Origin of the sequence: Kiritimatiella glycovorans (assembly GCF_001017655.1) — a bacterium.
Taxonomy (GTDB): domain Bacteria; phylum Verrucomicrobiota; class Kiritimatiellia; order Kiritimatiellales; family Kiritimatiellaceae; genus Kiritimatiella; species Kiritimatiella glycovorans.
This window is the reverse complement of sequence record NZ_CP010904.1, coordinates 1-54,846: the sequence shown is the minus strand read 5'-3', so window position 1 is coordinate 54,846 and position 54,846 is coordinate 1. Positions and strand designations below refer to the sequence as shown.

Sequence of the window (54,846 nt, the reverse complement as noted above, 5' to 3'; positions counted from 1 at the left end):
ACTGCCGCGTTTCGAGGGAGTGCGCAAAATCGTCCTGTTCCGGGACGCCTACGAAACTGTCCGCTCGCTCAGGAAAATGATTTTTCACCGACTTTCGGGATGGACGGAACCCTTTTTCAATTCTCTGCTCGCCGAACACTACTGGTGCCGGGTGACGGAGAACCTGCTGAACGTGCAGGAAAACGATCCGGAAGCCACCATACCCGTCCGCTACGAAGACCTCGTCGTCCAGCCGGAGGAAGTAACCCGACGCCTGTTCAGCTTCATCGGGTCTGCACGGGAAGAGGGGGTCAATAGCTACAATCCCCCGACGCATCATAAATGGTCCTGGGGCAAAGACGATGGCGGAACAAAAATCCGCTCACTGCAGGTGCAGCCGCCGCCGCCGACCGATTATGCCAACCGGCACCTCGCGAGCGTGATACGCGAATCAGAGCGCATCGCCCGGCTGCGGGAGCGGCTCGGCTACAAGCCGCTCCCGGATCCCGGGATCAGCCCCTAGGCGCAGGCCCTGCGGGGGCGCCGCGCCGCTCCGATGCCGACCACCACGACGGTTAGAAAGGCGATCGCACTCGCCGGTTCAGGGATAAGGTAGCTGCTGAACGAGGCGAGACCTTCGATGTCGCTGCCCCAGCCGTCGAAAAGCGAAGTGCCGCTCCCGTCCGCGAGACTGATCACGAAAAGCTCCGTGTTCCCCCCGTAGGCGTCCGCGATCCCGTACAGATTCCCGTCCTCGGCAAAGGCGAGACCTTCCACGTTCTGGAACCCGGTGTCACCCAGCTCGGCGAGTACCGGCGTGGTATCCAGACCGTCGATCGTATAGATCACCCCGCCCGAGGCCGAATCCATCAGGTAGAGCTTGCCGGAAGACGGATCGAGGGTCATGCCCTCCACCTTGGAATGAATGCCTTCCGAACTGAGATCCATGACCTCGGTAAAACCGGACCCGTCGGTCTCCACGCGGTAGAGCTTCCGGGAGACGTTATTGACCGTGTACAGCTTGCCGTCCACATAGGCCGCCGAATCGATGTTGGAGATGTCGAGCGGTCCGCCCACCGGCGTCGAGGAAAACCCCGAGAGCCCCACGTCCACATCGAACTTGTAGAGCTGGCTCTGCAGGGAGGCATTGTAGGACTGGAAACCGTAATAGGTCGGCCCCCCCGCGTATGCCAGACTCTCAATCTCATCCGGCAACCCGAATCCGATCGGCGTGATGGAGTTGTCGTCCGTGTTGAACAGGTCGAGGCGTTCGTTATCCTCGTCCACCCCCATCACGTAGGCAGCACCCGAACTTGCGGCGAAACCACAAGTAATGGTGAGCGCGATTATCATGTATACTATATGTTGGCGTCGCTTCATGGCGCACCTCCCTTTTTCCCCTTTTCGCTTAACAACTTACGAAAACTGCGGGGATTTGTCAACCCCCCTGTCGAGCTGGAAAACCTGAAGGCGGAGCACGCGCCTGTCAGCTCCTCCTGCACAGGTCTCGCCCTCATCTCACGCCTCCCTCATACGGCCCCTTATCCTTGCGTGCAACGCGATGGCAGCGGTGTCGGACCGCAGGGTGCGCGGTCCCATGGTCACCGGAATAAATGAATGCTGTCCGATCATGTCGAGTTCGTAGTCGGTCCATCCGCCCTCGGGGCCCAGTGCGGCCAGCACGCGGCGCTCGCCGCGGGGGTCGGCGGCGCGCAGTGCGTCCTCCGGGGGGCGGCCCGCGCGCGGATGGGCGAGCAGGCGGACCGATTCCGGTTCGAGCGCATCGAGTTCATCTTCGAGAAACGGCTTCAGCTCCCTGCGTATGAAGACGTCCGGTACGCGGGTGTCGCCCGCCTGCTGGAGGCCTTCCACGAGTCTTGCGCGTATGAACGCCGCGTCGAGCACATGGCTGTCAAAGTAGTAGCGCTCTACTTTTTCGGCGTTGGTGAGCATGATCCGCCCCACACCGACGGCGGCGAGCTGGGCGAGCAGGCGCTTGAGGATTTTAGGCCGCGGGAGGGCGAGGAGCAGGTCGACCGGCGGACGGGGCGGGCGCGCGATTTCAACGCTGCACGAGAGAACCACGCCCGATTCTTCTGCGCGCTCCACCGTCCCGATTCCGCGCGGGCCGTCGATCAGTCCGATCCGGAGGCGTTGTCCCGCCCGCGCCCCGAGCACCTTCCGGATGTGGACGGCCCGGGCGTCTTTGAGTTGCGCGCGCCCTTCGGGGTCGATCTCACCGGGTTCAATCAGGATCAGGTTCATGGCCGTCCTCGCCGTCGCGGGCCTGATCGGCGTAGCGCCCGCTGCGTACGCCGCGTGCGTCAAACTTCACCTCCCGGTAGCCGAGGGCGCGAAGGCGGGCCTCGATCTGCGCGCAGAGGGCCCGGCGCGCCTGCACCTCGTCCGCGGGAAGCTCGATCTCCACGCGGGCCGTCGGCCATTCGTCGCGGACGCGGAGTTCACGGAAGCCGCACTCGCGCACGGCCGTTTCCGCGGCCTCGATACGCCGCAGACGCCCGGGCGTGACCGCTTCGCCGAAGGGAACCCGCGTCGCGAGGCAGGGGGAGGCGGGCTTATCCGCCGTCGGCAGCCCGTGTCGTCGTGATGCCTCGCGGACGTCCTGCTTGGTAAACCCCGTCTCTTCGAGCGGGCTGAGCACATGGAGTTCGCGAAGCGCGCGCAGGCCGGGCCGGTCTTCCGGGCGGTCGTCGCAGGTCGATCCCTCCACCACTGTCGCCAATCCCCGCTCGCGCGCCACGGTATTGAGACGTTCAAAGATGGCGCGTTTGCAGTAGTAGCACCGCCCCGGAGGATGAACCGTAAACGCGGGCAGCTGAAGCAGACCTTCCATGTCGACCTGTTCATAGGGGAGATCGAGGTGTTCCGCCAGCTCGCGGGCGTCCTCCACTTCGCGCCGCGGCATCATCGGCAGGTCGACCGTGACCGCGAGCATCCCGTCTCCGCCGGGCGCGTGGCGGGCCGCCCGGGCCAGCCACGTGCTGTCCACTCCGCCGCTGAACGCGACGAGGACGGGGGCGAGTTCTGCGAGCCGTTGTTTGAGTTTATGTTCCAGTTCGTTCACGGGTTCAGCATGCCATGGGCTCCGCCCGCAGGTCATGCAAGATCCCCGGTGAATATCGATTTCGCCCTCGACTCCGCACACCCCGCATCGCGCGCGTCGTTCTTCTTCATCCCCGAAATTGATCTTGAGTTGCCGTGCGTTTTGGGAATATATTCCCGCTCCCGTATTTTCGAGGCTGAGTAGCTCAGGTGGTCAGAGCAGTGGAATCATAATCCACGTGTCGGGGGTTCAAGTCCCTCCTCAGCCACCAGCCTTCGCTCCTTCGCGGCAAAAGAAACCCCTCATGCAGCAGCCTCACCTTCGTCTCCAGTTACGGTGTGCACATCGATAAGATGATATTCAATGGACGGGTGCAGCGATTACTGACCGGCCTGGTGGGTGAAGATATGGACAAGCATCTCAAAGAACTGGAGTGTGCGTATTTCGAAGCCGTCACAATGTATCCGGCAAGGATCTTAAGCCGAAGCCCTTCTGATCCGTGAAGATTGCCGCCCACTAAAAATCCTGCAGATCCAAGGGAAAAATGACGCAATGTGCGGGCTGACCCTCAAACGAAAACCTGGCCGGAACGCTCAATCTCTATCTCACACAGGCGGGGTCGGATGCGGATGGAAGCGGTTTCTCCCTTTATTATGCCCAAGGTAACGGTACGCTCGAATACGGGGATACCGGAGGGACTTTTATTACGCGCGTGGATTCGACTCAGAGCGGATGGCAGTACATTGATGTATCAAACGCCGTTCAGGCCGCGGCAAGCGGAAACTGGGACTGGCTGCGTCTCAGTCTTGAGCCGGACAACTGGAGCGAGGATACGATTTATGTGGCATCCGCTGAGAATGTGGGGTCAGAGCCGTTTGTCGCGATCCCGGAGCCTGCAACGATAGGGCTGGCGGCCATCGGGGTTTTCACGGTGTATTATCGTCGCCGCAGAGCCCGCTGTCGTGAGAGCTACAACAGTTTGGTCGCACGTCAACTTTAAGGACGTGTCCGCTCCGCGGCGTCATTTTTCGCGCGCGAAAGGCCAGGCCATAATCCCGCCCTCCATCACCTTCACGTCCGTCCAGCCGTGGGCCTCGAGCAGGCGGGCGGCCTCGTAGCCGCGCAGCGAGATCTTGCAGTAGCAGATGATTTCCTTCGCCCTGTCCTGCGGCAATTCGTCCAGACGCTTTCTGAGCGCTCCGAGCGGCACGAGAACCTCTCCGATGCCGAGGCGCATCTGCTCATATTCATCCGCCCCGCGCACATCGAGAATGAACAGGTCTTCGCCGGCGTCGACGCGCCCCTTCACCTCGCGGGCGGGGATGCCCCGCAGACGCCCGGCCATCTTGTTCTGCAGGGTCTGGGCGCAGGCGATGATGTTATCCACGGCCGGCGAGAAGGGCGGAGCATAGGGAAGATCGGCCACGGTGAGGTCGTCGACGGTCAACTTCCCGTGCAGGGCCATGGCGCCGATCGCGATGCGCTTGCTTACGTCGCCCGGACCGATGCACTGCACCCCGAGGAGGCGTCCCGACCCCTTCTCCGCCACCATTTTCATCACGATCAGCTTCGCGCCCATGAATCCGGGCTTGTCGGGTTCGGCGTGAACCACGGTCTCCACATCGAATCCCTCTTCGCGCGCGCTGCGTTCCGAGAGCCCCGTGGCCCCCGCCGCGTAATCGAACACCTTGCACACGCCGGTCTGGATGGTGCCGGGAAACGTGTCGTGTTCGTCCCCCGCCGCGTTGGTCCCCACCACACGCCCCTGGAGGTTGGCGAGGTCGCCGTAGGGAGCGTGAACACTCCTGCCGGTGAGCAGATTGGGGATTTCGACGCAATCGCCGGCCGCGTAAATGTCGGGGTCGCTGGTCTGCATTTCCCCGTTCACGACGATGCCGCCCGCGGCGGAGCCCACGTCGAGACCCGCATCTCCCGCGAGCCCGACGTTCGGGCGCACGCCGGCGGCCACCACAGCGAGTTCGCAGGGCAGCTCCGTCCCGTTGGCGAGCTTCACGCCCGTGAGTTTCCCTTCTTCGCCCAGAAAAGCCGAAACGGGATTTTCCGTGATGACGTGGGCGCCCTTGGCTTTCATGTGGTTTTCAAGCAGCTTGGCGAGTTCCCAGTCCAGGAACATCAGGATCTGCGGCAGCATTTCCACGACGGTGATGTGGATGCCCGCCAGCTCCAGCGCCTCACAGGTTTCGACGCCGATCAGGCCGCCGCCCACGACCACGGCATTTTTGATTTTGCGCTCGTCGCGGATCCGGCGGAGCAGGTCCGCGTCCCGCATCGACTGAAGCGTGGTGATCCCCTCAAGATCCGTCCCCGGAACGGGCGGCATCACCGGCGAGGCGCCCGTGGCGATGACCAGTTTGTCGTACGGGACCTCGTCTTCCTCGCCGCTCTCGAGGTCGCGGCAGCGGACCACCCGGCGGTCGCGATCAATGGAGACCGCCTCCGTTTTCGTGCGCGCCTCGATCCCCTTCGTGTTCATGAAGAACACGGGATCGCGCACCACGCCGGTCGGCGTGCACAGCAGCTTGTTGCGGTCCTCGAAAAAGCCCCCCACGTAATACGGGTAGCCGCAGGAGGCCATCGAAAGATCCGGTTCCCTCTGGATGATCGTCACCCGGGCATGCTGATCGACCCGCCGCGCCCGGGCGGCTGCTTTCGGACCCGCGGCGGACCCCCCTATCACTACGATGCGTCGTCCCTCGCTCATCGTGCACCCTTCCTTTCCTTCGGTTCGGTTATTTCCTCGAGATGACTGTTAAGGCATTCAAAAAGCCGCAGGATCCTGCGGTCGCGCAACGAGCAGTACTTGAGACTGCCCTCCCTGCGAATCTCGATCAGCCCCCGGTTCCGAAGCACGGACAGCTGATGCGACATCAGGGGCTGGCTGCATTCGAGCGCGGAGTAGAGTTCCGTCACCGTTTTTTCACCCTCCCCGAGCAGCTCGACGACCCCCAGTCGAACGGGGTGTGCAAGGGCTTTCAGCACCTCCGCGGCCGCATCCCGTTTCTCCTCTTCCATGCTCACACTCCCGTTCTGTCCGCGACATTCATATATTGTTATATAACGATGTTTATATCTGCCCGATCGACATCTGTCAATTTCCATCCAGCGATTCTCATTATGGCTTCACCCTTTTCGGTCGGGGTGGCACCCGACCCTCCCAGTGCCCGAAAATGCGTCGGATATCGACTCGGGAGGGACGGCTGCCACGCCGTCCGCGGTCGGAATGCGGCCATAATGAGAACTGCTGATTTCCTTCGGGCGGTTCTTGATTTCGGGTCCATGCATGATAAAATTGCGTCGAGTTTATTGCGTATGTCCGCAACTGTTTTTGCAACACCTGGAAGAAAGGGAGCCCGGTGATGTCGAGTGAAGAGGTGAAGAAATTCTATCAGGACTATAAGAAGGATATGGGGGCGCTGAAGGAGTCCTCCTCCGAAGCCATGGGCGCCATGGGGCAGCTGCACAAGGCCCTGATGACGGAAGGCGCGCTTTCGGAGAAGCAGAAGGAGTTGATCGCGCTGGCGATCGGGGTGGCGGTTCGCTGCGAACCCTGCATCTACCTCCATACGAGGGACTGCCTCAAAGCCGGCGCAAGCCGCGAAGAAATCATGGAAGCCGCCCAGACCGCCGTGATGATGCAGGGCGGTCCCGCGTTTACGTATCTGCCTAAAGTCCTGCATGCCCTGGAGGCCTGCGAATCGTAACCCGGAGCCGTTATGAGCGTCCCGCACACAGAGGGCCGCATTTCCGCCGTGAAAACCGCAGCGGACATGCGGACGGTGGCGGCGCTGGCGCGGGAAATCTGGACGGAGCATTACACCCCCATCATCGGTGCCGCGCAGGTCGAGTATATGCTCGACTATCTGCAGAGCATGGCGGCCATCCGGGGACAGTGTGCAGACGGATGCCGCTATTACCTGTGGCAGGTGGACGACGAACCCGCGGGATATTGCGCCGGCGATCCGGAGATTCCCCGCAGGACGCTCTGGGTGAGTAAGCTCTACGTCAGGAAGGACTGCCGCGGACGCGGCGGGGGACGACACATGGTGGATTTCCTCGCGGAACGGGCGCGGGAGTGGAGCCTCCAGCGGCTGCGACTCGGGGTCAACCGCAACAACCGCGGCGCCATCGCCGCCTACCGCAAAATGGGATTCAACGTCTACGGCAAGCGGGTGAAGAAAATCGGCCGCGGGTTTGTCATGGACGACTACATGCTGGAGAAAAAGGTCTGAAATGAAAGTTACCGCGATCTGCGGATCCCCCCGCAACCCGAGCAATACGAAAACGGCCCTGAACATGGTGCTCAAAAGCGCCGCCGAAAGCGGACTCGACACGGAACTGATCGCCCTGCGCGATTATGACATCCGCGGCTGCACGGCGTGCGGCGCCTGCCGCAAAACAGCCGACGGCACCTGCCCGGGCCGCAGAGACGGGCTGAACGATATTCTGCCGCGCGTGTACGAGTCCGACGCCCTCGTGATCGGAAGCCCCGTCTACTTCGGTTCTGCGTCCGCAGAAACGTTCGCATTCCTCCAGCGCACGGGGTATGTCGCACGCGGCATGGACCCGAACCCCATGCGGGGGATGATCGGCGCCGGCGTCGCCGTCGCCCGCCGCGCCGGACAGAACTTCACCGTCGCCGAGATCGAGATGAGCTTCGGCCCCCTCGACATGACCCGGGCGGGCAGCCTCTACTGGCCCGTGGGCTTCGGCGCCGCCCCCGGTGACCTGGAGCAGGACGAGGAGGCGACGCGCACCTTTGCCGCCCTGGGGAAACGGGTGGCGGAACTCGTCAGGGCACTGCGCTGAGCCGATTCCGGCACCCCGGGCTCAAAAGGCGTAACTGAACCGGAGACCGGTCTCGGTCCGGCTGTCGTATCCGAGGCCCCGATGCACGTCGGCCACCGCCCAGTAAGCCTCCAGCGAGGCCTCCTCCGTGCACTCCACGTCGACGTAGGCGTCAAACTCGCTGTAACGGGCCCCGGAACTCGTGATCTCCGTAAGTCCGTACATGAACAGAACCTCGGCCGGCCCCAGGGTCACCCCCGCATCGGCGTACCACGTCCGGTCTCCCGGCGCGCCCCCCTCGGGCCCGATCTCCATGGGGTCAAACGGATAGGTGCCCACGGCCTTTGCGTCCATCCGCTCGTCTTCACTCATGGTGTAGTACCCGATGCCGAAGGCGGTGACTTCGTGGACCAGCGAAGCGTGGAGCAGCCAGGAATACGCATCCTCGTCCGTGGACGAAACGCGGTCGGGGGTCTGCTCACCGTACACCGCGGCGATCCCGTCGAGCTGCAGCGACCATTCCCCGCGCAGCGGCGCGAGGTACTGCGCCTCAGCCCCGGCGGTGTAATAGGCGTCGCGCTGAAAGATGCAGAACGGCCGCCACAACCCGGTGGTCCCGGGCTGGCCCGCCTCCACGATTATCGCGTATACCCAGTGGTCCGCACCGCGAACATCTTCAGCGGGATTGCGGCGGTCGGCATCGACCCCGTCCGCGTCCATCGACATCGAAAGATTGTCCTGCCAGCGGTCGATGGCCTCGAACGTAATCTCCACTCCGGGGATGTCGCGCGAGGTGAACTGCACCCCCTCGTAGACATCGCCGTCCATCGCCTCCACTTTCTTAAACGGGCTCCAGCCCGAAAGAACCATGGAACGCGAGCGCGGGATGGAGTACTCGAGGTATAACGCGCTCAATCCGTAGTTGCGCTCCATCACATCATTGTATGCCCCGCTCAGCGACGTGTCTTCAAAGAGCGGCTGCAGCACCACGCCCGACGCCCCGGCCCGGAATCCACGCCAGGCCGGCGTTTCATACCCCGCCGCCCCGTAGATCCATCCGATTCCATGCTCGTCCGCCGACCCTCCCCCGCGACCGTACCGGCTGTACACCGAACCGGCCGAAAAACTCAGCTCGCCGGGGATTTCCCGGCGAGCTTCGTCACCAACGACAGGACAAGCCATCAAGAAAGATAATATACACGGCGCGAAACACTTAAGTAATCTATACTCCAATTCCCGCCCCCCCCGTGCTCTAATGCAAACCTAATGCAATTCACATGGGTTTAATTGAATGTATTAGATTTGTGCAAGCCAAAAGGGGGGAGAGAGAATGGGATTCACCATGAAGGACATGAAGAGCATGAAGGAATGAACATAATTAGTTCTTCGTAAATTTTTATGGTGAGCGGCGGCAAGTCCGCTCGCGTTACATCGTACTCGTACTCAGCGAAGCGGTACTCGTACTCGAGTTCCTTGAACAGGGGGGAGGGGGATCGCGCCTTCGGCGCTCCGAGTACGCGTACGAGTTCGAGTACGGATTATGTCCCCCCTCAAACAACCTTCATGCCCTTCATGGTCTATCCCCCGGGGGACCCCTGAACGACGCCAATCCGCGCAGCACCGCCGAACCGGGCAGGCGGTTGACGGCCGTATCGAGATCCCGGACCAGGGCCTCCAGATCGTGATGGAGTGCCAGCGCCTCCGATTCGATATCACTCCGGCGCTCGATGCGCTGGAGCCGTTCCGCTTCCTCGGCGAGAATATATCGCGCCAGCTCGGCCCGCCTCCTCGCATCGCAAAGCTCGCGCACGGCCTTGAGCGCGCGCCGCGCCGCCCGCCGGACGGCCTCGTCATTCATTCTGCCGTAGACCGGTGTCGCCATGCCCCTCCCCCTCTCCGCCATCGAGACCCATCTCCTCCAGGAGAAGGCGGCGGACATCCCTCGAACGCGGACCGTCCCGCTCTCCGCGCAGGGCCATGAATACCGTGGACGGCGAATACCCCCTGGCGAGCGCCCACTGACGCAGCGAGCCGCCGCGGGACACAAAAAACGCCTTCACCGCCGCGGGCGAGGGCATCTCCTCCCCCGGAACCGAACCCCTTTTTACTTGTGGTGCATTCATAATCCGCTACTTTTCGACTGTGTTCACGGGACACACTACCAGAATTTCTTTGCGACGCAAGAATAATATGCAGAATGGTGAATAATTCTACACTTCGTGATCTTCGCAGGGACCGGGGCCTGACGCTGAAGGACCTCTCGGAGGCTACGGGCGTTGCGCTTTCCACTATAGGAAATTATGAAACCGGGCGCCGGGGGCTCAGCGAGGCGTCGCGCGCAAAGATCGCCCGTTACCTTGAGATTCCCGAAGAAACGTTGAAGAATCATGCCGTGCGCGAGAAGAACGGCGAACCATATCAGGCGGCGTCCCTGGCGGGCCTGCGACAGGAAACGGTGAAGCGCATGGCGGAAATGGCGCTGGAGATGGAGGACTGGGAGGGCGTCCGCCTGTTCAGCGACGAACTGCGCCGCAGGCAGGCCGGGGAATCCTGAAGCTCTTCATGAGCCTCGGGGATCAGTCTTTCCCGGCTGCGTCGACGGCGTCCAGAAAAGCATCCATCTCTTCATCCGTGCCGACCGTGATCCGCAGATGCCTCCGGGTGCGCGGGGCATCGAAATAACGCACCAGAATCCCGCGCGCGCGCAGCGCCTCGAACCATTCCGCCGCGGAGCCCGGCGGCCGCGCCCACAGGAAATTCCCCGCCGAATCCGGAAGCGTCCATCCCCGCTCCCGAAGCGCCTCGGCGATGCGCTCACGCGTCGCCAGAATCCGGTCCGTATTGCGCCGCATGTGGTCGTCGTCCGCGAACGCCGCACAGGCGATCTCCTGCGCCAGCATGTCCACATTGTACGAGTCGCGGATTTTGCCCATGGCGCCGATCAGCTCCCGCGAGCCGACGGCATAGCCCACCCGCAGCCCGGCCAGCGAATACGATTTCGAGAACGAGCGGGCGACGAGCACGTTCCCGAATTCCCGCGCCATATCGAGGCAGTTACGGGGCGCGAAGTCCGCGTAGGCCTCATCGATCAGGAGCACGCCGTCGAACCGCCGCGCCAGATCCGCTATGGCTTCCTGTTCGTAGAGCATACCCGTAGGCGCGTTCGGATGGGTCAGCAGAAACAGGTCCAGGCCTTCCGTGTCCGGATCGTTCCAGCCGAAATCCTCGTCCAGTGCGGTCGGTCGGTGCCGTATTTCTTCGATATCCGCGAGGACGGGGTAGAGCGAGTAGGAGGGGTCGAACCAACCCGCCGCCCCGCCGCGCTCGACGAAGACGCGCATCGCCAGGGCCAGGATTTCGTCGGAACCGTTGCCGATCAGGATTTCGTCGTCCCGGAATCCGGTGCGCTGCGCGATGAGCGTGCGGAGCGGGGCGCATCCGGGGTCGGGATACTTCCGCAGCCGCTGCGGATCGAACGAGGCGAGCACCCTGCTTACGCCGGGAGAGGGCGGGTAGGGGTTTTCGTTGGTGTTGAGCTTGATGATGCCGGTGTCCGCCGGCTGTTCGCCCGGAACGTACGCCTCCATTTCGCGCACCGCGCGTCTCAGCAAAGAAGGGTTCATCGCTCCTCCTCCCCCCTCGGGAAACGGCTTCGCGCGGAACGGGCGTGGCCGTCGAGCGTCTCCACCCGCCCGAAGGCGTCCGTGATCGGCAGCGCATCCCTCAAATCCTGCTCGCTGTAGCGCACGACACTGATGCGGCGGCGAAAATCGTCGACGGTCAGCCCGCTGAAAAAGGCAGCCGTCCCGCCCGTCGGCAGCACGTGGCTCGGGCCCGCGGCGAAGTCCCCGACGCTCTCCGGGGTCCACCTGCCCACGAACAGCGCGCCGGCCCGGGTAATCTTCTTCGCCCATCGTTCCGGCCGCCGGACCATCAGCTCCATGTGCTCGGGAGCGAACTGGTTGCACAGCTCCGCGCCCGCATCCAGATCGGGGGTCACCGCCAGCAGCGTGCCGCGCTCCAGCACCGTCTCCGCCGCGCGGCGATGGGCGAGGCCGCCGACCTGCCGCCGCAGCTCCCGGCGCACCCCGGCCGCGAGTTCATGCGAGGGGGTCGCGAGCAGGGTCTTTTCCGACCCGGTGCCGTGTTCGGCCTGCGAGAGCAGGTCGGCGGCCACCTCCGCCGGCCGCGCCGAGTCGTCGGCCAGCACCGCGATCTCGCTCGGCCCGGCCACCATGTCCAGGGCGACCTCGCCGTAGACGAGTCGCTTGGCGGCGGTGACGTAGGGTCCGCCCGGGCCGGCGATCATCCGCACCCGGGGCACGGTCGCCGTACCGAAGGCCATGGCCCCGATCGCCTGGATGCCGCCGAGGCGGTAAATCTCCGTGGCGCCCGCCAGATCCAGGGCGTAGAGCACATACGGATTGATCTGCCCCTTTTCGTCCGGGGGCGTGCAGGCGACGATCTCCGCAACCCCCGCCGCCTTCGCCAGGCAGACGGTCATCAGCGCCGTGGACGCCAGCGGGGCCTCGCCGCCGGGAATATAGACGCCGACCCGGTCGAGCGGCTCCCAGCGCTCGCCCAGCTCTCCGCCGCCGGGCGTCGGCACCGACCAGTCTCCGTGCATGCCGGCCTCGGCGTAACGGCGGATGCGCGCGGACGCCTCGCGCGCCGCGCGTCTGAAGTCGGCGTCCACGCGCTTCGCCGCCGCCCTGACGCTGCGCGCGGGGACGCGCAGCCGGCGGGAGGTGAGCGCGGCACCGTCGAATCGTTCAGCGTACTCCAGCACGGCTTCGTCGCCGCGGCGGCGAATGTCGTCGAGCACCGCACGGGCGCGGTCCTCGATCTCGCGGTCCACGGGCGGCCGTTCGAGAAAGGCGCGGACCGCGGCGGAAGTACGGCCCGGCCGCCACTTCACGATCGGGGGCGACTCTTTTCCATTGTCCGGCGGGGTGCGGGATGTTTTCATAGCCCTTTATTATAGACGCCCACCACGGACGCGCGTCCAGCGCCGAATGAGGAGAACGCCGATGAAGATGAAAGCCTTCCTGATCGCCGCCGCGTTGACGGCCGCCGCGGCCTGCCCGGCCGCGGAACGCGAATACCTGATCGACTCGAATATGGACCTCAAGGATGTCCAGACCGACCTGGTGAAGATCTACCGCTCGATGTGGAGCGACTTCTTCAATCATCAGCACGGGTCGGAGAAATATGAAGCCGCCCAGTTCATCTACAACTGTCTCGTGTGGTACCAGAACGAAGGCCGCCATGACCCGATATTCGTGCAGGAGCGCTTCGCGCAGTACCTGATGAAGCACCAGACCTCCGCGAAGCAGGAGCAGAGGGATCTGGAGGCGAAAATCCGCGAACTCATGGCATTCAACGACCTGTACGGGAAATTCATGACCGACAAGCAGGTCACGGTCGAAAAGAAAAAGAAGTAACGCCGGACGGCCTGTCTGCCTATGGACGACTGGTTCGACATCAACGCCGACGAGGAGCACATGCGCCGCGAGCGCAAACGTGCCCGCGAACTCCGCCGCACGTCGTGGTGGAAGAACCGCATTGCGGAGGGCCGCTGCCATTACTGCGGAAAGACCCTGACTCCCGGCCGCCTGACAATGGACCACGTCGTCCCCGTCGCCCGCGGCGGGAAGAGCACGAAGGGCAACGTGGTGCCCGCCTGCCCCGAATGCAACCGCGACAAGAAGCTCGAAACCCCGGCGGACCGGATCATGCGCGAGCTTGAAGACGGGGAGGAATAGGGGGCGTCCCGCGACTATCCGCGAGCGGCCTGTCTGAGGGCCAGGTCGGCCAGCACGAGCGCGGCCATCGCTTCGACCACCGGGACGGCGCGCGGCAGGATGCACGGATCGTGGCGCCCCCGCGCGGCCAGCTCCACCTCGTTTCCCTCGTAGTCCACGGTGTGCTGCGCGCGGCCGATGGTGGCGGTGGGTTTGAACGCAACCCGGAATACGATCGGCTCGCCGTTGCTGATCCCGCCCTGGATGCCGCCGCTGCGGTTGGTGGCGGTGCCGAGTCCGCACCCGCCGCGGGCGACGAACGGGTCGTTGTGTTCCGACCCGCGCATCCGCGTCCCGGCAAACCCGGAACCGATCTCGATTCCCTTCGTGGCGGGGATCGACAGCATGGCGCGTCCGAGCATGGCGGTGAGCTTGTCAAAAATCGGCTCGCCCCAGCCCGCCTGAATTCCGCGGCAGACGCAGGTGACGATCCCGCCGACGGAATCCCCGTCGGCCTTTGCCGCCTCGATGCGCTCCCGCATCCGCTCCGCGGTCCCGGCGTCGGGACAGCGCACGGGCGTGGCATCCACCCGATCCCGCGAGAGATCGGCGGGCGGTTCGCCCTCGAGTTCGACGTCGGCGACTGCGCTTACGAACGCCACGATCTCCGTGCCCCGGCGGTCCCGCAGCATCTTTTCCGCCACGGCCCCGGCGGCCACACGGCCGATCGTCTCGCGCGCACTGGCCCGCCCCCCGCCGCTGCGGGCGGCGACGCCGTACTTCATCCGGTAGGTGTAATCGGCGTGCGAGGGACGGGGCACGGACTGCAGCTCGCGGTAATCGCCGGGGCGCTGGGCCTCATTCATCACCTCCAGCGCAATCGGCGTGCCGAGCGTCATCCCCGCCTCCACGCCGGAGAGTATCCGCACGCGGTCCTGCTCGTCGCGCGGAGTGGTCAGCGCGCTCTGACCCGGCCGGCGCCGCGTGAGCTGGGGCTGGATGTCAGCCTCGGAGAGGGCGAGCCCGGGCGGACAACCGTCGATAACCGCGCCTACGGCGAGTCCGTGCGATTCCCCGAATGTCGTCGTCCTGAATACCGTCCCGAATGTGCTGCTCATAAGTTCCACCCCCCGCCTCAATGGGCCACATTAACGGCTGGGGGACGCCGGGGCCATAAAGAAAAAACTGAATCGGGGCCACAAAGGGGGTTCTTCGCAGATTTTTGTGGTGGAGCCGTTCGGGGAAGAGGCGGGATGGGAGACGACAAACGTTCGTAGTAGCGCCGTAAGCCTGCCCCGCAGACCAGGCGCGTGAAGATCACGGCCCTGGCCCTGCTTCGCAGGCCTGCGGGCCTACTACGAACGTAAGAGAGAACGCACCATTTCTTTGCCTGTGCTCTTCTCATTCATCTTTGCGATTTCCGGGTAGGGCGCGATCTCTCCGCCTTCGGCCCTTTATGCCTTCGGCGGACAGGCTAAGCGCGCCGCTCTTTTGCGGACGGCCTTCTGCTGTCCGGCAGAATCCCTACCTTCACATGAAGGCCATGAAGGTTGGTTGAGGGGGGGGTGAACATAATTCGTACTCGTACTCGGAGCGCCGAAGGCGCGATCCCATCCCCCGATTCAAGGAATTCGAGTACGAGTACCGCTTCGCTGAGTACGAGTACGACGGGACGCGAGCGGATTTCCCGTCGCCTCACCACAAAAAATTACGTAGAACCACAAAGGGGCCGCTTTTGTGGCCTTAGTGGTCGAAGTGCTTCCCGATGCATGCACCCATCAGCTTTTCGGCTTCCCCGCGGCACTGGCCGCATACGGTGCCCAGCTTGGTGTGTTCCTGGAGCGCCTGGTAATCGCGCACGCCCTCGAGCACGGCATCCTCGATCTCGTGGTCGGTCACCGCCATGCACTGGCAGACCAGCTTCGCCTTGTCCTCGCGGACCTTCTCCGGGCGGCCGGTGCGCTGATAGTAGTCGTTGACCGCCGCGCGCAGCGCCTTGTCGCCGAGCACGGAGCAGTGGATCTTGTGTTCGGGCAGGCCGCCGAGCCGGGCGGTGATGTCCTTCGGGGTAAGGTTGAACGCCTCGTCGAGCGTCAGGCCCTTGACGACTTCCGACAGGATCGACGTGCTCGCAATCGCGCTGGCGCAGCCGTAGGTCTTCCAGCGGCAGTCCGTGATCCGTTCTTCGTCCGGATCGACCTTGATCAGCATCAGCATCTGGTCGCCGCACTTGACGTTGCCGGTCAGGCCGCGGCCGTCCTCCCCGAATCCGTCCTCGTCCATGAGCACGTTGCGCGGGTTCATGAAATGATCTTTGACCGTATCGTTGTAGACCCAGTCCATCGCGCGGCTCCCGTTCAGTTGTACACCGTCGACATCGCGCGCACCCGCGCGACGACGGCGGTCAGTTTTTCAATGACGTAATCGATATCCTCTTCGGACGTGTCGCGCCCGAGGCTGATGCGCAGCGACCCGTGCGCGGCTTCGGCGGGCAGCCCGGCCGCGAGGAGCACGTGCGAGGGGTCGAGTGAACCGGAGGAGCAGGCGGACCCGGTCGAGACCATGATGCCTTCGAAATCGAGGTAGAGCAGCAGGGCTTCGCCTTCGGTCCCCGGAAAGGACACGTTCATGGTGCCCGGCAGCCTGTCTTCCGGGTGGCCGTTGAAGCGCGGATCGGGGATATGGGCCTCGATCCCGGCGCGCAGCCGCGCCCGCAGCGCGCGCAGCCGCCCGGCCTCCGCGTCCATCTCCCGCCGCCGCAGCTCCACCGCCCGGCCCATGCCGATGATCCCGAGCGTGTTCTCGGTTCCGGCCCGCCGTCCCCGCTCCTGGTGCCCGCCGCGTATGAACGGGCAGAACGGGACGCCCTTCTTCACGTAGAGCGCCCCCACGCCCTTCGGGCCGTACATCTTGTGCGCGGAAAGGGTCAGAAAATCCGCGTCGAGGTCCCGCACATCGACCGGGATTTTGCCGACCGCCTGCACGGCGTCGGTGTGCAGATACGCGCCGTGACGGTGTACGAGATCGGCGATCGGGCGAATGTCCTGAATGGTTCCGATCTCGTTGTTCGCGGTCATGACCGAGACGAGCATCGTCCGCTCCGAAATCCGTGCGCCGAGGGCGTCCATGTCCACCTTACCGGTCCCGTCCACCGGGATTTCGTGCACCGTGAGTCCGCGCGCGCGCAGACATTTGGAGGTCTCCAGTACGCAGGGGTGCTCGATCGAAGCCACCAGGATTTCGTCGCGGCCTTCCAGTCCCTTGCGCGGGCATTCGGTGTTGCAGGTGAAGAGATTCAGGACGGTGTTATTGGCCTCCGATCCGCTTCCGGCGAAGATGACTTCGTCCGCCGAGGCGTTCAGGAACGCGGCGAGGTCCTCACGGACGGCCTCGACCCGCGCGCGCGCCTCGCGCCCGGCGGCGTGCATGCTCGAGGGATTCCCGTAGAGGTCCATCGCCTCGTTCATGCTCCGCTTCACCTCGGGATGCAGCGGCGTGGTGGCGTTGTGGTCCAGATAGACGTTCCGTTCAGGCATGGGGTCCTCCGTGATTCCGTGCTCAGGGCCGGTCGCGCCCGGCGGCCAGCATCCGCTCGATCGGGGCCCGGGCATCGCGGGCAATGTCGTCCGGAACCGTCACGCGCGGTTGCATCGATTCGAGTGCATCGCGCACTTTCCCGGCCGTGATCCGCTTCATGTTCGGGCAGTCGGCGACGGGCGAGGCGGCGTAGAATTTTTTATCCGGACAGCGCCGTTCGAGCGGGTAGAGAAAGCCCGATTCGGTTCCGATAATGAACGCCCCGCACTCCGACGCGGCGCAGTAATCGAGCATGCCGCCGGTGCTCGCGACGGCGTCGGCGAGATCGATCACCGCGGGCGGACACTCGGGATGGACGACCACGGCGGCGTCGGGATGCTCGCGCTTCCGTTCAAGGATGTGTTCCGGAAGAATGCGCTCGTGCGTCGGGCACCAGCCCTCCCACAGCATGATGTTCCGTCCGGTCCGGCGGCGCACGTAGTGGCCGAGGTTGCGGTCCGGCGTGAAGAGGACCGGCCGCTCCGCGGGAACGTCCTCGACCACGCGCACGGCGTTCGCCGAGGTGCAGCAGATGTCGCTCGAGGCCTTTACCGCCGCGCTGGAATTCACATACGTCACCACCACGGCGTCAGGGTCGTCGGCCTTGCGTTCCTCCAGTGCCTCGCGCGTGATCATATCCGCCATCGGGCAGCCCGACTTCGTGTCCGGCAGCAGCACGGGCGTGTCCGGGTTCAGGATCGCCGCCGTCTCGGCCATGAAGTGCACCCCGCAGAAGACGATGACGTCCGCCTCCACCTCCGTCGCGGCCCGCGCCAGCCCCAGACTGTCGCCCACGCGGTCCGCAAGATCCTGCACCTCCGGCCGCTGGTAGTAGTGGGCCAGGATGATCGCATTCCGCCGCTCGCGCAGCTCCTGAATCTCTTTGGTCAGAGTGTCCATCGGCGCAAAACCCCTGTTTTCGGGTCACCTTTTACATTCTGCCGTTCCCGCCCGCGCTCGGCAAGGAATTAGGGGGAGAGTCGGAGAGTTGGAGTTTGAATTTGAAACCTGAAACCTGAGTAAGAAGGAATTAGGGGGAAATTCGGAGTTTGAATTTGAAACCTGAAACCTGAGTAAGAGGATCAGGTCCAGAAGTGGGAGGGACTCGATATCCGCCTGAAGCAGCGGCGGCACTCCGTCCGCTGAAGTGACTTCAACCCGTTTTTCTCTCGCCAGGCCGCCGGGGATTTTCTTCCGGACGTTCGTAGCAGCGCCGTAAGCGCCCGAAGGGCCAAGGCGCGTGATATCGTTCGTAGTAGCGCCGTACGCCTGCCCCCGGCAGACCAGGCGCGTGAAGATAACGGCCCTGGCCCTGCTTCGCAGGCCTGCGGGCCTACTACGAACTTTTATCGCTGAGCGGACCTGCGGACCTACTACGAGCGTGAGAGAGAACGCACCATTTCTTTGCCTGTGCTCTTCTCATTCATCTTCGCGACCCCGGTTTCACCGGCGATCCCCTTCGACTTCAGCGCCGGAAGGTTCGGTCGATGGCCAGCAGCGTGCTGCCCAGCGGGTCCAGATGTTTCACCCACTGGACCAGGCGCTCGATGGCTTCGAGCCAGGCCGTTTCATTCGCGGGCGGACGCTCTCCGGACAGGCTCCGAACCCCGGCCGGGTTCTCTTTATCCGGGTCCGAAGCCTTGAGCGCAAAACGCCGCCTTCGCCATGCGAGAATTCCGCCTACGCCGGGAAGGAGAAGCAGGGATGTGGCCGGTTCGGGGATCACGGTTCCGGTGAAAACAGCCGCCGAATCATCCACGCCACCGAGGGTGCTGTTGACCACATAGAGCGCGGAGTGGGGATTATCCCGCACATCGTCATAAAAGCCCACGCGGAACCGAACGGTGGAGTTGGCGTCTGCAGCCGAGAACCCGCTTATGTCGATCCCCGCGTTGATGTCCTGCGGATCAATATCCGAAATCAATTCGGAAAACGATCCCGATCCATTGTCATAAGCCAGGCCCATTTTGAATGTTGTGACCCCGCTATCGACGGTGACGACGATATCATTATCCATGTAAAACTGGTCCAGCGCGGTGATTTGTGTGCCGCCGGCCGTCTGAAAAGAAAACTCCAGATAGCTGTCGTCGGCCAGGGCATTGGTCAGCAACGATTCCCGGCTGAATTCGGCTACCGTTGCCCACGACCCGAGATATCCGTAGTTATTCAATCCCGAGCCCGCCGTATAACTCAGGCCGGACACGCCGTCCGCGGAGGACAGGCCGCTGAAGGCGCCCGTTGAACCATTCGCGTCGAAGGCTGCGACGAGATCCGCGTGGACGCCGCCTGAAAAAGCCCCAATAGCCAGGATCATTATTAATGCGTACTTCTTCACAAGAGTCCCCTTTCCTGCCATGTGCTAACCATGCTGCTCCGACATCCACTTATCCCCGATGCGCCCTCCTTCTGCCATTATAGACGAACCGGAAAGCGGCCGTCAATATAGGGGTCATTTTTTTGGCGTACCGGTCCTGATATCCACCCCAATCTACTTGAGCGTGTCGCTCACGGCGGCGCTCATGGAGGCGGGGAAGGCGACGATCAGGATCCGCTTCAGCGCGAGCACGGCGTCGGTCCCCCAGGGGCACTTACCGATCAGCGAGAGCAGCACCCCTACCACGAACAGCGAGAGGAGATAGATCGCGGCGACCCGCTTTACATACTCGACCACGTGTTCCCGAAACACGTAACGATAGAAATTGAAGTAGACAAACAGGCCGATGAACAGCAGCGAGATCGTGGACAGGGCTATCACGTTGCCTGCGGGGAGCGTCTCGCCCAGGCGCCACGTTTCCTCCGTAAACGCCACCGGGACGGCTAGGATGGAGGCGCCGACGATCACCTGCATCAGGTCCCTGGGACGGAACTCCACCATCAGGGGCAGCAGGACATACTGGGCGGCCTTCCCCGCACCGCCCGCCACGGGAACTACGCGATGCAGATACCCGCCGATGCGCCTGACCATGCCGCCGCTCGAGGCGGATTCCGTTGACCGGCTCTGTTCGCGTTCGTTCACGGCTTGCCTCCCTTCCTGCCCGCGACCACCACGGGTTACTGATACCATGGGGCTCGGGAGCCGTCGACGATTAGTTGCCCTGCGGCTTCGCGTGCAGCCAGGGCTCAGGTTCTTCGCGGCTTCCGCCTCCACAGGGCGACGGCCATGCCGGCGAGGATCAGTGCGCCGCCCGCGAATTCGTGCGGGGAGAGGCCTTCCCCGAGGACGAACCATGCGAAGACCGCGGCGAGCACGGGTTTGAGGAAGAACGCCATCGAACCGATCCCGGCATCGACGTGGCCCAGGCCGTAGAAGTAGAGGAAGTAGCCGAGCGCGGTTGCGAAAACCGCGAGATAGGCGATGCCGAGCCAGTCCGCCGCGCCGTAATTTCCCGGCGGCAGGCCTTCAAAGACCCACGCGAGGGGCAGCAGGAAGATCCCGCCCGCGAGCACGGCGAAGGCGGTCACCGGCAGCGCCCCGTAGCGCGGGGTCAGACGCCGGGCGATCACCGTGTAAAAGGCGAAGGCGATCAGGGCCGCCACCATCAGAAGCAGGCCGACCGTGGAGGGGCCGTCCGTGCCGTCCCGGGCCAGCACGGCGATGCCCGCCAGGCAGACGGCGACGGCGATCACGCGGCGCGGCGTAATTCGTTCCGGCAGGACCAGCGGGGCGAACAGCACGACGAACACCGGGTTGCAGCTGAACACCAGCGCGGCGATGTTCGCGGGCAGATACGTGATCGCCGAGTGGAAGAAAGCGGCCATCACCGTAATGCCGAGCAGACCGAGTCCGGCGAAGCGAAGCGCGTCCCTGTTTCCCGGGGTCACTCCCCCGGAATGCAGGAGTCTCAGCCCGAGCGGGGCGAGCAGGAGGCCGGAACCCGTGAAGCGGAAGAACGCGAGCCAGAACGGGTGATCTCCCGCTACACCGCCGCCGGTCTGCATCAGTTTCGAGGCCACCTCGATCGTGCTGAACAGCGCGATGCCGATCAGCAGCGCCGATAAACCGGAAGGACTCAACCCTTTCCCCGCGCCTCGATGTGCCCGTACTTCCGCCATGTTTATCTCCCGATAAAAAGGCGGAAGGGTACACGAACGGGCCGGGACCATAAACAGGCAAGCCTACGTTTTGTGCGCCCGCGCGAAACGATCTTTCCCTGCCCGATCCCGGATCACGTCGATCCGGCCGAAGCCGGCGGCACGCAGGAGCCCTCGCACGGCATCCGCCTGGCCGGCGCCGATCTCCATCAGCAGCACCCCGCCCGACCCCAAAACGGCATGGGCGGCGGGCAGCAGGCGGCGGATCAGGTCGAGGCCGTCCGCACCCGCGCGGAGCGCTGCGGCGGGTTCGTACTTGCGCACACTCGGCTCCAGGGCCTCCCACTCCGCCGTGGTCACATACGGGGGATTGGAGACCACGAGGTCGAAGGCCCCCTCGATCCCTGCGAGCAGATCCGTCTCCCGCCATTCCGGCCCGGGATCGAGGCCGTTGCGCACAGCATTTTCGCGGGCCAGCTCCAGCGCGGCGGACGACGCGTCCGTGGCGACGTACGCCGGACCCGGGAACTCGTGCGCGAGCGAGAGCGCCACGCAGCCCGAACCCGTGCCCACATCGACCACCCGCCGTCGTTCGGGCGGGCCGGGCATACCGCGGAGGGCCTCGAGGGCGAGTCCCGCCAGTTCCTCCGTCTCCGGTCTCGGGATCAAGGCACGCCGGTCGATGCCGAGGTCCAGCTCGCGGAAGGGCACGTGGCCGAGCGCGTAGGCCAGCGGCTCGCCCGACTCGATTTTTCGCGCCAGAGCCTCCCGCCGTTTCCCGCCGCACCGTTCGGCCGCCAGCCAGCGTGCGCAATACTCCGGCCACGCGATCCCGGCCGCGCGGAACCTGCGCTCGAATCCTGCGCGCTTTTCTCCGGGGTGCTCCCGGCAGCTCTCCGGATTTCGGATATCGCTCATGGGATGGACGCTGAACCTAATCCGTCACGCCGTGTGATTGCAATCCCGCGGGCCCTCTGATAGCCTGCGCAATCTCATCGTGCCGCCTATTGCTCGGAGGAGTGCCGGAGCGGTCGAACGGGCGCGCCTGGAAAGCGTGTGTGCTTCGTAAGGAGTACCGAGGGTTCGAATCCCTCCTCCTCCGCCATACAACGGAATACCTTGCCCGGTAGTGGTTTACGAATATTCGGCATCTGCCCCTGCTTCCGACTCATAACACAACCTCTTCCGTCACCCATACACCAAGATCGCCATCTTGCAGAGCCTCTTGCAAAACCCCCCGCAGCGCAGCGCCTGACGACTTGCGTCGCGGGGCGTTTTGTAAGGTGAAACGTCCCGCCGCCCCGCGTGGGCAGGCACGACGCCTCAGCCTACGCGCCATCGTTAGCCGTAATAGACGGAGTGCGCTCAAAAAAAGTTCTTCGTAAATTTATGGTGAGCGGCGGCAAGTCCGCTCGCGTCACATCGTACTCGTACTCGAATTCCTTGAATCGGGGGATGGGATCCTCCGAGTACGCGTACCGAGTACGAGTACGAGTGCGAGTATTCGTCCCCCCCCCTCAACCCACCTTCATGCTCTTCATGTGAAGGTAGGGATTCTGCCGGACAGCAGAAGGCCGTCCGCAAAACCGGCGCGCTTAGCCTGTCCGCCGAAGGCATAAAGGGCCGAAGGCGGAGAGAGCGCGCCCTACCCGGAAATCGCAAAGATGGATGAGAAGAGCACAGGCAAAGAAATGGTGCGTTCTCTCTTACGTTCGTAGTAGGCCCGCAGGTCCGCGTAGCGGACAAGGGCCGTTATCTTTCACGCGCCTGGCCTGCCGGGGCAGGCGTGCGGCGCTACTACGAACGTTTGTCGTCTTCCATCCCGCCTCTTCCCCGAACGGCTCCACCACAAAAATCTGCGAAGAATCCAAAAAAGCCCTTTTCGGGCCCTCACACGTCCGAACGCACCGAAACGTACGCGTGCGCGCCATGTTCACGTACAGAACCCCTCGCGTCGCCCGCCTGGTCTACCCTGTAAGCAAGCTCAAGACCGCCGATTCGGTGGCGGCCCCCGTAAGGCGCGTATCCATCGTGTGTTACAGGTCAGACAAGGGGTGCCGGTGCATCATTCACGCTAGAACCGGTAGTTCACGCTGGTGATCAGCATCTTCCGCAGGAAGGGGTCCTCGAGGTTGACGATGCTGTCGTAGTCGTAGCGGTATTCGAGGCGCAGAAAGAGGTTTTGGACCATGCGGTTGTCGACGCCGGCGCGCGCGGTAATGAGCCGCCGGTCGCTGTTGGCCCTCACCTCAAGTTGTTCAAAAAAGCGGAGCTGGTTCTTTTCCGTGCGCCAGTCGAGATTCTGATCGACGGCGAAGAGCATCCGTTCGGTGCTGCCCACGTCCTCCTGTTCCAGGTTCTGGTACGCCGGACCGATCGCAACAAGGAGTTTAAACCGCGGCTGGTCCAAGAACCGGTAGCCGATGCCGACGGTCTGCCAGATCTCCCGGTCCACCAGCCGCTGGAAATCCCTGTGGTAACTCGTTTCCTCCTGCAGGAACCATTTCTTTCCGACGTCGTGGCGGTAGAGCTGGGACAGTTCGAGAAAATCGATGCGGCGCAGATCGTCCTGTTCCATGTAGCGGTAGTTCAGGTCCCACTTGAGGTGCTCGTTCTTGTAGTCGAAGTCGACATTCCCATAGAGCCGGAATATCTCGTCCTCACGCTTGATGCGCCGCACATTACTGGAGGCCCCCTGACGCTGCTCGTAATCCGAGTCGCGCAGCGTGTAGCCGCCGCCGAGACGACCGGAGAAATATTTGCGCCATTCGAACTTCTTTTCCGGCTTCGGCGGGGCCTTTTTCGCCTGCGGCTTCGGCTTGGGTTCCGGTTTGGGGCGGATGACATTCCGCACCTTGGCCTGCGGCACCTGAAGCAGGCCGAGCATCCCCGAACGGAAATGAATGACGCCCGCGTCTTTTTTGACGAACTGCCCCTTGAGCCGGTCGCCGTTCTTGAGTACGAGGACATCCGCCGAAACGGAACCGGCACACAGCGCCGCCAGGAGGACCGCACACACCCCGGCGCGCCGCAGAATCCCTGAGTTTACCGCTGGCCGCGAAAGAAGCATCGGGGATTCATAGTTGAACGCTAAGGCGACGTCCAGCCGGAAACGAGGGAACCTTTTTATGAGCAGGTCCGGGCCCGGGATTTCTTGGCGGAGGCGGGCGAAAAGGCTTATAGTCGCGCCCTTTCAAACCGGGAAACGGAGACCTGTCATGATCAAGGCCAAAATTGTGGGCGCGGGCGGCTACGGCGGCGTCGGGATACTGGAACTGCTCATGCGGCATCCCGAAGTCGAACCGGCCGCCCTTGTCGATGTGGTGGACGCAGGCCGGCCGATTTCGGATCTCTACCCGCACCTGGCGGGGTACTGCGATCTGGAGATCTGCACGCCGGATTCGGACCGCGCATGCGAAACGTACGATGTGGTGTTCTTTTCCACCCCCGACGGGGTCGGGATGCAGGCGGCGGCCGGGGAACTGGAACGGGGCGCGAAGGTGATCGATTACAGCGGCGATTTCCGGTTCGGGTCCGCCGAATCGTACGCCGATTACGCGAACTTCATTGGACGCGAACCCGAACACGCCTCGCCGGACCTGCTCGAAGAGGCCGTGTACGGGGTCCCGGAATTCCATCGCGACGCCATCGCCGGCGCGCGCCTGGTCGGCAACCCGGGCTGTTTCGCGATCAGCGCCCTCCTGGGGCTCGTCCCGGCCGTCGGCGCGAAGCTGGCCGCCCCGGGAACCCTGATCGCCGACGGCAAGACCGGGGTGTCCGGCGCAGGAAAGAAGGCCAGTCCCGTCTTTCATTATCCCGCACGGTACGAGCAGATGAACGCGTACAAGCTCGGCGGGCACCAGCACCTCGTCGAAGTGGAACACGAACTGAGCGCCCGCGCCGGCCGCCGGATCGCCCTGACCTTCACCACTCAGGTGGTGCCGGTGTGCCGCGGGATCATGACCTCGCTCTACGGCACGCTGGAGGAGGGCGTCGATTACGCCCGCGCACTGGCGGCCTACCGGGACTTTTATGCGGATGCGCCGTTCGTGCGGGTCTGCGACCGCTCCGTCCCGGCCGGCACCCACCACGTGCGCGGCTCCAACCGCGCCCTGCTGCTGATCGATGTCGATGAGCGCACGGGGCGCCTGCGCGTGATCTCGCATATCGACAACCTGATGAAGGGTCAGGCGGGGAACGCGCTCCAGAATATGAACCTCATGTTCGGCCTCGATGAAACGGCCGGCCTGACCGAGCCGGGCCGCTACCCATGAGTGAGCCACTTCCGCTGGTCCGACAGAACTTTCCCGAACTCGACGAGAACCAGCGACACGTACTCGCCGAATATGCGCGCCTGCTGGGCTGGTGGAATGAACGCATCAATCTCGTCTCCCGACGGGATATGCCCAACTTCGAACGCAAACACCTGCTGCCCTCGCTCGCCGTACTGCGCGCCGTCGATTTTCCCGCCGACTCCGCCATCATGGATGCGGGCAGCGGGGGCGGCCTGCCGGGACTCCCGCTGGCCATCCTGCGCCCCGACTGCCGGTTCACCCTGGTGGACTCCGTGGCCAAGAAAACCCGCGTGCTGGAAGACCTCGTCGACCGGCTGGAACTCGCTAATGTCGAGGTCCGGCGCGCGAGAATCGAATCCATGGAGGAGCGGTTCGATTTCGTCACGGGCCGCGCGCTGAAATCGCTGGCGACCCTGTGCGACTGGCTCCGCGGACGCATCGGGGCGGGTGCGCACGGGGAGGAGCGCCGCGGACTGTTCTACCTGAAGGGCGGCGATCCGAGCCTGGAGCTGGACGAGGCGGGGATCGAGGACTACGAACTCTTCCCGCTCTCGCTCTGGATCGAGGAGCCGGAACTCGAAACCAAGGTCCTGATCTTCATCCCCGCCGACGAGATCAACCGGCGCCGGAAACGCTGACCGCCCGGACGGGCGCCTCCGGGGGTGCAGATTCCACAGGATGCGGAGCTTTCCACAACCCGTCCCCGATCACGCCCCTCCCGGTCAGCGCGGAACCGTTGCCGTCACATCCCCGTGCCGGTGATGTAGTTTTCGAGGTTCTTGATCACGAACTCTTTTTCGGTGACCAGATACTTGACCACGTCGCCGATCGACACCACGCCGCCGACCTCGCCGTTCTCATCCACGACCGGCAGGTGGCGGATGCGATTCGCAGTGATCAGGCGCATGCACTCCTCGAGAGATTCGTCGGGAAGTATCGTCGCCAGATCGGTGCTCATGATGTCGCGGACCTTCATCTGGTGGATGTCCTTGTCCTCCAGCACGACCTTGCGCGTACAGTCGCGCTCGGTGATGATCCCTACGAGCTTGCCGTCCTCAAGGATCAGCGACGACCCCATCGCGCGGTCTTCCATCTCTTTCAGTGCGTCGTATACCGGCGTGTCGGCACTTACCGACAGCACGTCCCTTCCTTTGGAATCCAGCAACCGGTTCACGGTACCCATATGCGCCCTCCTCTTTCGCGGCAGTATAATCGACGATCTCCGCGCGACAAGCACGGGAAGAATTTTTTCGCCCGGCAGCCCGATCCGGGCGCCGAACGGTCGGCTGGATTGACTTGCCGCAGACGGTGCGGATTAAAACGGATTTTGGAGCCGGGCCGCTCTATGATCCTGTTGAGTGGCTGGACCGGAAATCCGCTCCCGTCACATCGTGCTCGTAAACGTACTCAACGAAGCGGTACTCGTACTCGATTTCTTGAACTGGAAAAAACGCGCCTCCGGCGCTCCGAGTGCGCGTACGAGTACGAGTAGGAGTACGAATCATGTCTGTGAATCCCGATGTGGACTTCGATTCGGAATTCGAGACCCCATCCGTGGTCTCTCTTACGTTCGTAGCAGGCCCGCAGGTCCGCCCCTACCCTCACGCATGGGTTCGGCTTGCACCTCTTCGGTAGGGCGCGATCTCCGAGCGCGCCGGTTTTGCGGACGGCCCGGAGGTCCGTCCCTACCTTCACATGAAGGACATGAAGGTTGGTTGAGGAGGGTGAACATAATTCGTACCCGTACTCGTACGCGTACTCGGAGCGCCGAAGGCGCGATCCCATTTCCCGATTCAAGGAATTCGAGCACGAGTACGAGTACGATATTCCCCCGGGTGTCCCCATGTTGAACTCAGGTGGCTCTCCCACCCCCTCTAGCAACTTTCATGCTCTTCATGTCCTTCATGGTGAATCCCATTCTCTCCCCGCGATAGCGTTTTTTACGCAGTCACTCCCCCCGATCTCCCGCATCCCTCCTTTTCCGGGAAAGCTTCCATAAAAATCCACGATCGAGCTTCTTCCTTGCATGAAACCCGAGATCCGCAATCATGGGCGCCTGCGGTGCGTCCGCGCAACGCCCGCTTCAGAACACCGCGCTGAAGGAACGTTTTTCAGGGAACGAAAACCGGATAGATTATCATGATGACCTCCGCCGAAATTCGGGCCTCTTTTTTCGATTTCTTCCGCGAAAAGGGCCATGCGATCGTGCCCAGCGCCCCCGTGGTGCTGCCCACCGATCCCACGCTGCTCTTCGTCAATGCCGGAATGAACCCCTTCAAGGACCTCTTTCTGGGCCAGCGTGAAACGAAGGACACGCGCGTAGCCGATACGCAGAAGTGCATCCGCGTCAGCGGGAAACACAATGACCTGGAAGAGGTCGGCCGCGACACCTACCACCACACGTTCTTCGAAATGCTCGGCAACTGGTCGTTCGGCGACTACTACAAGCGCGAAGCGATCCAGTGGGCCTGGGAGCTGCTTACGGAGGTCTGGGGCCTGGACAAAAACCGGCTGTGGGCCACGGTGTTCCGCAGCGACGACGAGGCGGCGGCGCTGTGGGAGGAGCTGACGGACCTCGACCCGGCGCACATCCTGCGCTTCGATGAAAAGGACAACTTCTGGGAGATGGGCGAAACCGGGCCGTGCGGACCGTGCTCCGAGATCCACTACGACGCCACGCCCGGCGGCGACGCGCCCGCGGAGGCGGTCAACGCCGGACGCCCGGACGTGATCGAGATCTGGAACCTGGTCTTCATCCAGCACAACCGCCGCGCCGACGGAACGCTCGAAGACCTCGCCGTGAAACACATCGATACGGGCATGGGCTTCGAACGCATCACCGCCGTACTACAGGGAAAGAGTTCGAATTACGACACCGACATCTTCGCCCCGCTGATTGAAAAACTTAAATCGCTCTCGGGCAAGGACTACGAGGGCGAACACGCCGTGGCGATGCGGGTGGCGGCCGACCATGTGCGCACCCTTTCGGTAGCGATTGCCGACGGTGTGCTTCCCTCGAACGACGGCCGGGGCTACGTGCTGCGTCGCCTGCTGCGTCGCGCCGTGCGCTACGGGCGTACTCTGGGCTTCGACCGCCCGTTCCTCGGCGAACTCTTCCCGGTGGTCGAATCGCAGTTCGCCAAAATCTTCCCCGAAATCAGGGAAAACAGAAAAGCCGTCCTCCGCGCCCTCAAGGCCGAGGAGGAAAGCTTCCTCAAAACACTCGACCGCGGAATCGCGCTGTTCGAGGATACGGCATTAAAGCTTGAGCGGGAAGGGTTTAAAGATTTTCCCGGCGAGGAGGCCTTCAAGCTGTACGACACCTACGGCTTCCCCGTGGACCTGACCGCGCTGATGGCCTCGGAGCGCGGCTTCACGCTCGACGAAAACCGCTTCCGGGAACTGATGGACGAGCAGCGGGCGCGCGCGCGGGCCGCGAGCAAGGCCGGCGGCGGGGAAGAAGACGAACGGGTCTCCGAATGGACCGCCCGGGGACTGGCCTCCGCGTTCACGGGCTATGAATCCCACCAGACCGAGACCACCGTGCTGGAGGTCCCCGACCGCGAAACCGTCCTCCTGGCTGAAACGCCCTTCTATGCCGAATCGGGCGGACAGCTCGCCGACCTGGGCTGGATCCGTTCCGAAGACGCCGAATTCGAGGTCCATGACGCCGTTCGCCCGGCCGAAGGGCTCATCGTCCACCACGGACGCTTCACGCGCGGCGGATTCAAGCCCGGCGACCGCGTGACGGCGGCCATCGATCACGAACGAAGACAGCGGCTGCGGCGTCACCATACGGCCACCCATCTGCTGCATCGCGCCCTGCGCGAATGCGTGGACGCCTCCATCCGCCAGGCCGGCTCAATGGTCGCCCCCGACCGACTGCGCTTCGATTTTAATTATTTCGAAAGTGTTGACGCACAGATGCTTAGAGAAATAGAAGCCAGGGTGAATGCCTGGGTCATCGCGGATACCCCGGTGGAGACCTATGAATTGCCGTTCCGCGAAGTCCGTGAGCGCGAGGACATTACGGCGGTATTCGACGAGAAATACGGCGATACCGTACGCGTGGTGGATGTGGACGGGGTCAGCCGTGAATTATGCGGAGGCACCCATGTGGGCAGGACGGGCGAGATCGGCCTTTTCCGGATCGTCGCCGAATCGTCGGTCGCCTCGGGCATCCGCCGCATCGAGGCGGCGTGCGGCATGGGGGCCTGGTCGCTCGCCCGCGACGAACACGAGATCCTGAGCCGACTGTCCACCGGCCTGGGGGTCCCCGCAGCCGAGCTGCCCGAGCGAGTGGACGCCCTGCAGACCCGGTGCAAGCGCCTTGAAAAGGAATTGCGCGAACAGCGCAAGAAAGATGCCGCCGCGGATCTGGATGCCATCCTGCAGCAGCGGACGGAGGTTGAAGGCGTCCCGCTGATCGCCGCCTTTATGGGCGAACTGCCCATGGACGCCCTGAGGCATGCCCAGGACAACCTGCGTCACCGCTTCGAATCCGGGGTGATCGTGCTGGGCAGTCATTCCGGGGGCAAAGCCTGCTTTACGGCCTCCGCGAGCCGCGAATGCACGGACCGCGGCGTCCATGCCGGAAATCTTCTCGGCACCGTGGCAAAGATCGCCAAAGGCGGCGGCGGAGGAAAACCCGACAGGGCCCAGGCCGGCGGGAAGGATCCGTCAAAAGTCGATGACGCCATCGGCGCCGTGCCTGAAGCTCTCCGCAGCATGCTCTCGCAGAGCTGATGCGGCGGTCGTTCGCGGAGGGTCCTTTGTGAGCCTCTTGTGAAAGAAGCCTCTCGCAGAGCCCCTTTAAAAAAAGGACCTTCATCCCGTCATGCGGCGGATATGCATCTGGAGGATCGCGATATCGGGCGGATTCACGCCGGGGATTCGGGCCGCCTGCGCGAGCGTCTCGGGCCGAATGCGGTCCAGTTTTTCCGCCGCCTCGTAGCGGAACGCGGCGATCCCCCGGTAATCGATCCCCCCCGGGATCGCTACCTCCTCCAGCGGCCTCGCCCTCTTAAGCTTGTCCAGTTCTCTCTGTATATATCCGCCGTATTTAATGCGGATCTCAACCTGGCGGGCCGCCTCCGATGACAAACCCGCATCGCGCTCCGGAAGATCCTCGTAGGTGTTCTCAGGGCGGCGTAACAGCTGTGCCAGCGACGACTGGCCCCGGAACGTGGTTTCAAGCCGTTCCATTTCAGCGCTCACCGCCGATTCCAGACCGTCCGTCTCGCGCAGAACCTCAGGACGCACCAGGCCGATCTCCTCCGCGAGCGCGCGGAGCCTGAAGCGCGCATTATCCTGCCGGAGCAGCAGGCGGTATTCCGCCCGCGAAGTAAACATGCGATAGGGCTCATCCGTCCCGCGGGTCACCAGGTCGTCGATCAGAACCCCGATGTAGGCCTCATCGCGCCCGAGCAGCACCGGGTCGGCTCCGCGCACCTTTCTCAGCGCATTCACCCCCGCAACGAACCCCTGTCCCGCAGCTTCCTCGTAGCCCGTCGTCCCGTTGATCTGTCCCGCACAGAAAAGATTCTCCACCTCCCGCGTCTCCAGGGAATGGTTCAGCTGGGTCGGGTCCACGAAATCATACTCGATGGCATAGCCCGGACGGATAAACTCCGCGCGTTCGAGGCCGCGGATCGAGTGAATCATCTCCTCCTGAACCTCGACAGGAAGGCTGTTCGAAGTGCCATTCGGATAAACCCGGGGATTGCCGCGTCCCTCCGGCTCCACGAACACATGATGCGCATTCCGATCCGGGAACTTCACGATCTTGTCCTCGATCGACGGGCAATACCGGACCCCCGTCCCCGTAACCTGCCCGCCATAGAGCGAACTCTTTTCCAGATTCTCCCGTATGATCTCGTGCGTGCGTTCATTCGTCTCGCCCAGCCAGCAGGGGATCTGCCCCGATCCCGGAACCCAGGGCGCCATTTCGGAAGACTCATGTTCCACGTGGAACATCGCACACCGCGCACGCTCTCTTTCCCCGGAATGTTCCACGTGGAACCATCGATCCCGCTCTTTCCGTGCGGCGAGAGAAAAGAAGGGCGGGGGCTCGAACCCGGGCTGTGGCTTCAATTTTGCGTAGTCGATGCTGTCTTTGTGGAGCCTGGGGGGCGTTCCGGTCTTGAGGCGGTCCATGGAGAGGCCGAGGGCCCGCAGCGAGGCCGCCAGTTGGTCGGACGCGGGGTCGCCGAAGCGTCCTTCGGCGCGGCTCTGGTGTCCGATGAGGACGCGGGCGCCGAGGAAGGTTCCTGCGGTAAGCACCACGGTTTCGGCTGCGATTACGCCTGAGCGTGCGGTGCAGACGCCCCGCAGCCGGGCGTCTTTGATCCACAGGGCGGTGACTTCTTCTTCAAACACATCGAGGCTGCTGACGGCGTCGATGACGGCCTGCAGCCTGCGGGGGTAGGCCTGCTTGTCGTTCTGGACGCGATGGGCCTGTACGGCGGGGCCTTTCCTTGTGTTGAGCGTCCGGTATTGGATCCCGGTATAATCCGTATTGCGGGCCATCTCCCCTCCGAGGGCGTCGATCTCGCAGACGATATGAGATTTGGCGATCCCGCCGATGGAGGGGTTGCAGGACATGCGGCCGATGCTGTCGCGGGACAGGGTCACCAGCGCAACCCGTCCTCCGAGCCGTGCCGCGGCCAGGGCGGCCTCGACTCCGGCGTGGCCGCCACCGACCACCAGCACTTCGTAGGATGCCTGATTCATGAATACACCCGGACGGAAGGGTTGCCGTTTCAGTGCCCGGCTGCGGGGTTTGCCCGCATCTTTATCTTACCTGCATCAAAAGTCGACCAAGCGGTCAGGCTCAGGATGAGCCGTTTTGGGGCGTGGCGGTCTGTACCTCGGCTTCAATCCGCTTTTCAAGATCGCGCTCGCGGAGCGTTTCGATCAGCTCCGCGAGTTCTCCGGCCATGATGCGGTCGAGCTTGTACAGGGTCAGGTTGATTCTGTGATCCGTGACCCGATTCTGGGGAAAATTGTACGTCCTGATCTTCTCGCTGCGGTCCCCGCTTCCGACCTGGGACTTGCGCATCTCGGCCGCCCGCATTTCGTCCTCCCGGCGCTGATGATCCAAAAGCTTGGAGCGCAATACTTTAAGTGCTTTTGCCCTGTTCTTGTGCTGCGAGCGCTCATCCTGGCACTGCACAATCAGGCCCGAAGGTTCGTGGGTGATCCGGACGGCGGAGTCGGTGGTATTGACGTGTTGTCCGCCGGCTCCGGAGGCGCGGTAGGTGTCGATTTTGAGATCCTGCGGATTGATTTCGATGTCCACCTCTTCGGCCTCGGGCAGGACGGCTACGGTGGCCGCAGAGGTATGAATGCGTCCCTGGGTCTCTGTTTCGGGAACGCGCTGCACCCGATGGGTACCGCTTTCGTATTTCATCCACCGATACGCGGCGGCGTCTTCGACCCCGAACACGATTTCTTTGTAACCCCCTGCGTCGGAGTCACTGGTGGATATAATCGACGTCCTCCAGCCGGCGTTTTCGGCGTATCGGCTGTACATTTTATAAAGGTCGGCCGTAAACAGCGCGGCCTCTTCTCCGCCCGTGCCGGCGCGGATCTCCACGATGACCGGTTTCTCGTCCATCGGATCCGGCTCCAGGAGCGCAAGCTGAAGATTTCTCTCGGCGGCGGGAAGCGCCTTTTCCGATTCCAGGCGCTGCTCTTCCGCGAGTTCCCTGAGTTCGGGTTCGGTGGCGGGATCTTCCAGCACGGCCAGGCTCTCTTCGTGCTGTTCCGACAGCGACAGGTACTGCTCCGCGACGGCGATGAGATCCTTGAGCCGCGAATATTCGCGCATCAGGGCCTGCATGCGGGCCGCGTCGCCGGCGGTCTCGGGCCGCGACATCTCCGCTTCGATTTCGCCCCTGCGCCCGGTCAGGCGTTCGAGGTAGGCCCGGTCGATCATTCCTCACGCTCCAGGCGCGCGCCGCCCGTGGAGCCGGCCCGCGTGTGCCGCGTCACTTGTTCATGAACTTCGCGTAACGCTTCTGGAAGCGCTCGACCCGGCCCTCGGTGTCGATGTACTTGGCCTTGCCCGTGAAGAAGGGATGACAGTGAGCGCACGTGTTCACGTGCATTTCCTTTGCCGTCGACCGGGTGCGCAACTCGCTGCCGCAGGCGCACTTGATGACTGCTTCCTGGTATTCCGGATGAATCTCTTTTTTCATCTTAACCGCCCCGCACGCTGAACGCGCATGTTCTTTCCGTAACGATCGAAAACGGACGGAGTATTCAACAGGATCAACACGGGTTTTGCAAGGTCTTTTTCGGGGTGTGGGAGTCAGAATCAGAATTAGAGTCAGAGTCAGAGTCAGAATCAGAGTCAGAGCCTCTTGCAAAACACCCCGCAACGCGGCCCCTGACGGCTTGCGTCGCGGCCATCAAGAGCATGAAAGTGGGTTGAGGGGGGCATAATCCGTACGCGCACTCGTACTCGTACTCGGAGCGCCGAAGGCGCGATCCCCCTCCCCCGATTCGAGGAACTCGAGTACGAAAAAAGCCCTTTCCGGCCCCTCACACGTCCGAACGCACCGAAACGTGCGCGGGCGCGCCGCGCCATTATGTCCCTTTTCCGCCCCGCCGCGACCCCTCCAATGAGTCAGAGGGACACATATATATTAAATGGCAATGCTCTTAAAAAGTTGTCCGCCATAGGATTATGAATTCCTGCCCATTTCTGGCACGAGCTATGCTTAAACAAAGGCGCAACAGGGAACGACTAACAAGGAGGTGCGAGATGTTCTGGTTGGACTACAGGGATCCGTTCGACAGCATGGAGCGATTCCGGGATGACATGAATCGTCTGCTGAGCGGCTATGGAAGAGCGGGGGCGGTTTTTCCCCCGGTGAACATGTGGACCGGTGAGGACGAGGCGGTGATCGCGGCCGAGGTTCCCGGCGTAGCGCCTGAAGACATGGATCTCACGGTGCAGGGAAACGAGCTGACGATCTCGGGCGAGCGCAAGGCGCACGAGCCCCGCGAGGGGGCGCAGCTGCATCGCAGGGAGCGTCTTTCGGGTTCGTTTTCGCGCCGCATCCATCTTCCTTACGAAGTGGAGCGGGAAAAGGTGAGCGCCGAGTACCGAGACGGGATCCTCAAGATCACGCTCCCGCGCGCGGAGGCCACCCGACCGCGCAGGATTGCGATTACGGGAGAGGAATAAGCACTCGACAAAACCATGGAGGCGACCATGACGGACAGGAATATACAGGTTAAACGGAACGAGCGGCCCGCGCGGGAGGAAGCGGCGGAACCGGCACGCGACCGCGCCATCCTGACACCGGCCTGCGACATCTGCGAGACGGAGCAGGACATTGTGCTGACGGCCGATATGCCCGGCGTTCCCGCCGACGCAATCGATCTTCAGCTCGACCAGGATGTTTTGACGGTCACCGGCGAACAGGCCGAAGAGAAGGCGGAGGGACGCGACCGGGTCCATACGGGATACCGGACCGGAATCTTCCGCCGCTCTTTCAGCCTTCTGACCGGCGTGGACCGGGACCACATCCGCGCGCATCTCGCGAACGGGGTGCTCACGGTCACGCTCCCGAAAGCGGAGGAGGCCCGTCCCAGGAAAATCGAAGTCCGGACGGGCTGAATGCGGATGCGGGGAATCGCCGCACCGCGGTGAGCGAATGGAATGAAGCGTTCAAACCAGGAGGTGTAATTATGAAAAACCTGATTCCGAGGAGAAGGAGGAACGAAGTCCAGCGTCGCGGAGGCGAAGGGTACGATCCCTTTGAGGGCTTCCAGCGCCGGATGAACGAACTGTTCGAGGACTTCTTCGGCGAAATGCCGGCCTTCCGGGACACGGAACGGTTCGGGGCGGTCGTCCCGCGGTTCGAGGTCGCGGAGACCGACAGCGCGATCTCGGTCGACGCCGAGCTGCCCGGGATGAAGGAAGACGACCTGGAGCTCACGCTCGACGGTGACGTGCTGACCATCGCCGGCGAGAAGCAGCAGGAGTCCGAGGACAAGAAGAAAAATTACTACGTGTCCGAACGCTCCTACGGCCGGTTCCAGCGGTCGATTCCGCTGCCGGACGGGGTGGACACGGAGAACATCAGGGCGAACTTCAAGAACGGGGTGCTCCACGTCGAAGTTCCCAAAACCGAGGAATACAAGTCCGGCCGCCGGACGATCGACATCACGACCGGTTAAAGAGGCCCCGCGCAAAGTCGCCGCGATGCAAAAAGCACGGGAACAGGGGCGGACAGGGTCCGCCCCCTGTTCATGTTTCCGGTTCTACGCAATTTTTTGTGGTGAGGCGACGGGAAATCCGCTCGCGTCCCGTCGTACTCGTACTCAGCGAAGCGGTACTCGTACTCGAATTCCTTGAATCGGGGGATGGGATCGCGCCGTCGGCGCTCCGAGTACGCGTACGAATTATGTTCTCTCTGAATCCCGATTTCGACTTCGATTCGGATTTCGAGATTTCATCCGTGTCATCGGTGTAATCCGTGGCCGAAAACACAAGAAAGGTCTCTCGCCAAGGCGCAGAGATCGCAAAGATGAATGAGAAGAGCACAGGCAAAGAAATGGTGCGTTCTCTCTCACGTTCGTAGTAGGCCCGCAGGTCCGCGCAGCGGACAAGGGCCGTTATCTTCACGCGCCTGGCCTGCCGGGGGGGCAGGCTTGCGGCGCTACTACGAACGTTTGTCGTCTTCCATCCCGCCTCTTCCCCGAACGGCTCCACCACAAAAATCTACGAAGAGCCATGTTTCCGGATGATCGAAATCGGGATCGAAAATATGGATCTGCATAGGGCTGTTCAGTGGATGAATCAGGCCCCGTTCTTCCCGTCCCTGCGCCTGCAGGCCCACAGCGTCTGGCGAGCCAGGCCGAGTAGAATTCTCACATCGTTATCCGAGAGCCGGCCGCGGGAGAAGATGCGCCTGAGGCCCATCATCATATGGTCTATCTTCTCCGGTTCGGCAAAGCCGGTTTCCGCCATCACCTCCCGCCACAGAGCATACATGCGTTCGCGCTGCTCGATCGCGGCGTCTCCCGTCGGCTCGCCTTCCGGCTCGAACGATCCGGAGGCCATAAAGATTTCGTACGCGCAGACATAGACCGCGTGCGACAGGTTGAGCGAGGGGTACAGCCCGCTGCTCGGGATGCGCAGCAGATCTGTACACAAAGCCAGTTCCCGGTTGTTCAGGCCTTTATCTTCCGGCCCGAACACGAGGGCCACGCGGTTGGCGCGGGCGCATTCGAGGGCACGCGGGGCGAATTCGCGCGGGGTCGTGGCGTGGGCGCGGTACAGGCCCGGGCGGGCCGTGGTGCCCGCCGCCGCCGCGCAGTCGCCCAGCGCGTCCTGCAGGGTGTCGACGCGGCAGGCGCGGTCCAGGACGTCCACCGCACTGTGGGCGCGCCGCCGTGCGTCCTCCCAGTCCGCCTGCGGATCCGGGGCGACCAGGGCGAGGTCGGTCAGGCCGCCGTTCATCATGGCCCGGCAGACCGCTCCGATATTCCCGCCGTACTTCGGCCGCACGAGGACGACCCGGATATTGTCGAACACCGCCTCCATTGCGGAGCGCAACCTAGCAGGTCGCGGCAAACCGTTCGAGTCCCGATGTGCCCGCCGGGACGGTATTGACCCCGGCGGCGAATCGCGTACGATGACCCTTCCGGTCTGCATGATCCATGAACAGAACCGGACGGGGAGTCAATCCCGGGAAAGGAGGCCGTCATGAACAGCGACAAGGTCAAAAAGGGGTTCGAGCGCGCGCCGCACCGCAGTCTCATGCGCGCGACCGGACTGAAGCGCGAGGACATCGACAAGCCGTTTATCGCGGTCTGCAATTCATTCAACGAGGTCGTCCCGGGGCATGTACACCTGCGAGGCGTGGCCGACCTCATCAAGGAAGCCATCCGCGAGGCCGGCGGCACGCCGATGGAATTCAACATGATCGGCATCTGCGACGGCATCGCCATGGGCCACTCCGGCATGAAGTATTCCCTCCCGAGCAGGGAGCTGATCGCGGATGCGGTCGAATCCATGATCGGCGCGCACGGGTTCGATGCCATGATCTGCATCCCGAACTGCGACAAGATCGTTCCGGGTATGATCATGGGCGCCATGCGCTGCAACATCCCGACCATCTTCAGCAGCGGCGGTCCCATGGCGGCGGGTCACATGAAAGACGGCCGCACGGTGGACCTGATCAGCGTCTTTGAGGGCGTCGCCGAATTCAAGCAGGGACGCATAAGCGAAGAGGAACTCGAGGCGGTGGAGTGCGCCGCCTGCCCCGGGGCCGGTTCGTGTTCCGGCATGTTCACGGCCAACTCCATGAACTGCCTCACCGAGGCCATCGGCCTGGGACTCCCCGGCAACGGAACCATTCTGGCCGGGGATCCCCGCCGCAGGGAGCTCTGGAAGGACGCGGGGCGCACCGCGGTCAGGCTGGCGCATGACGGCGGCCCGTGTCCGCGCGAGCTGATTACCGAGGCCTCCCTGGACAACGCCTTCATCCTCGATATGGCCATGGGAGGCAGCACGAATACCGTGCTGCACACCCTCGCGATCAGCCGCGAGGCCGGGGTCGAATACGACCTCGACCGGATCAACGCCCTCTCCCGCCGCACGCCGAACATCTGCAAAGTGGCGCCCTCGTCGTCGTATCATATCGAGGACGTCGACCGGGCGGGGGGGATTAACGCCATTCTCAATGAAATCGGCCGGATCGACGGCCTCTTGAACAAAGACGCCCCGATGGTCGACGGGACGACCCTCGGCGAGCGCATCGCGGGGGCGGAGATTCTCGACGACCGGTGCATCCGTCCGCTCGATCGCGCGTACAGCGAGGAGGGCGGCCTCGCCATCCTGTGGGGCAATCTCGCCGAAGAGGGCTCCGTGGTCAAAACCGCCGGAGTCGCGCCCGCCATGCGCTCCCACCGCGGCCCGGCCGTCATCTTCGAGTCGCAGGAGGATGCCTGCGAGGGCATCCTGAACGGCAGGGTCAAAGAGGGCGATGTCGTGGTCATCCGCCACGAGGGGCCGAAAGGCGGGCCGGGCATGCAGGAGATGCTGGCGCCCACCTCCTACATCATGGGCCGGGGCCTAGGCGAAAGCGTCGCGCTGATTACGGACGGCCGCTTCAGCGGCGGCACGCACGGGGCCTGTATCGGGCACGTATCGCCGGAAGCCGCCGAGGGCGGGCTCATCGGGCTCCTCCGCGACGGCGACGAAATCGAATACGATATTCCCTCCCGGCGGCTGTCCGCGCGCCTCGCGGACGAGGAGATCGCGCGCCGCCGCGCCACCTGGACCCCGCCCGAGCCCCGCATCCGCCGGGGATGGCTGGCGCGGTACGCGAAAATGGCCACCAACGCGGGCTGGGGCGCCGTGCTGGAGGATGAATCATGAGCGCGCCCGTGATGCTGGCGCTTTCAACGTTCCGGCAGTCCGACAAGGCGGTGAGCCGGGCCGTCGATCGCGCCGCGACGGAAAACCGCCCCCTGGTCATCGTCTACGTGGTCGACGTCAACCTGGCCCGCTACTTTATCGGCACGGATCTCGGCATGTATCCCGAACTCCAGCAGCGGTACGAGGATGACGTCCTGAGAGAACACGGCCGCATCGCCGCCGAACGCATGGAGCACATCATCCGCGAGGCGCAGGATCACGGCGTCGAGGTCCGCTCGGCAATCCATACCGGCCGGTTCGCGAAGGAATGCCTGCGGATCGCGGCCGAAGAGCGACCCTCCGTCATCATCACCACCCGCTCGAACAGACCGCAATGGGTCAAGCATTTCTTCGGTTCGCCGGTCGACGAGCTGGAGGAGAGCGCGGACGGTCCGGTGGAGGAATATTAACCCGGGGAAACATCCATGAACATCGATACGGAAGAACTCACACCGATGACCGCCCTCGGCCCCCTGGACGGGCGGTACGCCGCCAAAACCGCCGTGCTCCGGGGCGTGTTCTCCGAGGCGGCGCTGATCCGCCAGCGCGTCCGCGTCGAGGTGTTCTGGCTGGAGACCCTGTGCGGCGAGCCCGCCGTTCCGGAGGCGCGCGCGCTCAGCCCGGAGGAGACGGCGTTGCTGGAGTCGCTCGCCGACAACTTCAGCGCACAGGACGCGGCCAGGGTCAAGGATATCGAGCGGACCACCAATCACGACGTCAAGGCGGTGGAATACTATCTGCGGGAACGCCTCGCGGACACCTCGCTGGTAGACGTCTCCGAATTCCTCCACTTCGCCTGCACGTCGGAGGACATCAACAACCTGGCCTACACGCTGATGGTGGGGGACGGGCGGGAAGTGTTGCTGACCGTACAGCAGGAGCTTATCGACGCGCTCCGCGCGCGGGCGCATGCGGACGCGGACATTCCGATGCTGGCCCGGACCCACGGTCAGCCGGCGTCTCCGACGACGCTCGGCAAGGAGTGGGCCGTCTATGCCGATCGCCTCGCACGTCACCGCACCTGCATCGAATCCGTACCCCTGCGCGGAAAAATGAACGGCGCGGTCGGCAATTTCAATGCCCACGCGGCGGCCTGCCCCGGGGCCGACTGGCCGCGGATCACCCGGGAACTCATTGAGCAGCGCCTCGGCCTGACCCAGACGCCGTACACCACCCAGGTGGAACCCCAGGACGGGCTTGCGGAGCTATTCCACGCGCTCGCACGCTTCAACCGCACCCTGCTGGATCTCGACCGCGACGTGTGGCTCTATGTGTCGCGGGGCGCGCTGAAGCAGAAGACGCGCGCCGGAGAGGTTGGTTCTTCGACCATGCCGCACAAGGTGAACCCGCTGGATTTCGAAAACAGCGAGGGCAATCTCGGAATCGCCTGCCGATTGCTCGAGCACCTGGCCGCGGAACTCCCCGTCTCGCGGATGCAGCGCGATCTGAGCGGCAGCACGGTGCTGCGCAACATCGGCGTCGCCTTCGGCCATTCGCTGCTCGCCTTCCGCTCCTCGCTGCGCGGCATGGAGAAGCTCGAGCCGAACGGCGACGCCCTGCGCGCCGAGCTGGACGGCGCGTGGGAGGTGCTCGCCGAGCCGGTCCAGACCGTCATGCGCAAGGCAGGCCTTGAACATCCGTACGAGCGGCTCAAAGAGCTGACGCGCGGGAAAGCCGTCACGCGCGAGTCGCTGCACGAGTTCATCCGCGGTCTCGAACTCCCGGAAGAAGACCGGGACCGCCTGCTCGCGCTCACACCCGCCGCCTATATCGGCCTGGCGGCCGATCTCGCCCGCGACATCTGACGCCGGGCAGGGGGGATCGCGCCCTTGAATGAACTCCCATCGGAGAGTTCTCCGTAATTTTTGCGGTGAGCAAAGGAAACTCCGCTCGCGTCACATCGTACTCGTACTCGATTTCCTCGAATCGGGGTAGTGGCATCGCGCCTGCGGCGCTCCGAGCACGCGTACGCGTACGAATCACGTTCTCTGTGAATCCCGAGTTCGGCTTCGATTGCGCGTCCCGCTCAGAACTGGGCGAGGAACCGGACGTCGTTTTCGTAGAGCAGGCGGATGTCCTCGATGCCGTACATGATCATCGCGATGCGTTCGATGCCCATCCCGAAGGCGAAGCCGGTGACGTCGTACTGCGCGAATCCCACGGCTTCGAATACGTTCGGGTCGACCATGCCCGCGCCCATGATCTCGATCCATCCGCTCTGCTTGCACACCCGGCAGCCGCTTCCGCGGCACATATGGCAGGTGAAATCCACCTCCACGCTCGGCTCCGTGAACGGGAAGAAGTGCGGCCGGAAGCGGATCTCCACGTCGTCGCCCATCAGCTCCCTCGCGAAATAGGCGATCGTCCCTTTCAGGTCCGCCAGCGTCACGTCCCGGTCGACGTACAGGCCCTCTACCTGGTGGAAGTTGGCGCTGTGGGTCGCGTCCGGCGTGTCGCGCCGATAGCAGCGGCCCGGCGCGATAATCCTCACCGGCGGGGGATGGGCCTCCATGTACCGCACCTGCACCGGCGAGGTATGGCACCGCAGCAGGTCCCCGTTTTCGAGGTAGAAGGTGTCCTGTTCATCGCGCGAGGGGTGGTCGGCCGGCGTATTGAGCGCGTCGAAATTATGGTAGACCGTCTCGATATCCGGGCCGGTCGCCACGGTGAACCCGAGCGTGCGGAATATGTCGGTGATCCGTCCGGTGATGCGGCTGATCGGGTGTTCGCGTCCCAGTCCCCGCCACTCGCCCGGCCGGGTGGGATCCTCCACCGCCCCGGTGGCGGCCGAGGACTCGAATTCCGCCTTGCGCGACTCGATCCGCTCCGAGAGTTCCTGTTTGAGGGCATTGGCGGCCTGCCCGTATTCGCGGCGCTCCTCCGGGGGCACGTCCCTGATGCCCGCCATGATCTCCGTGACCCGGCCCCGGCGGCCGAGATAGCGGACGCGCACCCCCTCCAGTTCCTTCGGTCCGGCCGCTCCGGCAGCCTCCTCAAGCGCTTTTCCCTTGATCGCTTCGATTTTGCGGGTATCCATGGTTCCTCGAACAGTTCAAATCCTGATGTGCCACATCGTGTCGGGCGTTTGTACCGCAGCGCCCCGCGCCTGTCACGCGGGAATACTCCGGCGGGGACGTAAGAAATGGTATCCGCAAAGGCCGTGGTCACCAACAGCGCCGGCATTCACTGCCGCCCCAGCGCGAAGATCGTGGAAGAGGCCCGGGACTACCCGGGCACGATCACCGTCGCGCACGGGAACGAGGCAACTGAGCTCGGCTCCGTGCTCGAGCTGATCTCCCTCGCCCTCGAACAGGGTGCGGAAGTCTCCATCACCGTCGAAGGCCCCGACGAGGAACGGGTGTGCGAAAGGTTCCGGGAGCTGTTCGAGACGCACTTCGACTTTCCCGACGCCCGCAGCGTGGGAGAATAAAAATCCGCTCCGTGATTGACCCCCCTTCGCGCGCCCTCCTATAGTGTGCGCTCTTTATTTCGCATCGCAGACTCGGGAGTCAAAGGAGGCAACCCATGATCGTATCGACCAAGGTGCTGTTCGAACAGGCCTACAAGAAGTACGCCGTCGGCGCGTACAACATCAATAACGCCGAACAGGTGATGGCGCTCTTCCGCGGCAACATCAACAGCAAGGCGCCGTTTATTCTCCAGCTCTCGAAAGGCGCACGCTCCTACACGGACAAGCGGCTGCTCGAAGCCATGATCCGCGCGGCCGACGAGATCTTTCCCGAAGCCATCTTCGCCGTCCACCTGGACCACGGCGACGAAGAGAACTGTTACGACTGCATCGACAGCGGGTTCTACAGTTCGGTCATGATCGATGCGAGCGGGGAAGAATTCGAGGAGAACATCGCGATCACGAAACGCGTCGTCGACCGCGCTCACGAAAAGGGCGTGGCCGTGGAGGCCGAGCTGGGCAAGCTCGGCGGCGTCGAGGAACACGTCTCCGTATCGGAAGCCGACGCCAAACTCACGGATCCCGAACAGGTCGAAGAGTTTGTGAAGCGGACCGGCTGCGACAGCCTGGCATGCGCGATCGGCACGAGCCACGGCGCCTACAAGTTCTCCGGCTCGCAGGGCCTGCACTTCGAGGTGATCGAAAAGATCGCCGAGCTGTTGCCCGGCTTTCCGCTGGTCATGCACGGTTCCAGCTCCGTGCCGCAGGACGAGGTCGAGCGCATCAACGCCGCCGGCGGCGAACTCAAGGGCGCCAAGGGCGTGGACGAAGACGAAATCCACAAGGCGGGCAAGATGGGTGTGACGAAGGTCAACATCGACACCGACGGCCGCCTGGTCTGGTGCCGCGTCCACCGCGAACACTTCCGCGACCATCCCGAAGTCTTCGACCTGCGTCCCGCGGGCAAGGTCTTCATGGGCGAGTACGCCAAGTACATCGAGCACAAGAATGAAGTCCTCGGCAGCGCCGGCCGGCTCGAAGAGGTCCGCGCCGCCGTTAAGTAGGGCCGGATGAACCGCATCCAAACGTGGCTCGTCGCGGCGCGGCCCTTTTCGTTCCCGGCGACGGTCATCCCCGTCGCCGGCGGATCGCTGGCCGCGGCGGCGGCCACCCCGGCCGGGTTCGCCTGGATGCCTTTTCTCGTCGCCCTGGCGGCGATGCTGCTGCTGCATTCGGGCGTCAACATGCGCAGCGACGCGGCGGATTTTCTGGTCGGCATCGACCGCGATGCGCACCCGGCCTCCGGGGCGGTGGTTCGCGGTCTTCTCACCCCCGCACAGGCACGGCGCGGGGGTATGTTCGTCCTGGCGTGCGGGGCGCTGCTCGGCCTGAGCCTCGTCCCGCGTGTGGGTCCCGAACTCCTCGCCCTCGGGGCCGCCGGCGGTGCCTGCGGCCTGGCCTATCCCCGTCTCAAGCGTCACACGCTGGGCGACGCCGCGGTGCTGACGGCCTTCGGCCTGCTCGGCTCGCTCGGGGGGTGGGCGGTTCAGACCGGCGGTTTTGCGTGGGCGCCGCTGCTGTGGGGGCTTCCGCCGGGTCTGCTGGTGGCGGCGATCCTCCACGCGAACAACTGGCGGGACGCCGCGGCGGACCGCGCGGCCGGAATCCGTACCGTGGCCGGCAGGCTGGGTCCGCGCGGCGCTCTCTATTATTACGCCGCGCTGATGACGCTGCCGTATGCGCTGGTCCCGCTTCTGGTCGCACTGCCTGCGCCCGAGGGTCGGCTGCCCGCAACGACCCTGCTCACCGCGGCGTCGCTGCCGGCCGCCATCCTTCTGGTACGCCGGGCCCGTCGGGGCGCACTGCGCGCCCTCGACGCCTCCACCGCGCAACTGAACCTGCTCTTCGGCGCGCTCTACCTGCTCGGGTTCGTGCTGGATATTGCGGTATAAAGTAGGTTCTTCCGGGGATCTTCTTTATCTACTCGCGCAGGGTCGTCATAATGACGCCGATGTCATTCCGCGACACATGGGAACAGCGTGAGGACGAGCTGCTGGCGCCGTATGCGGTCCGCAGCCGGGCGAGCGCGGGGCGCCGTTATGCCGAGGCCGAGCACCCGTCGCGCACCTGTTTCCAGCGCGATCGCGACCGCATTCTGCACAGTCGCTGCTTCCGGAGGCTGGAATACAAGACCCAGGTCTTCGTGCGGGCGACGGTGGACCACTACCGCACGCGCCTGACGCACACCATGGAGATGGCCGCCGTCGGCCGTACGCTCGCCCGGGTGTTCGCCGCCAACGAAGACCTCACCGAGGCCATCGCGCTGGCGCACGATATCGGCCATCCGCCGTTCGGCCATGCCGGCGAACGGGCGCTGAATGCGCTGATGAAGGAACACGGCGGATTCGACCACAACGATCAGAGCCTGCGCTGGCTGTCTCTTCTTGAGGTCCGCTACCCGTCTTTCCCCGGCCTCAACCCGACCTGGGAGGTGCGGGCCGGGCTGATGAAGCACAGGGCTGCGGAGCCCGGCGCCGCGCTCGACGGTCGCCCGCTGGGTCCGCACCAGCAGCTCGAGGCGCAGATTGCCGACATCTCCGACGACATGACCTATTGCGCTCACGACGTGGACGATGCGCTGGAGGCGGGAATGCTGTCGGAGGAGGCGCTGCTCGGGGAACCCCTGTGGCGGCGGGCGGCGGAGCGGACCCGCAGCCAGTACGGAGAGCTGGCGGAGAAGCACAGGATCAGGATCTCGGTGCGCAATCTTCTCGACCTCCAGGTGGAAGACGTGATCGCTACCGGTCGGGCGGCACTCGAGCGGCACGATCCCCGCTCGCCGGAGGCGGTGATGAACGCGCCCGAACGGCTGGTGCGGTTCGGTCCGGAGCTTGAATCCATGATCTCCCGCTTCCGGGCGTTTCTCTTCGACCGCGTCTACTTCTCGGATTCCGTTCTGGAGCGCAACCGGCGCGCCGTGCGCCTGCTCGAGAACCTGTTCCGCCACTACCTCGCGCACCCGGAGTCCATGGGGCGCAAGGCGCAGGCGCGGCTCGAGCGCGAAGGCCTCCGGAGGACCGTCTGCGATTATCTCTCGGGCTTCACCGACCGCTACGCGCTCGCGGAAGCGGGACGCCGGACGAAATACGCTCCCGAAAACCACCGGTGATCTCGCGCTGCACGCCGGTTTGCGGACATTGTCAAGCGGAACTCGCCGGAGTACACTGGTCACCATGAGCGAGATCAACTACAGCGATCCAGTGGGGAAGACGGTCGGGCGAAGACGAATGCGTGCGCCGCTGGACTACGGGATGAAGTTGCAGTCTGCGGCGGGGCGGATGATGGCCGGACGGAGATCGCGGCGTATTCGCAAAGGCGTTTACCGCTTTACTTCATTCGAGGAGGCCGACCGATGGACGATGGAAAACATGGCGGACAAGCCGAGCTAGAACCACGTCCACCGGAGCGGGAGGACCTGGTCCGCCTGTGTCGGTCGTTAAACGATGGGGGCTGCCGCTACCTGATCGTAGGGGGGTTTGCCATCATTCAAACCGGCTATCCCCGGTTGACGGGCGATGTCGATATACTGATTGATTCCGAATCGGCAAACGAACAGCGCGTTTACCGTGCATTGGAATGTCTGCCGGACGGTGCTGTGCGTGAGCTTGAGGCGGGCGATGTGTCGAAATACGTTGTTGTGCGCATCGCAGATGAAATCATCGTCGACCTTATGAGCTCCGCGGCCGGCATCGATTACCAGTCCGCAGCTTCGGACATTGTGTGCCGTGAGGTGGATGGGGTTTGCATTCCGTTCGCCTCCCCGCGCCTGCTGTGGCGCATGAAAGCCCACACGCACCGGGCAAAAGACGCTCCGGATCTCGAATTCCTTCGCCACTATTTCGCCGCCCGCGGCGAAGAACCGCCGGAATAGGGTTCTTCGTAGATTTTTGTGGTGGAGCCGTTCGGGGAAGAGGCGGGATGGGAGACGACAAACGTTCGTAATAGCGCCGTAAGCGCCCGAAGGGCCAAGGCGCGTGATATCGTTCGTAGTAGCGCCGCACGCCTGCCCCCCCGGCAGGCCAGGCGCGTGAAAGATAACGGCCCTGGCCCCGCTGCGCGGACCTGCGGGCCTACTACGAGCGTGAAGAAGTTCGTAGTAGCGCCGCACGCCTGCCCCCGGCAGGCCAGGCGCGTGAAAGATAACGGCCCTGGCCCTGCTTCGCAGGCCTGCGGGCCTACTACGAGCGTAAGAGAAAACACGGATGGGATCTCGAAATCGGGATTCACAGACATAATTCGTACTCGTACTCGTACTCAGCGAAGCGGTACTCGTACTCGAGTTCCTTGAACCGGGGGAGGGGGATCGCGCCTTCGGCGCTCCGAGTACGAGTACGAGTGCGAGTACGGATTATGCCCCTCCTCAACCCACCTTCATGCTCTCTCCCCTTCCGATCTCCCGCATCCCACCTTTCCCGGGAACCCTTCCATAAAAATCTACGAAGAACCGCCGGAATAGGTTCGCGATTTTGGTGCCGCCCGACCGGCGAGTTGTTATCCCGAACAGGGACGCTGAATAACTGCCCTCCGGACGTTTGAAGCTTGATTCGCGGGGTACCGCGGAGGACAATGGATACCCAAAGGGGAGGGATATTATGAAACTGCTGCTCAAACTGCTGGCCGTGGTGGTGGCGCTGGTCGTGATCGTCGCGGTGATCGGCACCTTCGCTGCGGGACCCGTCGTGAAGACGGCGGTGGAAAAATTCGGGCCGGCCGCGGTGGGCGTCCCGGTGGAACTCGACGATGTGGGGATCAACCTCATGCAGGGCCGCGTCCGGCTCGAGGGTCTGCGCGTGGGCAATCCCGAGGGCTTTCAGACCGAGCAGGCCTTTTCGCTGGGCGAAGTGGCCGTGCATCTCCGTCCGGGGAGCGTGTTCTCCGACCGGATCGAGATCGTCTCGATTCTGATTCGCGAGCCTGAGCTGACCTACGAGCTGCGCCCGACCGGGAGCAATCTCGGCGCCATAAAGAAGGGGCTGGAAAAGGAAGCCGCCGCGCCCGCGGAAGAAGAGGCCGGAGAAAAGCCCGGCGCCGGGAAGTCCGTCTCCATCGGACTCCTCACCCTCGAAGGCGGCAAAGTCCATGTGAGCGGCCCGCTGATGCAGGGCCGGTCCATGACCGTCGCGCTCCCGCCCGTGGAGCTGAAGGATATCGGCGGAGGCGGGGAGAAGACCGGCTGGGCCGAAGTTCTCAACCGCGTCATGACCGTCGTGCTGAAAGAGACGGGCCGGGCCGCCACCGAAGGAAGCGGGGCGGTGGGCGATCTCCTGAAACAGTCCGGCGAACTCTCCTCGGATGCGTTGAAAGGTGCCGGTGAAGCGCTGAAGGGCGCGGGTGAATCCGCCGGCGAGAACGTCAAAAAGACGCTGGGCGGACTGCTGCGCAAGGCGACCGGCGAAGAAGAGTGATTCCGACGGAGCGGTTCGGCTGAATGAGCGGCGGCAAAAAAAACTGGCGTGATCGCCTGAACGAATGGCGCCAAATCGATATCTGGGAGATTGAGTCGGCGGCGCTCTCCGGCACCCGACGGCGCGTGCTCAAAGCCGCCCGTGTACTCGTCCTCGCGTTCAAAGGGTTCCGCAGCGATCAGTGTCCTCTGCAGGCCTCCGCGCTCACGTTCAGCACGGTCATGGCGCTCGTCCCGCTGCTGGCCGTGCTGTTCACCATCAGCAACGCCTTCGGCGGGACGCTGGCGACCGAAAAGCTGATCGAATTTTCGGCGCAGATGCCCGAACAGTTTCAGCGGTTCATCGAGAAGGTCATCGAACTGGCCCGCGAGACCAGCTTCGCCGCGCTCGGAGCTGTCGGCGCGCTGGCCCTGCTGCTGGTGGTCATCAAGATGATCAACCGGATCGAGGAGACCTTCAACGTGATCTGGGGCGTGGTTACGCCGCGCAACTTTCTTCGCAAGTGTCAGAACTACATCACCGTCCTGGTCGTGGCGCCGCTGCTTATGGCGGTGGCCGTGACGTGTGTCTCACTGATCCAGGTCTACCTGGAAAAGATCGCGGTGCTCGGCCCGCTCGTCAGCATCGGTCTCCGGCTCATGCCGATCGCCATCACGACCCTTGCTTTCATCTCGCTCTACGTCTTTCTTCCCAATACGTCGGTTCCGCTGCGATCCGCCGCCCTGGGCGGACTCGTCGGCGCCATCCTCTGGGTGCTCTGGCAGATCGTATTCATCAAGTTCCAGGTCGGCGTCGCCCGGTACAACGCGATCTACGGGACCTTCGCCCTGATCCCCATCTTTCTCTTCTGGCTGCAGATAAGCTGGATGATCCTGCTGTTCGGGGCGGAGCTGTCGTTCTCCTCCCAGCATGCGGGGTCCTACCACCGCGAGCGCATCGCCGCCCGCGCCAGCGTCTTTACCCAGCTTGCGGTGGCGCTCATGGTCATGCGCGAGTTGAGGGACGATTTCGAGAATCGCGGCATCCCGCTCGACAGCGCGGGCTTTGCGCGGGATCACCATCTTCCCGCCCGTCTGGTCCGGAAGATCGTCGATACCCTGCGGAGCGCCGGGTACATTACGGGCACGGCGGACAACCCCAAGGCCTACACGCTGCTGCGCGATCCGCGCAACATCGCGGTAGACGAACTCTACCAGCTGTTGCTCAACGAGGGCGCCTCCATGGAACAGTGCGGTCTGGGCGGCCTGCCCGAATCGGTGGACCGCGCCCTGGACGCCGCCCGGGAAGGCTTCCGGCAGAAGCTGGGCGAAATGAAGCTATCGGAGCTGTAATGACCTTCGATCCGTCCCGATCCGTGCTCTTCCGCGGCGCGACCCTGATCGACCCCGCGGCGGGCCGTGAACAGGAGGATGACCTGCTCGTGCTGGACGGGATCATCTCCCGCCTGTCCGAAACCCCGCCCGGCCTACGCGAATACGACGCCCGCGGTCTTCACGTTGCTCCGGCCTTTATCGATCTGCACGCCCATTTCCGCGAACCCGGCGGCGAGGCGGCGGAAACCGTGGCCACCGGGTCGCGCGCCTTCGCCGCCGGGGGATTTACCGCCGCGGTCTCGATGCCCAATACGCGCCCGCCGGTCGATTCGCCCGCCGCGGTGCGCCGGATACGTGAACTCAGCTCCGCGGCGGGGTTGATCGATATCCTCCCGGCCGCGGCGCTTACCCCGGCGCGCTCGGGCGAACAGCCCGCCGACTACACGGCGCTCGCGCAGGCGGGGGCGGTCGCGTTCACCGACGACGGCACGACGCCGTCGGATCCGGAGGTCATGGAAGCAGCCTGCCGCGCCGTGGCCCGGACCGGCGGTCTCGTTATGGACCATGCCCAGGACCCGAAGCTGGAAGCCGGCGGCGTTATGCATGAGGGCGAACGGTCGCGCGAACTGGGACTGCCGGGCATTTCGGCAAGCGCGGAAACCGATATCGTCGAAAGGGATATCGCGATCGCCCGCATGACCGGCTGCCGGCTCCATATTCAGCACGTATCCGCCGCTGCTTCCGTCGACCTCATCCGCGCGGCGAAAAAAGAGGGGCTGCCCGTTACCGCCGAAGCCACCCCGCATCATCTCGCGTTCTGCGACCGCGACATTGATCCGGGCAACACGAACTTCAAGGTGAATCCCCCGCTCCGTTCGGCCCGGGATCGTGAAGCGCTGCTCGCGGGGGTACGGGACGGCACGCTGGACGTGTTTGCCACGGACCACGCACCGCACACGGCGGAAGCCAAGGCGCGGGGGTTTATCGATGCGCCCTTCGGAATGGTGGGGGCCGAGACCGCCGCGGGGGCTACGTTCACGACGACGGTGCTCGCCGGAATCCTCTCGCCCCTGGAATGGGTGCGGCGCTGGACGACGGCGCCGGCCGCCATCCTCGGACGGCCCGCTCCGTCGCTGGCCCCGGGAGCCCGCGCGGATCTCGTCTGCCTGGACCTGGATCACGAGTGGGTCGTGGACCCGGAACGCTTCCACTCGAAATCGCGCAACAGCCCCTTCTGCGGAAAGACGCTTACGGGGAGGGCTGCGGCGACGCTGTTCCGGGGACGGTTCACGCCCTGAACGGGTCGATCGGATCAGAGTGAAGCCACATCCCGAACCGTCTTCTCGAGTGCGCCCATGCTTTTTTCCATCGAGAAGCGCTCGCGAATCATACGAGACGCATTGTTCCTTATCTTTTTTCTGAGCTGTTCGTCGGAAAGGAGCCACTGCACGCACTGGCGCATAAGTTCCGGCGTGTCCGCCACCAGGCAGTTATCCCCGTTTTCCGCGGGCAGTCCGGCCATTCCCAGCGAGGTCGACACCACGGGGAGGCCCGAAGCCATGGCTTCCAGACACTTGGTTCGCGCGCCGGCCCCCAGCCTCACCGGACACACGAACACCTGCGAGCGGTGCCGGTACGGTCTCAGGTCATCCACCCTGCCGGTGACCGTCACCCGTTTATCGCGCGCGCCGAGGCGCTGGAGACGGCGCGGAGGGTCGGCGCCGACGATATGAAATTCCAGTTCGGGGTTATCCTCACGCAGGCGGGGCCACACATAGCGGTAGAACCACACCGCCGCGTCCAGATTGGCAATGTCGCGGTAATACCCGGTCATCAGCACGATCGGACGCTCTTCTTCGACCTGCTCCTTCTGCAGGTAACCCGTGTCTACCCCCATGGGAACAATATCCAGGTAGAGGTCCGGCGCGTAGTTGAGCAGTTCGCTGTGGTCCTGGGACGTGAGCACGATGACCCGGTCCATATGCCGGTACATTTCAAACTCATAGCGTCGTATGGCAAGAAATTGAAGCAGGCTCTTTGCGCGCAGCAGAAAGGGGAGTCCCGCCGTCCGCACGTATTTCATAAAGGAGGTGGTGAGGCACCGGTGGCAGGAAATGATTTTTCTCACAGCCGGCAGGTATGGATTGCAGTAGAGGTACTGACCCATTTCAGAGAACTCTGCGATCACCACCTCGTAATGTTCCTTTTCCACAAGGTTGCCCACCCTGCGCATCATCTCTTCGGAATAATTCCTCAGAAACATCGTCGGCATGCGTGGGGTCACGTAATGACCCACCCGTGAGAGCACGTTTTTGTGGGGGGCCTTCACGGTGCGCAGATCCAGGAGTTCCTGCGCGGCCTCATGAAGCATCGATCCCGGTTCGTTCGAGGTGAAAGAGGCCAGGCCGACCTCGTAGCCCCGGCCGAGAAGGTACTGAATGCGTTCGTACACGAGGCGGTGTCCGCCGGCAATGCGGGAATGGGGGAAACGGTGGGAGAGAAACAGAATTTTCATGGCCGCCCCGGAAGGATGCCTGAACTCATCCCGGTTTCTCCTGCGCCCTTCATCGTACCTCCGGCATCTCTTCCACCGCTTCGGAGATCAGCACTTTCAATTCATCGATGTCCAGATCGGCCAGTGCGATCCGCTCGCGTTCGAGCCGTTTTTCGACCCGGCGGCACAACGCTGCAATCCATTCATGGACGTGCTCGTCGCCGCCCCCGACCACGTGGTCCCTTCCCCAGCTCAACCTGGTGTGGCCATCCTGCTCAAAGCCGATACCCAGCAGCGCGGCGATTCGCTTCTCGTTTTTATCCGAAGACCTGTCGTCCGGCATCTGAATATTTCCCCGCGCCAGGATTTTCTGTCTTATCCGCTTGAACCGATGAGAATTTTTTCTATCTTGGTGAATTGCGCTATTGCCGAATGGTGTAATGGTAGCACGACTGGTTCTGGCCCAGTTAGTCCAGGTTCGAGCCCTGGTTCGGCAACCATCTTTTCTACTCGTTGACCCGTATCGGCATGATCACGTAGAGAAAAGGAATATCGCTCTTGATGACGCCGGGGCTGAGGTGATCCGAGAGTTCGATATAGATCTCATCGCTCTCCAGGTGGCGCAGCGGATCCATGATAAATACGGGATTGAACGCGATCGTCATGTCCTTGCCGTCGTACTTGATCGGCATTTTTTCCTGAGCCGTTCCGACCTCGGGGCTCTGCGTCACCAGCTCGAGGCTGTTTTCACAGAAATGAAGCTGCACGGAGGCCGTCTGGGCGTCCGTGACGATCGACGCGCGTTTAAGCGCATCGAGCAATCCCTCCCGTTCGATCGCGACCCGCTCCTCGCTCTCGGAGGGAATCACCTGCCGGAAGTTCGGAAACGTGCCTTCGATCAGCTTCGATACGACCAGCATCTGCCCGTATTCGAAGGAAATCTGGTTCTCTTTATCCGTCGCTGCAATACGGAGCGTTCCCTCATCACCCAGGGTACGGATCAGTTCATGAACCGTTTTGGTGGGGATCACGTAATCCGCTTCCGCCGACGCCGGAAATTCGACCTCCTGCTCGAGCATGGCCAGTCGGCGGCCGTCCGTGGCGACCGCAGTCAATTTCTCCTCCTTGAAGCTGAGCAGGACCCCGTTGAGGATATAACGCGACTCGTCCGTCGATGCGGCATAGCAGGTCTTCTCCAGCATCTGCCGCAGGACCGATTCATCCATTTCATAACGCAATCCCGCCTCGAACGAAGGCAGGGGCGGAAATTCATCCTCCGCCGTTCCCATCAGCTTGAAATGCGAAGGACCGCAGTCAATCGTCGCGGTCTCCTTCTCATCGGTCTCGATCTCCACCTGATGGCCCGACAGCGCCCGGCAGATGCTGAACAGCCGGCGGGCAGGCAATGTCGTGCCCCCTTCCTCGCTCACATCCGCCTCCACCGAAGTCCTTACGCTCACTTCAAGGTCTGTGGTCGTGAGGGTAATCCGCTGGTCCTCCGCCTTGAGCAGCACATTGGCCAGGATCGCCAGCGTCGGCCGCTGGGCCACGATCGACTGGACTCGCTGGAGGGCCTCCAGCAAAGGTTCTTTTTCAATCAGAAATTTCATCGTTCCGTCCTTTCTCTTCACAGGGAATCTTAATATTAGATTAAATTATATTTATGTATACCTCTTATTATAGGTGTGGAAAACCCCGTTTTAAGAGGGCGTTTGGGGTGTAACCCATTGTTAAATCAAAGTTTATATTTGTCAGCAAGTCTGTGCATATCCTTGGTATCCCCTGTGAATCCTGTGAACGAATGCTTCGCTTGTTATCATCGGGTCCGGTTTGCCCACAGTTTTTCAGCTGTTTATTCACAGGATATTAAACCGTCTGGCCACGGGCTTCCGCCGCAATTTTCTGTTTGAGTGTGTTCACGGTCTGGCGAATCTGATTGTCTTCGCCGGTCCGTTTTTCGACCTGCCGGTAGGCGTGGAGGATGGTTGCATGGTTGCGGCCGAACGCCCCGCCGAGAGAAGGGAGCGATTCCTGGGTGAGGCAGCGGGCCAGGTACATCGCGATCTGGCGCGGATGCGCAATGGAGCGAGGTCTCTTTTTTCCCATCAGGTCCGCGACGTGGATGCCGAAGTGACGTGCCACGGTCCGCTGGATGAGGTCGACGGGCACATAGTGATCCTGCTGCTGATCGAGCGTATCCCTGAGCAGGTATTCGATATCCTTTTTATCTTTCTTCCCGGTGAGTGAGATATAGGACGCCACGCGGATCAGACCGCCCTCCAGGCGGCGGATGTTGGTCGAGATTCGCTCGGCGAGAAAGAAAAGCAGGGACTCGGGGATCGCCAGGTTGAGGTATTCCGATTTGTGGCGGAGAATGGCGATCCGGGTCTCGATGTCCGGAACTTCCAGCTCGGTGACGAGGCCCCATTCGAACCGGGAGACCAGCCGGGGCGTCAGATCCTTGAGTTCACTGGCCGGCCGGTCGCAGGTGAGCACGATCTGCTTGCGGTTTTGAAAGAGGGCGTTGAAGGTATGAAAGAATTCCTCCTGCATCTGCTGCTTGCCGCGCAGAAAATGAATGTCGTCGATCAGGAGGAGATCGACATTGCGGTACCGCTTACGGAACTGGGTCAGTTTTTTCTGACCCAGCGCGTCGATGTATTCGTTGGTGAAGGTCTCGCACGAGAGATACGAGACCCGTTTGCGACGGTTTTTCGAGAGCACGAAATTGCCGATCGCCTGCATCAGATGCGTTTTGCCCAGTCCCGTTCCCCCGTAAATAAACAGCGGGTTGTAGGCCCGCGAAGGGGACTGGGCCACCGCCATCGCCGCCGCATGCGAAAAGTTATTCGACGGGCCGATGACGAAATTCTCGAAGGTATAATCCTTGTTCAGATTCGCGTCGGCACCCTGTCGCCGCGGGCGCCTGGATTTGGGCGCCTCTTCCTCATCCCCCTCGGGCTCCGGCACGGCGTCGCGCTCGACGACCAGCTGTATGCGCGCAGGCGCCCCCGTCACCGAGCTGATCGCTTCACTGATCAGGGAACTGTAATTCTCCTCGAGCCAGGAGAGATAAAAATCATTGGTTACGCTGAGGTGGTAAACCTCATCCTTATAGCCTTTGTAGGTGATGACCGCGATCCATCGCTCGTATACGTCCTTCGAGAGGATGTCCCGGAGTTTGTCGCAGGCTCGGGACCAGATTTGTAAACCCTTTTCATATTCCAT

General features: G+C 63.3%; 55 protein-coding genes and 3 tRNA genes (1 of these 58 only partly in view). 29 read left to right on the top strand and 29 right to left on the bottom strand.

The features are described 5' to 3' along the window. Positions 1-502: the 3' portion of a sulfotransferase family protein gene (locus L21SP4_RS00290; protein WP_052880788.1), read on the top strand. The gene continues 293 nt to the left of window position 1, outside the view; only the last 502 of its 795 coding nucleotides appear in the window; its start codon lies off the left edge, out of view; its stop codon occupies positions 500-502. On the opposite strand, the gene L21SP4_RS00285 is transcribed toward L21SP4_RS00290, so the two are convergent. The 3 genes from L21SP4_RS00285 to larE all read right to left on the bottom strand — a co-directional run bounded on the left by L21SP4_RS00285 (position 499) and on the right by larE (position 3,064). Further along, positions 499-1,359 carry an NHL repeat-containing protein gene (locus tag L21SP4_RS00285; RefSeq protein WP_144413695.1) on the bottom strand — a complete coding sequence of 287 codons (861 nt, stop codon included), beginning with the start codon at positions 1,357-1,359 and terminating at the stop codon, positions 499-501. The genes L21SP4_RS00290 and L21SP4_RS00285 overlap by 4 nt on opposite strands. A gap of 138 nt (positions 1,360-1,497) precedes the next feature. Next, on the bottom strand, positions 1,498-2,244 hold the full coding sequence (locus L21SP4_RS00280) for a 16S rRNA (uracil(1498)-N(3))-methyltransferase (protein ID WP_052880786.1): 747 nt from the start codon (positions 2,242-2,244) through the stop codon (positions 1,498-1,500). Then, positions 2,225-3,064: an ATP-dependent sacrificial sulfur transferase LarE gene (gene larE, locus L21SP4_RS00275; protein ID WP_052880785.1), complete on the bottom strand. Its 840-nt coding sequence runs from the start codon at positions 3,062-3,064 to the stop codon at positions 2,225-2,227. Before larE ends, L21SP4_RS00280 begins: the two co-directional genes overlap by 20 nt. Positions 3,065-3,237: 173 nt before the next feature. Between larE and L21SP4_RS00270 the strand changes: the two genes are divergently transcribed. Both L21SP4_RS00270 and L21SP4_RS13430 read left to right on the top strand, forming a co-directional pair. Further along, positions 3,238-3,314, top strand: a tRNA-Met gene (locus tag L21SP4_RS00270). A gap of 441 nt (positions 3,315-3,755) precedes the next feature. After that, a complete protein-coding gene (locus tag L21SP4_RS13430; RefSeq protein ID WP_074041299.1) occupies positions 3,756-4,043 on the top strand; it encodes a PEP-CTERM sorting domain-containing protein in 288 nt (95 codons plus the stop codon). Between the two features lie 21 nt (positions 4,044-4,064). Here L21SP4_RS13430 and L21SP4_RS00265 read toward each other — a convergent pair whose 3' ends face one another. After that, positions 4,065-5,765, bottom strand: a complete 1,701-nt coding sequence (locus L21SP4_RS00265) for an FAD-dependent oxidoreductase (RefSeq protein ID WP_052880784.1) — start codon at positions 5,763-5,765, stop codon at positions 4,065-4,067. Beyond that, complete coding sequence (locus L21SP4_RS00260; protein ID WP_052880783.1) at positions 5,762-6,076, bottom strand: ArsR/SmtB family transcription factor; 315 nt, start codon at positions 6,074-6,076, stop codon at positions 5,762-5,764. Before L21SP4_RS00260 ends, L21SP4_RS00265 begins: the two co-directional genes overlap by 4 nt. Before the next feature lie 344 nt (positions 6,077-6,420). Between L21SP4_RS00260 and L21SP4_RS00255 the strand changes: the two genes are divergently transcribed. The 3 genes from L21SP4_RS00255 to L21SP4_RS00245 are packed head-to-tail and all read left to right on the top strand — an operon-like array spanning position 6,421 to position 7,870. Further along, positions 6,421-6,765, top strand: coding sequence for a carboxymuconolactone decarboxylase family protein (locus L21SP4_RS00255; protein ID WP_074041296.1), 345 nt, complete (start codon positions 6,421-6,423; stop codon positions 6,763-6,765). Between the two features lie 12 nt (positions 6,766-6,777). After that, entirely contained in the window at positions 6,778-7,293 is a 516-nt protein-coding gene (locus L21SP4_RS00250) for a GNAT family N-acetyltransferase (protein ID WP_074041294.1), read from the top strand. Position 7,294: 1 nt separating this feature from the next. Continuing rightward, positions 7,295-7,870 carry a flavodoxin family protein gene (locus L21SP4_RS00245; RefSeq protein ID WP_052880782.1) on the top strand — a complete coding sequence of 192 codons (576 nt, stop codon included), beginning with the start codon at positions 7,295-7,297 and terminating at the stop codon, positions 7,868-7,870. A gap of 21 nt (positions 7,871-7,891) precedes the next feature. Here L21SP4_RS00245 and L21SP4_RS00240 read toward each other — a convergent pair whose 3' ends face one another. The 3 genes from L21SP4_RS00240 to L21SP4_RS00230 form a co-directional block, all read right to left on the bottom strand. Continuing rightward, positions 7,892-9,031, bottom strand: a complete 1,140-nt coding sequence (locus tag L21SP4_RS00240) for a hypothetical protein (RefSeq protein ID WP_144413694.1) — start codon at positions 9,029-9,031, stop codon at positions 7,892-7,894. A gap of 388 nt (positions 9,032-9,419) precedes the next feature. Beyond that, a complete protein-coding gene (locus L21SP4_RS00235) occupies positions 9,420-9,731 on the bottom strand; it encodes a hypothetical protein (RefSeq protein WP_144413693.1) in 312 nt (103 codons plus the stop codon). Next, complete coding sequence (locus L21SP4_RS00230; protein WP_144413692.1) at positions 9,700-9,972, bottom strand: helix-turn-helix domain-containing protein; 273 nt, start codon at positions 9,970-9,972, stop codon at positions 9,700-9,702. The genes L21SP4_RS00235 and L21SP4_RS00230 overlap by 32 nt, the downstream gene beginning before the upstream one ends. Before the next feature lie 74 nt (positions 9,973-10,046). On the opposite strand from L21SP4_RS00230, the gene L21SP4_RS00225 reads away from it, so the two are divergent. Beyond that, the gene (locus L21SP4_RS00225; protein ID WP_052880778.1) at positions 10,047-10,403 is read left to right on the top strand and encodes a helix-turn-helix domain-containing protein; all 357 of its coding nucleotides are present in this window, start codon (positions 10,047-10,049) and stop codon (positions 10,401-10,403) included. Positions 10,404-10,425: 22 nt separating this feature from the next. On the opposite strand, the gene hisC is transcribed toward L21SP4_RS00225, so the two are convergent. Continuing rightward, positions 10,426-11,472, bottom strand: a complete 1,047-nt coding sequence (gene hisC, locus L21SP4_RS00220; protein ID WP_052880777.1) for a histidinol-phosphate transaminase — start codon at positions 11,470-11,472, stop codon at positions 10,426-10,428. Beyond that, entirely contained in the window at positions 11,469-12,818 is a 1,350-nt protein-coding gene (gene hisD, locus L21SP4_RS00215; protein WP_052880776.1) for a histidinol dehydrogenase, read from the bottom strand. The genes hisC and hisD overlap by 4 nt, the downstream gene beginning before the upstream one ends. Positions 12,819-12,879: 61 nt before the next feature. Here hisD and L21SP4_RS00210 point away from each other — a divergent pair, with 61 nt between their 5' ends. Next, positions 12,880-13,293 carry a hypothetical protein gene (locus L21SP4_RS00210; protein ID WP_052880775.1) on the top strand — a complete coding sequence of 138 codons (414 nt, stop codon included), beginning with the start codon at positions 12,880-12,882 and terminating at the stop codon, positions 13,291-13,293. Positions 13,294-13,314: 21 nt separating this feature from the next. Continuing rightward, entirely contained in the window at positions 13,315-13,614 is a 300-nt protein-coding gene (locus L21SP4_RS00205; protein WP_052880774.1) for an HNH endonuclease, read from the top strand. A 14-nt stretch (positions 13,615-13,628) separates the two neighbouring features. On the opposite strand, the gene aroC is transcribed toward L21SP4_RS00205, so the two are convergent. From aroC to prmC, 8 genes are all read right to left on the bottom strand, one after another. Continuing rightward, positions 13,629-14,711, bottom strand: a complete 1,083-nt coding sequence (aroC, locus tag L21SP4_RS00200) for a chorismate synthase (RefSeq protein ID WP_052880773.1) — start codon at positions 14,709-14,711, stop codon at positions 13,629-13,631. 625 nt (positions 14,712-15,336) lie between these two features. After that, complete coding sequence (locus L21SP4_RS00195; protein ID WP_052880772.1) at positions 15,337-15,936, bottom strand: iron-sulfur cluster assembly scaffold protein; 600 nt, start codon at positions 15,934-15,936, stop codon at positions 15,337-15,339. A gap of 14 nt (positions 15,937-15,950) precedes the next feature. Further along, the gene (locus L21SP4_RS00190; protein ID WP_052880771.1) at positions 15,951-17,129 is read right to left on the bottom strand and encodes a cysteine desulfurase family protein; all 1,179 of its coding nucleotides are present in this window, start codon (positions 17,127-17,129) and stop codon (positions 15,951-15,953) included. Positions 17,130-17,151: 22 nt separating this feature from the next. Further along, positions 17,152-18,069, bottom strand: coding sequence for a quinolinate synthase NadA (nadA, locus tag L21SP4_RS00185; protein ID WP_052880770.1), 918 nt, complete (start codon positions 18,067-18,069; stop codon positions 17,152-17,154). Positions 18,070-18,634: 565 nt separating this feature from the next. Then, complete coding sequence (locus tag L21SP4_RS00180; RefSeq protein ID WP_160300594.1) at positions 18,635-19,504, bottom strand: PEP-CTERM sorting domain-containing protein; 870 nt, start codon at positions 19,502-19,504, stop codon at positions 18,635-18,637. A 153-nt stretch (positions 19,505-19,657) separates the two neighbouring features. Next, positions 19,658-20,185: a DUF2391 family protein gene (locus L21SP4_RS12645; protein ID WP_052880768.1), complete on the bottom strand. Its 528-nt coding sequence runs from the start codon at positions 20,183-20,185 to the stop codon at positions 19,658-19,660. Between the two features lie 104 nt (positions 20,186-20,289). Next, entirely contained in the window at positions 20,290-21,222 is a 933-nt protein-coding gene (locus L21SP4_RS00170) for a DMT family transporter (protein WP_160300593.1), read from the bottom strand. 63 nt (positions 21,223-21,285) lie between these two features. Next, the gene (gene prmC, locus L21SP4_RS00165; protein ID WP_052880766.1) at positions 21,286-22,119 is read right to left on the bottom strand and encodes a peptide chain release factor N(5)-glutamine methyltransferase; all 834 of its coding nucleotides are present in this window, start codon (positions 22,117-22,119) and stop codon (positions 21,286-21,288) included. A gap of 95 nt (positions 22,120-22,214) precedes the next feature. On the opposite strand from prmC, the gene L21SP4_RS00160 reads away from it, so the two are divergent. Continuing rightward, positions 22,215-22,306 (top strand) — tRNA-Ser (locus tag L21SP4_RS00160). 969 nt (positions 22,307-23,275) lie between these two features. Here L21SP4_RS00160 and L21SP4_RS00155 read toward each other — a convergent pair. Beyond that, positions 23,276-24,220 carry a DUF481 domain-containing protein gene (locus L21SP4_RS00155; RefSeq protein ID WP_052880765.1) on the bottom strand — a complete coding sequence of 315 codons (945 nt, stop codon included), beginning with the start codon at positions 24,218-24,220 and terminating at the stop codon, positions 23,276-23,278. A gap of 199 nt (positions 24,221-24,419) precedes the next feature. Between L21SP4_RS00155 and argC the strand changes: the two genes are divergently transcribed. Further along, the gene (gene argC / locus L21SP4_RS00150; protein WP_052880764.1) at positions 24,420-25,475 is read left to right on the top strand and encodes an N-acetyl-gamma-glutamyl-phosphate reductase; all 1,056 of its coding nucleotides are present in this window, start codon (positions 24,420-24,422) and stop codon (positions 25,473-25,475) included. After that, complete coding sequence (rsmG, locus tag L21SP4_RS00145; RefSeq protein WP_052880763.1) at positions 25,472-26,134, top strand: 16S rRNA (guanine(527)-N(7))-methyltransferase RsmG; 663 nt, start codon at positions 25,472-25,474, stop codon at positions 26,132-26,134. Before argC ends, rsmG begins: the two co-directional genes overlap by 4 nt. Positions 26,135-26,238: 104 nt before the next feature. Here rsmG and L21SP4_RS00140 read toward each other — a convergent pair whose 3' ends face one another. Continuing rightward, positions 26,239-26,679, bottom strand: coding sequence for a CBS domain-containing protein (locus tag L21SP4_RS00140; protein WP_052880762.1), 441 nt, complete (start codon positions 26,677-26,679; stop codon positions 26,239-26,241). Between the two features lie 956 nt (positions 26,680-27,635). Between L21SP4_RS00140 and alaS the strand changes: the two genes are divergently transcribed. Next, the gene (gene alaS, locus L21SP4_RS00135; protein WP_074041292.1) at positions 27,636-30,242 is read left to right on the top strand and encodes an alanine--tRNA ligase; all 2,607 of its coding nucleotides are present in this window, start codon (positions 27,636-27,638) and stop codon (positions 30,240-30,242) included. An 81-nt stretch (positions 30,243-30,323) separates the two neighbouring features. On the opposite strand, the gene L21SP4_RS00130 is transcribed toward alaS, so the two are convergent. The 3 genes from L21SP4_RS00130 to rpmE all read right to left on the bottom strand — a co-directional run bounded on the left by L21SP4_RS00130 (position 30,324) and on the right by rpmE (position 33,697). Next, the gene (locus tag L21SP4_RS00130) at positions 30,324-32,228 is read right to left on the bottom strand and encodes a tRNA uridine-5-carboxymethylaminomethyl modification enzyme MnmG/GidA (RefSeq protein ID WP_052880761.1); all 1,905 of its coding nucleotides are present in this window, start codon (positions 32,226-32,228) and stop codon (positions 30,324-30,326) included. Between the two features lie 100 nt (positions 32,229-32,328). Next, complete coding sequence (prfA, locus tag L21SP4_RS00125) at positions 32,329-33,435, bottom strand: peptide chain release factor 1 (protein ID WP_052880760.1); 1,107 nt, start codon at positions 33,433-33,435, stop codon at positions 32,329-32,331. Between the two features lie 52 nt (positions 33,436-33,487). After that, positions 33,488-33,697 (bottom strand): 50S ribosomal protein L31, encoded by a 210-nt coding sequence (gene rpmE / locus L21SP4_RS00120; protein WP_052880759.1) that lies wholly within the window; start codon positions 33,695-33,697, stop codon positions 33,488-33,490. A gap of 569 nt (positions 33,698-34,266) precedes the next feature. Between rpmE and L21SP4_RS00115 the strand changes: the two genes are divergently transcribed. The 3 genes from L21SP4_RS00115 to L21SP4_RS00105 all read left to right on the top strand — a co-directional run bounded on the left by L21SP4_RS00115 (position 34,267) and on the right by L21SP4_RS00105 (position 35,690). Further along, positions 34,267-34,692: an Hsp20/alpha crystallin family protein gene (locus tag L21SP4_RS00115; RefSeq protein WP_052880758.1), complete on the top strand. Its 426-nt coding sequence runs from the start codon at positions 34,267-34,269 to the stop codon at positions 34,690-34,692. 27 nt (positions 34,693-34,719) lie between these two features. After that, on the top strand, positions 34,720-35,127 hold the full coding sequence (locus L21SP4_RS00110; RefSeq protein WP_074041499.1) for an Hsp20/alpha crystallin family protein: 408 nt from the start codon (positions 34,720-34,722) through the stop codon (positions 35,125-35,127). Between the two features lie 71 nt (positions 35,128-35,198). Further along, a complete protein-coding gene (locus L21SP4_RS00105; protein WP_052880756.1) occupies positions 35,199-35,690 on the top strand; it encodes an Hsp20/alpha crystallin family protein in 492 nt (163 codons plus the stop codon). A gap of 622 nt (positions 35,691-36,312) precedes the next feature. Here the strand turns inward: L21SP4_RS00105 and L21SP4_RS00095 are convergent. Beyond that, the gene (locus L21SP4_RS00095) at positions 36,313-37,050 is read right to left on the bottom strand and encodes an RNA methyltransferase (protein WP_160300592.1); all 738 of its coding nucleotides are present in this window, start codon (positions 37,048-37,050) and stop codon (positions 36,313-36,315) included. A 171-nt stretch (positions 37,051-37,221) separates the two neighbouring features. Here L21SP4_RS00095 and ilvD point away from each other — a divergent pair, with 171 nt between their 5' ends. The 3 genes from ilvD to purB are packed head-to-tail and all read left to right on the top strand — an operon-like array spanning position 37,222 to position 40,742. Continuing rightward, positions 37,222-38,898 carry a dihydroxy-acid dehydratase gene (gene ilvD, locus L21SP4_RS00090; protein ID WP_052880753.1) on the top strand — a complete coding sequence of 559 codons (1,677 nt, stop codon included), beginning with the start codon at positions 37,222-37,224 and terminating at the stop codon, positions 38,896-38,898. After that, positions 38,895-39,347 carry a universal stress protein gene (locus L21SP4_RS12790; protein ID WP_052880752.1) on the top strand — a complete coding sequence of 151 codons (453 nt, stop codon included), beginning with the start codon at positions 38,895-38,897 and terminating at the stop codon, positions 39,345-39,347. Before ilvD ends, L21SP4_RS12790 begins: the two co-directional genes overlap by 4 nt. 15 nt (positions 39,348-39,362) lie before the next feature. Then, positions 39,363-40,742, top strand: coding sequence for an adenylosuccinate lyase (gene purB / locus L21SP4_RS00080; protein WP_052880751.1), 1,380 nt, complete (start codon positions 39,363-39,365; stop codon positions 40,740-40,742). 221 nt (positions 40,743-40,963) lie between these two features. Here the strand turns inward: purB and pheS are convergent, their stop codons facing one another. Beyond that, entirely contained in the window at positions 40,964-41,974 is a 1,011-nt protein-coding gene (gene pheS / locus L21SP4_RS00075) for a phenylalanine--tRNA ligase subunit alpha (protein WP_052880750.1), read from the bottom strand. Between the two features lie 105 nt (positions 41,975-42,079). Between pheS and L21SP4_RS00070 the strand changes: the two genes are divergently transcribed. The 9 genes from L21SP4_RS00070 to L21SP4_RS00030 all read left to right on the top strand — a co-directional run bounded on the left by L21SP4_RS00070 (position 42,080) and on the right by L21SP4_RS00030 (position 50,422). After that, a complete protein-coding gene (locus L21SP4_RS00070) occupies positions 42,080-42,367 on the top strand; it encodes an HPr family phosphocarrier protein (RefSeq protein WP_052880749.1) in 288 nt (95 codons plus the stop codon). Positions 42,368-42,462: 95 nt separating this feature from the next. Beyond that, positions 42,463-43,410 carry a class II fructose-bisphosphate aldolase gene (locus L21SP4_RS00065; RefSeq protein WP_052880748.1) on the top strand — a complete coding sequence of 316 codons (948 nt, stop codon included), beginning with the start codon at positions 42,463-42,465 and terminating at the stop codon, positions 43,408-43,410. Positions 43,411-43,416: 6 nt separating this feature from the next. Next, on the top strand, positions 43,417-44,298 hold the full coding sequence (locus L21SP4_RS00060; RefSeq protein ID WP_052880747.1) for a prenyltransferase: 882 nt from the start codon (positions 43,417-43,419) through the stop codon (positions 44,296-44,298). A gap of 50 nt (positions 44,299-44,348) precedes the next feature. Next, positions 44,349-45,515 carry a dGTP triphosphohydrolase gene (gene dgt, locus L21SP4_RS00055; protein ID WP_201774644.1) on the top strand — a complete coding sequence of 389 codons (1,167 nt, stop codon included), beginning with the start codon at positions 44,349-44,351 and terminating at the stop codon, positions 45,513-45,515. Positions 45,516-45,579: 64 nt separating this feature from the next. Continuing rightward, complete coding sequence (locus L21SP4_RS00050) at positions 45,580-45,795, top strand: hypothetical protein (RefSeq protein WP_052880746.1); 216 nt, start codon at positions 45,580-45,582, stop codon at positions 45,793-45,795. Then, entirely contained in the window at positions 45,759-46,277 is a 519-nt protein-coding gene (locus L21SP4_RS00045; RefSeq protein ID WP_144413690.1) for a nucleotidyltransferase, read from the top strand. The genes L21SP4_RS00050 and L21SP4_RS00045 overlap by 37 nt, the downstream gene beginning before the upstream one ends. Before the next feature lie 721 nt (positions 46,278-46,998). Then, positions 46,999-47,811: a DUF748 domain-containing protein gene (locus L21SP4_RS00040; RefSeq protein WP_052880744.1), complete on the top strand. Its 813-nt coding sequence runs from the start codon at positions 46,999-47,001 to the stop codon at positions 47,809-47,811. A 23-nt stretch (positions 47,812-47,834) separates the two neighbouring features. Next, positions 47,835-49,142 (top strand): YhjD/YihY/BrkB family envelope integrity protein, encoded by a 1,308-nt coding sequence (locus L21SP4_RS00035; RefSeq protein WP_052880743.1) that lies wholly within the window; start codon positions 47,835-47,837, stop codon positions 49,140-49,142. Next, entirely contained in the window at positions 49,142-50,422 is a 1,281-nt protein-coding gene (locus tag L21SP4_RS00030) for a dihydroorotase (protein WP_052880742.1), read from the top strand. The genes L21SP4_RS00035 and L21SP4_RS00030 overlap by 1 nt, the downstream gene beginning before the upstream one ends. A gap of 14 nt (positions 50,423-50,436) precedes the next feature. On the opposite strand, the gene L21SP4_RS00025 is transcribed toward L21SP4_RS00030, so the two are convergent. Both L21SP4_RS00025 and L21SP4_RS00020 read right to left on the bottom strand, forming a co-directional pair. Continuing rightward, positions 50,437-51,639, bottom strand: coding sequence for a glycosyltransferase (locus L21SP4_RS00025; RefSeq protein ID WP_052880741.1), 1,203 nt, complete (start codon positions 51,637-51,639; stop codon positions 50,437-50,439). 49 nt (positions 51,640-51,688) lie between these two features. After that, positions 51,689-51,961 carry a hypothetical protein gene (locus L21SP4_RS00020; protein ID WP_052880740.1) on the bottom strand — a complete coding sequence of 91 codons (273 nt, stop codon included), beginning with the start codon at positions 51,959-51,961 and terminating at the stop codon, positions 51,689-51,691. An 83-nt stretch (positions 51,962-52,044) separates the two neighbouring features. Between L21SP4_RS00020 and L21SP4_RS00015 the strand changes: the two genes are divergently transcribed. Then, a tRNA-Gln gene (locus L21SP4_RS00015) sits at positions 52,045-52,118 on the top strand. Positions 52,119-52,124: 6 nt separating this feature from the next. Here the strand turns inward: L21SP4_RS00015 and dnaN are convergent. Both dnaN and dnaA read right to left on the bottom strand, forming a co-directional pair. Then, positions 52,125-53,228, bottom strand: coding sequence for a DNA polymerase III subunit beta (gene dnaN / locus L21SP4_RS00010; RefSeq protein ID WP_052880739.1), 1,104 nt, complete (start codon positions 53,226-53,228; stop codon positions 52,125-52,127). Positions 53,229-53,484: 256 nt separating this feature from the next. Beyond that, the gene (gene dnaA / locus L21SP4_RS00005) at positions 53,485-54,846 is read right to left on the bottom strand and encodes a chromosomal replication initiator protein DnaA (RefSeq protein WP_052880738.1); all 1,362 of its coding nucleotides are present in this window, start codon (positions 54,844-54,846) and stop codon (positions 53,485-53,487) included.

Excerpts from the sequence above, each read along its gene's own strand:
- L21SP4_RS00210 (WP_052880775.1), top strand. The coding sequence starts at position 12,880 with ATGAAGATGAAAGCCTTCCTGATCGCCGCCGCGTTGACGGCCGCCGCG.
- hisD (WP_052880776.1), bottom strand. The coding sequence starts at position 12,818 with ATGAAAACATCCCGCACCCCGCCGGACAATGGAAAAGAGTCGCCCCCG.
- ilvD (WP_052880753.1), top strand. The coding sequence starts at position 37,222 with ATGAACAGCGACAAGGTCAAAAAGGGGTTCGAGCGCGCGCCGCACCGC.
- L21SP4_RS00035 (WP_052880743.1), top strand. The coding sequence starts at position 47,835 with ATGAGCGGCGGCAAAAAAAACTGGCGTGATCGCCTGAACGAATGGCGC.
- L21SP4_RS00265 (WP_052880784.1), bottom strand. The coding sequence starts at position 5,765 with ATGAGCGAGGGACGACGCATCGTAGTGATAGGGGGGTCCGCCGCGGGT.
- dnaA (WP_052880738.1), bottom strand. The coding sequence starts at position 54,846 with ATGGAATATGAAAAGGGTTTACAAATCTGGTCCCGAGCCTGCGACAAA.
- dnaN (WP_052880739.1), bottom strand. The coding sequence starts at position 53,228 with ATGAAATTTCTGATTGAAAAAGAACCTTTGCTGGAGGCCCTCCAGCGA.
- L21SP4_RS00190 (WP_052880771.1), bottom strand. The coding sequence starts at position 17,129 with ATGCCTGAACGGAACGTCTATCTGGACCACAACGCCACCACGCCGCTG.
- L21SP4_RS12790 (WP_052880752.1), top strand. The coding sequence starts at position 38,895 with ATGAGCGCGCCCGTGATGCTGGCGCTTTCAACGTTCCGGCAGTCCGAC.
- L21SP4_RS00245 (WP_052880782.1), top strand. The coding sequence starts at position 7,295 with ATGAAAGTTACCGCGATCTGCGGATCCCCCCGCAACCCGAGCAATACG.
- L21SP4_RS00050 (WP_052880746.1), top strand. The coding sequence starts at position 45,580 with ATGAGCGAGATCAACTACAGCGATCCAGTGGGGAAGACGGTCGGGCGA.
- L21SP4_RS00140 (WP_052880762.1), bottom strand. The coding sequence starts at position 26,679 with ATGGGTACCGTGAACCGGTTGCTGGATTCCAAAGGAAGGGACGTGCTG.
- prmC (WP_052880766.1), bottom strand. The coding sequence starts at position 22,119 with ATGAGCGATATCCGAAATCCGGAGAGCTGCCGGGAGCACCCCGGAGAA.
- L21SP4_RS00110 (WP_074041499.1), top strand. The coding sequence starts at position 34,720 with ATGACGGACAGGAATATACAGGTTAAACGGAACGAGCGGCCCGCGCGG.
- L21SP4_RS00170 (WP_160300593.1), bottom strand. The coding sequence starts at position 21,222 with ATGGCGGAAGTACGGGCACATCGAGGCGCGGGGAAAGGGTTGAGTCCT.
- L21SP4_RS00230 (WP_144413692.1), bottom strand. The coding sequence starts at position 9,972 with ATGAATGCACCACAAGTAAAAAGGGGTTCGGTTCCGGGGGAGGAGATG.
- L21SP4_RS00065 (WP_052880748.1), top strand. The coding sequence starts at position 42,463 with ATGATCGTATCGACCAAGGTGCTGTTCGAACAGGCCTACAAGAAGTAC.
- L21SP4_RS00235 (WP_144413693.1), bottom strand. The coding sequence starts at position 9,731 with ATGGCGACACCGGTCTACGGCAGAATGAATGACGAGGCCGTCCGGCGG.
- L21SP4_RS00070 (WP_052880749.1), top strand. The coding sequence starts at position 42,080 with ATGGTATCCGCAAAGGCCGTGGTCACCAACAGCGCCGGCATTCACTGC.
- rsmG (WP_052880763.1), top strand. The coding sequence starts at position 25,472 with ATGAGTGAGCCACTTCCGCTGGTCCGACAGAACTTTCCCGAACTCGAC.
- L21SP4_RS00285 (WP_144413695.1), bottom strand. The coding sequence starts at position 1,359 with ATGAAGCGACGCCAACATATAGTATACATGATAATCGCGCTCACCATT.
- L21SP4_RS00060 (WP_052880747.1), top strand. The coding sequence starts at position 43,417 with ATGAACCGCATCCAAACGTGGCTCGTCGCGGCGCGGCCCTTTTCGTTC.
- hisC (WP_052880777.1), bottom strand. The coding sequence starts at position 11,472 with ATGAACCCTTCTTTGCTGAGACGCGCGGTGCGCGAAATGGAGGCGTAC.
- L21SP4_RS00260 (WP_052880783.1), bottom strand. The coding sequence starts at position 6,076 with ATGGAAGAGGAGAAACGGGATGCGGCCGCGGAGGTGCTGAAAGCCCTT.
- L21SP4_RS00115 (WP_052880758.1), top strand. The coding sequence starts at position 34,267 with ATGTTCTGGTTGGACTACAGGGATCCGTTCGACAGCATGGAGCGATTC.
- pheS (WP_052880750.1), bottom strand. The coding sequence starts at position 41,974 with ATGGATACCCGCAAAATCGAAGCGATCAAGGGAAAAGCGCTTGAGGAG.
- L21SP4_RS00280 (WP_052880786.1), bottom strand. The coding sequence starts at position 2,244 with ATGAACCTGATCCTGATTGAACCCGGTGAGATCGACCCCGAAGGGCGC.
- L21SP4_RS00225 (WP_052880778.1), top strand. The coding sequence starts at position 10,047 with ATGGTGAATAATTCTACACTTCGTGATCTTCGCAGGGACCGGGGCCTG.
- L21SP4_RS00195 (WP_052880772.1), bottom strand. The coding sequence starts at position 15,936 with ATGGACTGGGTCTACAACGATACGGTCAAAGATCATTTCATGAACCCG.
- L21SP4_RS00040 (WP_052880744.1), top strand. The coding sequence starts at position 46,999 with ATGAAACTGCTGCTCAAACTGCTGGCCGTGGTGGTGGCGCTGGTCGTG.
- L21SP4_RS00130 (WP_052880761.1), bottom strand. The coding sequence starts at position 32,228 with ATGAATCAGGCATCCTACGAAGTGCTGGTGGTCGGTGGCGGCCACGCC.
- prfA (WP_052880760.1), bottom strand. The coding sequence starts at position 33,435 with ATGATCGACCGGGCCTACCTCGAACGCCTGACCGGGCGCAGGGGCGAA.
- rpmE (WP_052880759.1), bottom strand. The coding sequence starts at position 33,697 with ATGAAAAAAGAGATTCATCCGGAATACCAGGAAGCAGTCATCAAGTGC.
- L21SP4_RS00020 (WP_052880740.1), bottom strand. The coding sequence starts at position 51,961 with ATGCCGGACGACAGGTCTTCGGATAAAAACGAGAAGCGAATCGCCGCG.
- nadA (WP_052880770.1), bottom strand. The coding sequence starts at position 18,069 with ATGGACACTCTGACCAAAGAGATTCAGGAGCTGCGCGAGCGGCGGAAT.
- L21SP4_RS00025 (WP_052880741.1), bottom strand. The coding sequence starts at position 51,639 with ATGAAAATTCTGTTTCTCTCCCACCGTTTCCCCCATTCCCGCATTGCC.
- argC (WP_052880764.1), top strand. The coding sequence starts at position 24,420 with ATGATCAAGGCCAAAATTGTGGGCGCGGGCGGCTACGGCGGCGTCGGG.
- L21SP4_RS00255 (WP_074041296.1), top strand. The coding sequence starts at position 6,421 with ATGTCGAGTGAAGAGGTGAAGAAATTCTATCAGGACTATAAGAAGGAT.
- L21SP4_RS00205 (WP_052880774.1), top strand. The coding sequence starts at position 13,315 with ATGGACGACTGGTTCGACATCAACGCCGACGAGGAGCACATGCGCCGC.
- purB (WP_052880751.1), top strand. The coding sequence starts at position 39,363 with ATGAACATCGATACGGAAGAACTCACACCGATGACCGCCCTCGGCCCC.
- dgt (WP_201774644.1), top strand. The coding sequence starts at position 44,349 with ATGACGCCGATGTCATTCCGCGACACATGGGAACAGCGTGAGGACGAG.
- L21SP4_RS00045 (WP_144413690.1), top strand. The coding sequence starts at position 45,759 with ATGGACGATGGAAAACATGGCGGACAAGCCGAGCTAGAACCACGTCCA.
- L21SP4_RS00240 (WP_144413694.1), bottom strand. The coding sequence starts at position 9,031 with ATGGCTTGTCCTGTCGTTGGTGACGAAGCTCGCCGGGAAATCCCCGGC.
- L21SP4_RS00030 (WP_052880742.1), top strand. The coding sequence starts at position 49,142 with ATGACCTTCGATCCGTCCCGATCCGTGCTCTTCCGCGGCGCGACCCTG.
- L21SP4_RS00250 (WP_074041294.1), top strand. The coding sequence starts at position 6,778 with ATGAGCGTCCCGCACACAGAGGGCCGCATTTCCGCCGTGAAAACCGCA.
- L21SP4_RS00105 (WP_052880756.1), top strand. The coding sequence starts at position 35,199 with ATGAAAAACCTGATTCCGAGGAGAAGGAGGAACGAAGTCCAGCGTCGC.
- aroC (WP_052880773.1), bottom strand. The coding sequence starts at position 14,711 with ATGAGCAGCACATTCGGGACGGTATTCAGGACGACGACATTCGGGGAA.
- alaS (WP_074041292.1), top strand. The coding sequence starts at position 27,636 with ATGATGACCTCCGCCGAAATTCGGGCCTCTTTTTTCGATTTCTTCCGC.